Source organism: Streptomyces sp. NPDC000345 (assembly GCF_042898825.1).
Taxonomy (GTDB): Bacteria; Actinomycetota; Actinomycetes; order Streptomycetales; family Streptomycetaceae; genus Streptomyces.
Genome location: NZ_JBIAZE010000001.1, coordinates 563,676 through 620,142, shown reverse-complemented (window position 1 = coordinate 620,142; position 56,467 = coordinate 563,676). Strand labels below are relative to the sequence as shown.

Here is a 56,467-nt window from a genome sequence, read left to right as displayed (position 1 = left end):
CGGCTCAGGGGCGAGGGGACGAGGTCCGGCCGGAGGACTCGGTGCGGGGGACCGGGATCTGCGTGTGTGCTGGCGGAGCGTGCTGCGGGGGCTGTCCGTGCGGGACCGGGTGGCGGGGGTGGTCCGGGGCCGGGTCGTGCGGCTGCTGCTGGACGACGGGGAGGTGGGGCAGGAGGAGGCGGCGCGGCTCATGGGGCTGGCGCTGTCGCCGGGGACGCCGCCGGGGGACGCGGCCGCGTGGATCGAGGGATTCGTCGGCGGAGGCTCCGGAGGCGGGCTGCTGCTGGTGCACGACGAGCGGCTGCTCGGGCTGGTCGACGGATGGCTCACGAGGGTGCCGGCGGAGGCGTTCACGGACGTGCTGCCGCTGCTGCGGCGGACGTTCTCGGCGTATGAGCCGGGGGTGCGCAGAACACTCGGCGAGCTGGTCCGGCGCGGGCCGGGGGAGCGGGCGGACGCGGCGGGGCCGGGGGCGGGAGTGCCCGGGTTCGCACACGATCTCGACGCCGGCCGGGCCGACGCGGTGCTGCCGGTGGTGCGGCTGCTGCTGGGGCTGGACGACGACGAGACGGGCACGGGTGACACCGATGGCGCCCGTGGCGCCGGTGGCACGGGCGACAACGACTACGTGGGGATGAACAGGTGACGGGTGATCAGCACGACCCGGCGCTCCAGGAGCGGCTGAGGCGCTGGCGGCTCGTGCTCGGCGGCGACGCGGCGGACGGTACCGGTCACGCCCTCTCGGGACGGGACGCGGCGATGGACGGGGCGCTCACAGCGCTCTACGGGAAGGGCGACGGACCGGCGACGGGACGGGACCGTTCGGCGGGTCTCGGGGCCTCGGCGCCGTCCGTGGCGCGATGGCTCGGGGACATCCGGACGTACTTCCCCACCTCCGTCGTCCAGGTGATGCAGCGTGACGCCATCGACCGGCTCGGACTGTCCGCGCTGTTGCTGGAACCGGAGATGCTCGAGGCGGTCGAGGCCGACGTGCACCTCGTCGGCACATTGCTCTCCCTCAGCAAGGCGATGCCCGAGACGGTGAAGGAGACGGCCCGGGCCGTCGTGCGCAAGGTGGTCGAGGACCTGGAGAAGCGGCTCGCCACCCGCACCCGGACCGCCCTCACCGGCGCTCTCGACCGCAGCGCCCGCGTCCACCGGCCGCGCCACCACGACATCGACTGGAACCGCACGATCGCCGCCAACCTCCGGCACTACCTGCCCGAGTACGGGACGGTCGTGCCGGAGCGGCTGGTCGGACACGGGCGGGCCGGGCGGTCCGTGAAGAAGGAGGTCGTCCTCTGCGTCGACCAGTCGGGGTCGATGGCGGCGTCCGTAGTGCACGCGTCCGTCTTCGGGTCGGTGCTCGCCTCGATGCGGTCCCTCGACACCCGCCTCGTCGTCTTCGACACCGCGGTCGTCGACCTCACGGACCAGCTGGACGATCCCGTCGACGTCCTCTTCGGCACCCGGCTCGGCGGCGGCACGGACATCAACCGGGCGCTCGCGTACTGCCAGTCGCGGATCACGCGCCCCGCCGAGACCGTCGTCGTGCTCATCAGCGATCTGTACGAGGGCGGTATACGCGACGAGATGCTGAAGCGGGTCGCGGCGATGCAGGCGTCGGGGGTGCGGTTCGTGGCGCTGCTCGCGCTGTCGGACGAGGGGGCTCCGGCCTACGACCGTGAGCACGCGGCCGCGCTCGCGGCGCTGGGCGCCCCGGCGTTCGCCTGCACACCGGACCTGTTCCCCGAGGTGATGGCGGCGGCGATCGAGAAGCGCCCGCTTCCCGTGCCGGACCCCGTGTGACGCTCCGCACCGCGAACGACAAAAGCGACATGGATGACATGACTACCCATCGGTAACAGGGGGGTTGCGCTACCTCGGGACTCGCGTGCAAGGATCGGCGGCACGTTTCGTCGCACGGGAGGATCCTCCCTTCTTGTCCTCTCCCACCGCTCTGCCCGGTGCCGCTCCGCGCGTCCTGCGCGAGGCGGCCGGACGGCGTGCGCTGCAACTGGCGCTGCTGGTCGGCGGGTTGCTCGCGCTCGGGTTCCTCTGTGGAGGGCAGGCGCAGGCGGCGGACAGGTCGGAGAGCGGGTCGGCGGTGGCTGCGGTGCCCGCGGCGGTCGCGGAGGTGACGGACCAGGTCTCGTCGTCGGCCTCGGCCTCGACCTCGACCTCTTCCTCGACCTCTTCCTCGGCCTCGACCTCGACCTCGGCCTCGACCTCGACCTCGACCTCGACCTCGACTTCGACCTCGACTTCGACCTCGGCGTCGGCTTCGGCGTCCGTGGTGCACACCCGGCGTGTAGTGCGGCCCGTGCGTGAGGTCGTGGCGGCGGTGACGGACCGGTTGGCCCAGGCCTCGGCGCCGGTGCCGCCCGTCTCGTCGGCTGTCCAGGATCTGCGTGACCTCACGGATCTCACGGACCTGGCGGATCTGCAGGATCTCTCCGATCTGCCCTCGCTTCCGGCGCAGACCCTGCCCGTGCCGGCCCTGCCCGTGCAGACCCCGCCGGTCGAGCCCCTTCCGGCACCCGTCACCCAGACGCCCCGGCCGGCCTCCCCGGTGACCGCGTCGCCGGACGGGAAGACGGCCGACGTCTCCCCGGCGACGGCTTCGCTCACCGCGTCGTACGGACCCGTGGTCCCCGCGCCCGGCGACGCGGCCGTTGCGCGCGCCGCGTCGCACAGCCCGCTGCGCATCGGTGGCGGTCACGCCCCCGCGCACCGGGCGCCCGGCGGTGCGCCCAGCGGTCTGCTGGGCGGTGCGTCCGTTCTCGACGGCGGTGGGGCGCGGCACGGCGACGCGCACGCCGTGACGGTGTATCACCGGGTGCCGCTGCTGCTGGTGCCCGGCAGTGCCGTGCGGTCGGACGCGGCCGAGACCCGGGACCGGCACCGGGACATTCCGGTCTTCCCCGGCTAGGACAAGGCAGCCCTTCCCCTGCCGCAGACCTGCCGCGCGGGGGTGGAACAGGTCTGCCCACCCGCCCGGAGCCGCCCCCCGCTCCGGCGCCGGAACGTCCCCAGCCTTCCGAAGTCTCGGAACCCCCAAAGGATCTGACGCACGCATGAACAAGAACATCCGCCGTTCCATCGTCATAGCCGCCGGCGTCACCGGCGCGTGGGCGCTCGGTTCCGCCGCGGCCAGCGCCGACGAACTGCCCGCCTCCTCCGTCTCCACGCCGGACACCGACGTCACCGGCGCCCTCACCGGCGCGGTGGACGGTGTCGTCTCCGGTGTGCGGGACACCGCCGACGGCGTCACCGAGGACGTGACCTCGACGGTCTCGGACACCGCGGCCGGCACCACCGGCACCGCCGCCACGGCCGCCGACCCCACCCGCACCGCCGGGACCGTCACCACCACCGTCTCCGGCACCGGCGGCGGGTCCGAGGCCGCGGCCAGGGTGAAGGGCGGTGCCGCCCAGGTCATCCGCGGCGCCCAGGCCGCACGCGCGGAGAAGGCCGCGCGGGCCGGCTCCGAGGCCGTCGTCGGGACCGGGTCCGCCGTGGTCGCCGCGGCCGGTGCCGCCCAGGCACAGGCGCCGGCCGTCCCGGACCTCCCGGAGGACGACCGGAGCGCCGTCGACTACCTCTTCGGCCCCCTCTCCGCCTTCGCCCCCGAGCTGGAGCAGGCCCTCGCCGCCGCCCGGACGAAGCTCCAGGGCGCGCGGTCGGCCGCCGGCGCCCAGACGCGGGGTGTCGACGGCGTCGTACGGACCAAGGCGCGGCAGACGGTCGCGGGCGCGGGCCGTACCGGCGCCGGGGCGACCGGCGCCGCCCGGGACGCGATCGTCGGCGCCCAGGGCCGTACGGCTGCGGCGGCCGCCACCGTCGGTGGCGAGGCCGCCGGTGTCACCTCCGCCGCCGAGGCCTCCGTCGCCGCCGTCCCGGGCCATGTCACGGGTACGGCCGGCGGGGTGCGGCAGCAGCTGGTCGGCACGGTCGCGAGCGTCCCCGGGACGGTCACCCCGGTCGTCGCGCGGACGGCGGACGCGGTCGTCCCGCCGGTGGCCGCGACCGCCGTGGACGGTGTGCTGCCGGTCGCCGGCCGGGCGGTCGCGGACGCCGTCCCGCTCGCCGGGCGGACCCTGACCGGCGTCGCCCCGGTCGCCGCCCCCGCGCTGAACGGCATCACGCCCACCGCCACCGACGCGGCGCGGGGTGTGACGGCCACGGCGGGCGGTGCCGTCGACGGTGTGCTGCCCGTCGCCACGGACACCGTCCACGGTGTCACCCCCGTGGCCACCGGAGCGGTCGCCGGGGTCCGGCGGACCGCCGGTCACACCGTCGACGCCGCGACCGCGCTGGCGCACCGCGTCGCCGGGGACGTTCCGCCGGTCGTGGACGGTGCCGTCCAGGGGATGCGGCCCGTCGCGGGCGGCGCCGTGAGCGGGGCCGGGGCGGTCGCCGGCGGGGCGGGGCCGGACGTGCGGGCGGTCGCCGACGAGGCGCTCTGTGACGTGCGGGCCGTCGTCGGCGGTGTCGCCGGCGAGGTTCCCGGGTACGCCGCCGGTGTCGTCGCGGCCGTGCCCGCGTACGCGACCGGTGTCGCCGGCCAGGCCGTCCCGTACGCCACCGGGCTCGCGGGCCAGGTCACCGCGGACGCGGCGGAGGCCGTGCTGCCGCCCGTGGTGAACACCGCCGTGCACGGCGTGGTGCCCGTCGCCGGGCGGGCCGCCGGGGACGCGGGTGCGCTCGCGTACGGGGTGGCCGGCGACGTACGGCCCTTCGCCGACGGGGTCGTCGAGGACGTACCGCCGCTCGAGCACGGCGTGGCCGGGCAGGCGGGCGGTCTGGCGTACGGCGTCACCGGGCAGGTTCCGCCGTTCGCCGACGGGGTCGCCGGCGCCGTACGGCCCGTCGTGGACACCGTCACCGAGACCGTCCGGCCGGTCGCCGGCAGCGCCACCGCGCTGGCGTACGGCGTCGGGGGCGAGGCCGCTCCCTTCGCGGGCGGGGTCGCCGGCGAGGCCGGTTCCTTCGTCGGCGGGGTCACCGGCCGGACCGCGCCCTTCGCGCAGGGCGTGGCCGGGACCGTCGGGGCCGGCGCGGGCCCGCTGGCCGGGCACGCCCTCACCGGGATGTGGGGCGTCGCCGACGCGGTCGCCCCCGCCGCCCCGGCCGCCGCCCCTTCCGTCACCCAGGCGAGCCCGTACAGCATCTGACCGCGAGGCGCTCCCCGTCCCCTCGGTGAACCTCAGTGATCCACCGGTGGTCGGCGGGGAGCGCGACCGCTCCGGCCGCGGGCGAGGCCCGCGCCGGGGAGGACGCGGCCGATCGACTTCCTGAGGCGGCGGGCCCCGGACGGCCGAACGCCGTCGGTTCGTCCGGCCGGCCCCTCAGGGAGGAGGCCGGGGGGTCCCCATTGGGGTGGGGATCGCCCGGCCGGAGCCCCTCCAGGGGCTGGTCGAGGGGCCTCACCGGGTCAACCCCAACCCGGTGAGGTCCCGCACCCGCGACACTCCGTGCCAGTGAGTGCGACATCATGTGACAGGTATCACCGCTCAGGTGTGACCCGCGATTTAGGGGCCCCCCGCAAGCAGCGATAACCTGCGAGACGGACATGCCGCGCGCTCGGACACCGTGTGCGCCTCCCTAGTGACACATGCGGACGTCACGTTGCCGATCGCGGCACGCCCACGCATCCAACGAACCGCGAGATCACTGATAGGGACGGAAGCGCGTGGACCTGTTCGAGTACCAGGCGAGGGACCTCTTCGCCAAGCACGATGTACCGGTGCTGGCCGGTGAAGTCATCGACACGCCTGAGGCGGCGCGCGCGATCACCGAGCGTCTGGGCGGCAAGTCCGTCGTCAAGGCGCAGGTGAAGGTCGGTGGTCGCGGCAAGGCCGGTGGCGTCAAGCTGGCCGCCACCCCGGACGAGGCCGTCGCCCGCGCGACGGACATTCTCGGCATGGACATCAAGGGCCACACGGTCCACAAGGTGATGATCGCCGAGACCGCTCCGGAGATCGTCGAGGAGTACTACGTCTCCTTCCTCCTCGACCGTGCCAACCGCACCTTCCTCTCCATCGCGTCCGTCGAGGGCGGCATGGAGATCGAGGAGGTGGCGGCCACCCGTCCGGAGGCCGTCGCCAAGACGCCGATCGACGCCAACGAGGGTGTCACCGAGGAGAAGGCCCGCGAGATCGTCGCGGCCGCCAAGTTCCCGGCCGAGGTCGCCGACAAGGTCGTGAACGTCCTCGTGACCCTGTGGAAGACCTTCGTCGAGGAGGACGCCCTCCTGGTCGAGGTCAACCCGCTGGCCAAGGTCGCCTCCGGTGAGGTCATCGCCCTCGACGGCAAGGTGACCCTGGACGACAACGCCGAGTTCCGTCACCCCGACTTCGAGGAGCTCCACGACAAGGCCGCGGCGAACCCGCTCGAGGCCGCTGCCAAGGAGAAGAACCTCAACTACGTCAAGCTCGACGGCGAGGTCGGCATCATCGGCAACGGCGCGGGTCTCGTCATGAGCACCCTGGACGTCGTCGCGTACGCCGGTGAGGCGCACGGCGGCGTCAAGCCCGCCAACTTCCTCGACATCGGCGGCGGCGCCTCCGCGGCCGTCATGGCGAACGGCCTGGAGATCATCCTCGGCGACCCGGACGTCAAGTCCGTCTTCGTCAACGTCTTCGGTGGCATCACGGCGTGCGACGAGGTCGCCAACGGCATCGTCCAGGCGCTGAAGCTCCTCGAGGACCGTGGCGAGGAAGTCACCAAGCCGCTGGTCGTCCGGCTGGACGGCAACAACGCCGAGCTGGGTCGCAAGATCCTCTCCGACGCCAACCACCCGCTGGTGCAGCGCGTGGACACCATGGACGGCGCGGCCGACAAGGCCGCCGAGCTCGCGGCTGCGAAGTAAGGAAGAGGGACTCAGACAGCCATGGCTATCTTCCTCAACAAGGACTCCAAGGTCATCGTCCAGGGCATGACCGGTGCCACGGGCATGAAGCACACCAAGCTCATGCTGGCCGACGGCACGAACATCGTCGGTGGCGTGAACCCCCGCAAGGCCGGCACGTCCGTCGACTTCGACGGCACCGAGATCCCGGTCTTCGGCACGGTCGCCGAGGCGATGGAGAAGACGGGCGCCAACGTCTCCGTCCTCTTCGTGCCGCCGGCCTTCGCCAAGGCCGCCGTCGTCGAGGCCATCGACGCCGAGATCCCGCTCGCGGTCGTCATCACCGAGGGCATCGCCGTCCACGACTCGGCCGCGTTCTACGCGTACGCCGGCTCCAAGGGCAACAAGACCCGGATCATCGGCCCGAACTGCCCCGGCCTCATCACGCCGGGCCAGTCGAACGCCGGCATCATCCCGGGCGACATCACCAAGCCGGGCCGCATCGGCCTGGTCTCGAAGTCCGGCACGCTGACGTACCAGATGATGTACGAGCTGCGTGACATCGGCTTCTCGTCGGCCGTGGGCATCGGTGGCGACCCCGTCATCGGTACGACCCACATCGACGCTCTGGCCGCCTTCGAGGCCGACCCCGACACCGACCTGATCGTGATGATCGGTGAGATCGGTGGCGACGCCGAGGAGCGTGCCGCGGCGTTCATCAAGGACAACGTGAAGAAGCCGGTCGTCGGCTACGTCGCGGGCTTCACCGCGCCCGAGGGCAAGACCATGGGCCACGCCGGCGCCATCGTCTCCGGCTCCTCCGGCACGGCCGCCGCGAAGAAGGAGGCCCTCGAGGCCGCCGGCGTCAAGGTCGGCAAGACGCCGACCGAGACGGCGAAGCTCGCCCGCGAGATTCTCGCCGGCTGACCCTCTCGGCTGAGCGCCGGTGGCCCGTTCCCCTGTATGGGGGCGGGCCACCGGCGTTTTCGCTCGCCCGCGCTCGCGGGGTGCCGCCGCGCCCGCCCTCCCCGCAGCCAGGGCCTGTGGGCGGGCGGGCTAACGGGTCAAGGGGAGCAGGCGTTCCGGGCCGTTGGCCGGTTCCGATCTCAGCTTCTTGCGCAGGGTCGTTTGCTTGTTCGACAGGGTGCCCGGGGCCGCCTTCGGGGGGATTCCCTGGACGGTTGCGCCCGGGGGGACCGGGGGGTCGTACCGGGTGGGCGCCGTGCGCAGGGTGAGGGCCGTCGCGCCGACGAGCGCCGCCGTGAACGCGATCGCCGCCCGGGTCCAGTAGCGGGCACGGCGCTCGCTGCCCGCACGGACGGCCGGGGCCCGGGCCGCGCGCAGGCGCTCCGCCGAGGCCACCTCGGCGAGTCGCCGGTGCAGGACGGCGGGGTCGGCCAGCTGCGGCAGGGCCGCGGCGACGGCCTCGCGCGCGTGCAGGAGGCGGTTCGCCGCCGCCCGCGTGCTCGCCTCGGTCTCCGCCGCCGTCTCCGGCAGGTCGAGGCCCACGCCGTCGTAGAGGAGGAGCGTGCGGCGGTACGCCGGCGGGAGCGCGAGGAGCACGGCGAGCAGGGCGCGGTCCGCGGCGTCGGCGGGCGGTGGTTCGGGATGCCGGAAGCGGGGGCGGAACCGGTGCCAGGGGGAGAGCGCGTACTCGTACGCCGCCGCCCGCACCCAGCTCGGCGGGTCGCGGTCGACGGCCACCTCGGGCCAGCGCTGCCAGGCGAGTTGGAAGGCCCGTTCGACCGACTCGCGGGCGAGTTCGCGGCGGCCGCAGAGGAGGTAGGTCTGCCGTACGAGGGCGGAGGCGCAGAAGGAGTAGAGGGCGTCGAAGGCCTGAGGGGGTGTCGGGTTCTTCACGCGTACGCCTCCCGCTGGCGGCGGCGCCGGGAGCATCTCCGTACGAAAAAGAACATAAACGTATATTGAGTGACACGGCGATGGTTCGCCCGTTACGCCGGGAAAGCGCGTGTCGTTGGGACCATGGCGGTCGTGACCCGGATGCCTGCTCGTCGAGCCTTCCCGTCCCTGCCGTCCTTCCTGGCTCCCCTGCCCGCGCTGTCCTCCCGGATGCGGGACCGCTCGCCCGGTCTCGTCGCCGCCGCGGTGGGCGGGGCGCTGGCCGCCGGGCTGGGGCTCGGGGCGTTCGCCGTGCTGGTGATGATGCTGTGGATCAGTTCGCCGTATCCCGACAGCGGACCGAGCGGGGCACTGCATGTCGCCGCCGCGCTGTGGCTGCTGGCGCACGGGGCCGAACTGCTGCGCACCGAGACGCTGTCCGGGATGCCCGCGCCGGTCGGCGTCACACCGCTGCTGCTGCTCGTGGTGCCGGTGTGGCTGGTGCACCGGGCGGCACGGGACGCGGTGGACGACGCGGGCGGGGTGGAGGCGCCGGGGGCCGGCTCGATGGGTCCACCGGTGAGTGCGCGGACGGCCTGGGCGGGGGTCGTGCTGGGCTATCTCGCCGTGGCCGCAGGGGCGGCCTGCTACGCGGCCGGGGGTGCGTTGCGGCCCTCGTGGCTGTGGACGGTGGTGTGTGTGCCGGCGGTGACCGTGGTGGCGGCGGGGGTGGGGGTGTGGTCGGCGTGCGGGCGCCCTCGCGAGCCGCTCGAGCGGGTGCTGCCGGGGTGGCTGGGGAAGGCCGTGTTCGGTGAGGGAGGGCCGGGTGGGGTGGCGGAGTCCGGGGGCCGGGAGCGGCGGAGCCGGCGGGAGTGGGTCGGGGTGCGGGCCGCGGGAGCCGGTGCCGCGGTGCTCGTGGGGGGCGGGGCCCTGCTGGTGGCCGTCTCGGCGGTGTGGCACGCGGGGGCGGCCCGGGGTGCGTTTCTGCAGCTGACGGAGGGGTGGTCGGGGCGGTTCGCGGTGCTGTTGCTGTGTGTGGCGCTGGTGCCCAACGCCGCGGTGTGGGGGGCCGCGTATGCCCTCGGGCCCGGCTATGCGCTGGGGGTGGGGCATGTGGTGACGCCGCTGGGGTCGGATCCGGCGCCGCTGTTGCCGCCGTTTCCGCTGCTGGCGGCCGTGCCGGAGGCGGGGGCGGGGACCGCGTGGAACTGGGCGGCCGGGGTCGTGCCGGTCGCGGCCGGGGTGGTGGTGGGGGTGCTTGTGGGGGGTGCGGGGGCTGGTTGCAGTGGCGGGGTGGCGCAGGCGCCCGTGGACGCGTGGCCGCGGCGGCGGACCGTGGGGAGTGTGCTGGGGGCGGGCGTGGGCTGCGGGGTGGTGGTGGGGGTGCTCGCGGCGTTGGCGGGTGGGCCGCTGGGGGTGGGGGCGATGGCCCGGTTCGGGCCGGTGTGGTGGCAGGTGGGGGGCGCGGTGGTGGTGTGGACGGTGGGGGTGGGGGTGCCGGTGGGGTTGTGGGTGCGGAGATGGCGGGGGCGGGGGGTGCGGGAGTTCTCCTGGACGGGGGTGGGGGGCGAGGTCCGGGAGGAGGGTTCTCCTCAGGAGCGGAAGGCCGGTGAGGAGTTCGGGAGTGAGCTGTACGACTTCGCTGCTGTGGCGGACGTCGAGGACATCGCGGGTGGCGCGGACATCGCGGGTGGCACGGGTGGCGCCGATGCGGGGGAGGTCGGGCAGGCCGGGGAGCCGGGGTGGCACGGGGACGGGGCCCGTGAGGAGCGGTGGGCCGCGTTGCGGGAGGTCGCGGGCGAGGAGCGAGCGGGCGATGAGGGGGCGGGGCGGTGACCGTCGGGTGTGCTCGCCCCCGCCGCCCCTTCCCGTCCCGTCCCCTGGGGCCGTGCCCCCGGACCCCTCTTCGGCCTGGACGGGGCTTGTCCTCAAACCCAGGACGGGCTGATTTCAGCCGGTCCCGGTCAGGTGTTGGCGCCCAGGATGCTCTTCAGTTCCTTCGGGAGGAGGTCGTTGCAGGACTGCTTGGCCTCGTTGGTGAGGGCGTCCTTGGTGCAGGTGTAGTAGTCGCGGTAGACCAGCTGGGCGGTGAAGGTGACGGCGACCAGGGCGAGGGCCAGGGACGCCGTGACGAGGCCGCTGATCGCGGCGGTCCTCTGGGGGCGGCCGGGAGGCTCGGTGGGGGCCGGGGCGTCCGGGTCGGGGGTGCGGGGCTTGGCGCGCAGCGCGCTGATGCCCCAGTTGAGGGCGAGGGCGCCCAGGAGCAGCGCCACGTACGGCCAGCCGAAGAGGACGAAGAAGAAGGCCCACATGCCGCAGAGGAGCGCGTAGCGGGCGCGGCGCTGGGCCGGGTCCGTGGGGTCCCAGCGCGGGCCGGGGGTGGGGCCGGGTCCCTCCGGGCCCTCGGGGCCGTTGCTGCCGGGGCGCTCGCCGAAGCCGCCGCCGGGGGAGCGGCCGGGCTGCTGGTCGCTCCACTGGTTGCCCCAGGGGGAGCGGCCTTCGGCGGGGGTGTCGCCGTCGCCGCCCGCCGGGCGCCGGGGCTGCCACGGGCGGTCGGGGGTGCCCTCGGGGGGAGGGGCGAACGGGTTGTCGTCCCCGCCCGAGGAGTCGGTCGAGGGGGTGTCCGAGGGATCCCGGGGGGCGTCCGGGGGCGACGTCGGGCGCTCGCGCAGCAGGGCGCCGCGCTCCCCTCCCGGCACGGGCTGCGGGGGGAGCGTGTGGAGTCGCAGGCTGCGGTCCGGCATCAAGTGAGCGTCTTCCCCTAGGTGATACGGCTGTCTGAAGTGAGCTCTTGCACGGGGAACGCGCCGCACTGCCACCGCGTTCCCGATCCCGCTCCTCGCAGACGCTACCTTCCGGCCACGCCCCCGTCCCGTGGGGGCCTCCTCGTGTGCCGGTATCGTTGCTGACGGTCGGCTGCTTCGTAGGCTTCCCCGTATCCGGGGGCCCGATGCATTCGTACGAAGGTACAAGTCGCAGGTGAGTCGCACGTGCTCGCCGACCGTGCGTAGCTGCTCCCCCGAGAAAGGGCCCCCACCGTGGCCGCCAAGCCGTCCGTGGCCAAGCGCCTCGTCGTGCTCGTCTCCGGATCCGGTACGAACCTCCAGGCGCTCCTCGACGAGATCGACGCCACCGGCGCCGAGGCCTACGGGGCCGAGATCGTCGCCGTCGGAGCCGACCGGTCCGGCATCGAAGGGCTCGCCCGTGCCGAGCGCGCCGGGATCCCCACCTTCGTCCGGAGCGTCAAGGACTACGGGAGCCGGGAGGAGTGGGATGCCGCCCTCGCCGAGGCCGTCGCCGGCCACGAGCCCGACCTCGTGGTGTCCGCCGGGTTCATGAAGATCGTGGGCAAGGAGTTCCTCGCCCGGTTCGGGGGACGGTTCGTCAACACCCATCCCGCCCTGCTGCCCAGTTTCCCCGGCGCCCACGGCGTGCGTGACGCGCTCGCCTACGGGGCCCGGGTCACCGGCTGCACCGTCCACTTCGTCGACGACGGTGTCGACACCGGTCCGATCATCGCCCAGGGCGTGGTCGAGGTCCGGGACGAGGACGACGAGAGCGCTCTGCACGAGCGCATCAAGGAAGTCGAGCGAAGGCTGCTCGTCGAGGTCGTGGGGCGCCTCGCCCGCAACGGCTATCGCATCGAGGGACGAAAGGTAGTTATCCAGTGACCGCCGAGAGCAACGCCAAGCGGGCGATCCGCCGTGCGCTTGTCAGCGTCTATGACAAGACCGGGCTCGAGGAGCTCGCCCGCGGGCTGCACGAGGCCGGCGTCGAGCTGGTGTCGACCGGCTCCACCGCCGCCCGCATCGCCGCCGCCGGCGTTCCCGTCACCAAGGTCGAGGAGCTCACCGGCTTCCCCGAGTGCCTGGACGGCCGCGTCAAGACCCTGCACCCCAAGGTGCACGCCGGCATCCTCGCCGACCTGCGGCTCGACAGCCACCGGCAGCAGCTGGACGAGCTGGGTGTGGAGCCCTTCGACCTCGTCGTCGTCAACCTCTACCCGTTCCGGGAGACCGTCGCCTCGGGCGCCTCCGACGACGAGTGCGTCGAGCAGATCGACATCGGCGGGCCGTCCATGGTGCGCGCCGCCGCCAAGAACCACCCGTCGGTGGCCGTCGTCACCAGCCCCGCCCGCTACGGCGACGTCCTCGCCGCGCTCAAGGACGGGGGCTTCGACCTCGCCGCCCGCAAGCGGCTCGCCGCCGAGGCCTTCCAGCACACCGCCGCCTACGACGTGGCGGTCGCCTCCTGGTTCGCCTCCTCCTACGCGCCGGTCGACGACTCGCGGTTCCCCGACTTCCTCGGCGCCACCTGGGAGCGGGAGAACACCCTGCGCTACGGCGAGAACCCGCACCAGCCCGCCGCCCTCTACGTCGACGGCAGCGGCGCCGGCCTCGCCAAGGCCGAGCAGCTGCACGGCAAGGAGATGTCGTACAACAACTACACGGACACGGACGCCGCCCGCCGTGCCGCGTACGACCACGACGAGCCGGCCGTCGCGATCATCAAGCACGCCAACCCCTGCGGTATCGCGGTCGGCGCCGATGTCGCCGAGGCGCACCGCAAGGCGCACGCCTGCGACCCGTTGTCGGCCTTCGGCGGGGTGATCGCCGTCAACCGCCCGGTCAGCAAGGAGATGGCCGAGCAGGTCGCGGAGATCTTCACCGAGGTCATCGTCGCGCCCGACTACGAGGAGGGGGCCCTGGAGGCCCTTGCCAGGAAGAAGAACATCCGGGTGCTGAAGGCCCCCGGCGCGCCCGCGAACCCCGTCGAGGTCAAGCCCGTCGACGGCGGTGTCCTGCTTCAGGTCACCGACCGGCTGCAGGCCGAGGGCGACGACCCGGCGAACTGGACGCTGGCGACCGGCGAGGCGCTCTCCGAGGCCGAGCTCGCCGAGCTGTCCTTCGCGTGGAAGGCGTGCCGGGCCGTCAAGTCCAACGCGATCCTGCTCGCCAAGGACGGTGCCTCGGTCGGCGTCGGCATGGGACAGGTCAACCGGGTCGACTCCGCCAAGCTCGCGGTCGAGCGGGCCGGCGCGGAGCGGGCGCGCGGCTCGTACGCCGCGTCGGACGCCTTCTTCCCCTTCCCCGACGGCCTGGAGATCCTTGTCGAGGCCGGTGTGAAGGCCGTGGTCCAGCCGGGCGGTTCGGTCCGTGACGAGCTGGTCGTGGAGGCCGCGAAGAAGGCGGGCGTCACGATGTACTTCACGGGCACGCGGCACTTCTTCCACTGATCCGCGCCCACCCGGAGGCGGGCGGCCCGGCACCTCGCCGGACCGCCCGCCTCCGTCCGTCCGCTCAGGTCAGCCAGACCCCGCACTGGCTCGCGGTCACCCACTCGTGGGAGCGGAACTGGTCGTTGGCGCCCACGCCGTTGCTCAGGGTGTTGTCGGTCAGGTTGTCCGCGAAGTACTCGTTCGGGGACAGACAGCCGTAGCCGCCCCGGTACTGCGTCAGCGACCAGAACTTGACCACGTCCCGGCCGCCGGTGAACCCGGCGTTCATGACGGACGTCGCCTTGTCCCAGGCGCCCTGGAATCCGCCGCCCGCGGCGTTCCAGTCGTCGTCGTGGCCCGCGGTCGCCCCGAGCAGGGTGCCGGTGCAGTCGAGGTCCTGCCAGGCGTAGACGTTTCCGTTGCGGCCCGGCCACTTGCTGTTGCAGACGGTGGCCCGGGTGCCGGTCTCGGCCGCCTGGGCGGCCGTCGCGGGCACGCTCAGCCCGAGCGCGGTCAGTCCGAGGACCGCTGCCGTGATGGCGAACTTGCGCATGGTGTCTTCCCCTCGTTTGGTTGAATCGGTCGCACCAGGTCAGGCGCGCTGCGGCACGATCCGTACCGCGCGGTCGTACGCCTGCCGCTGGAGGCGCCGGTAGGTGTCCAGCGCCTCGTCGTACCGGTCAGGAAGCCGGTCGACGTAGTGGGCCTCGCGGTCCGTGGCCACGGACCGCAGGGAGACGGAGCGGGCGCACTCGGCGTCGGCGACGGCGGTCCCGCGCTCGGCGGCGAACGCCTCGTCGGCGCGGGCCGGGCCGAGACGCGCGGTGTTCTGCCGCATCGCGTCCCGGGCCGCCTGCGGGTCCGCGTAGGCCGGACCCGACTTCCCCATGCACCGCGACCAGGCGGCCACCGCCGTGGTCAGCCGCCGGTCGCGCATCAGGTCGCCGGCGTACAGGGCGTTCAGGCCGGTGGCGGTCTTGGAGACCCGGAACCACCGGCCGGGGTCCCCGTAGAGGGCCCGCTCGGCCTCTTCGGTGCAGCCGCCGAGGCGTTTGCGGACCTCGCGGCCGCTGCCGGGCAGCGTGGCCGACAGGATCCGGACTCCGGCGCCCCCGTCGAGCGCCTCGTCGAAGGCGGTCCGGCGGGCGGCGGACAGCCCCTGCCGGTACCCGGCGAGCGGGTGGTGCAGCCGCAGCCGTTCCTGGCGGGCGCCGATCCGGCCGCCGTACCCGTGGTCCCGTGCCCACGCCACGTCGTCCTGCACGTACCGCACCGGCATGCTCTCCCGCAGGGTGAGGGTGCGGTCCTCCCAGTACGTGAAGCCGTGGCGGGCCATGCACCGGGCCGTCAGGCGCTGCTGGGCGTCGGTGACACGCAGCTCCTGCTGCCAGGTCAGCGGCTCGGGCCGGCCCTGCCGGGCGGGACCCGAGCCGTGCCCGCATCCGGTCGCGGCGGCCCCCGTCAGCGCCGCGACCGCGCACAGCGAGGCAAGTGCGCGCTTCATGGGACGTTCCCCCGTTCCCCCTGTGGTTCCCCGTCGCCGCCCGTCTCCGGTGCGGCACTCACACCATCGGGCAGTCCGGGGACGAGGGGTACCTCGGACCTCTGAGGGTCACTTCCGGCCCGGGGGCGTGTACTCCTGGAGGTAGTGGGCGACCCGCGCGGCGTAGGCGCGGTACTCCCCGGGCACGCCGCCGGCCTTGTTCACGACGTTCCAGGACGTCCGGTACGCGGCGGCGACCAGGACCCGCCGGTCGCCGGGGAGGCCGGCGGACAGGCGCGGTGCGATCCAGCAGAGGTAGCGGCCCATCGCCGGGATCGACTCGGCCGGCGGGAAGGGCGGCGACGGGACGGTCTCCCCGGGGGTGCCGTCCTCGTTCATCCACCAGCGCAGCACGCGCGGGGTCCAGCGGGCGATGCCGTACTCGTCCAGGGCGGGGTCGGAGAGGTCCGGATCGAAGTCGCTCTCCACCTTCAGCATGGCCGCGATCAGCGGGGCGGTGACGGCCGGCTGGTCGCAGTCGTGTGCCGTCTCGACGATCAGCAGACGGTACGCGGCGGGTACGCCCCTGTCGGTGCGGAGGTCCTCGGCGCCGTACAGCGCGGCGCCGTTCGCCGGCGCGCCCCGGCCCTTCGCGTCCCCGGAGACGACGTCACCGGCCCAGGTGGCGATGCCGTACCCGAGGGCCGCCACGGAGGCGGTGGCGAGGGCGGCGCCCAGGACGGTCGTACGGCGGGACGGGCGGCGGAACCGCGCACCGGCCGGGGCCGTCGCGGTGACCGTCTCCACCCGGCGCAGCAGGGCCTCCGTGCCGATCCGGCCGGTGTGCGTGCGGGTCAGGCAGGCCCCGACGATCTCCGCCCAGGCGGACGGGAGTTCGGGGGACAGCCGCAGTACCTCGGTGCCGCGGGCGTAGGCGACGGCCGCGTCGCGGCGGACGGTGGGGGTGCTGCCGGGCAGCGGGAAGGAGCCGGTGAGGACGAGGTGGGCGAGGACGCCGAAGGCCCAGACGTCCGCCGAGGGCCGGATCCGGCGGCCGCGTTCGCCGATCTCGGCCCACAGCAGCTCGGGCGGGGTGTAGTCGGGGGTGGAGAAGGCGGGGGTGTAGCCGTGGGTGCCCTCCAGTTCGGCGGCCATGTTGAAGTCGGCGAGGCGGGCCGAACCGTCCGCCATCAGCAGCACGTTGGCGGGTTTGAGGTCGCCGTGCACCCAGCCCGCCCGGTGCAGCTGGGCCAGGCCCGCGCAGACCTGGGCGAGCAGGACGGGACCGGCCGCCGGTGCGGGCGTCCGCCCCAGCAGTGCCGACAGGGAGTCCTCGGCCTTCTCCAGCACCAGGACGGTGGCGCCGTCGAGTTCGGGGTGCGACGGGTCGTCCACGGTGAGGGCCTCGTAGAGACGGATGAGCCGGGGACTGGTCAGCCGGCTCAGCAACTCCAGCTCCCGCTCGGCGAGTTCGCGCAGATGGGTGAGCTGGCGGGGGGTGCGGGTGCCGGTGGGCAGGAACTTGAGGGCGGCGCGTCCGGGCAGGCCGGGCGGTCCGGCATCGTTGTCGTCGGTGCGCCGCCGGGCCGCGTACACGCTGCCGAACGCCCCGGACGCGATCGGCTCCCGCACCTCCCAGCGTCCGACCCGGTAGCCCCGGGGCACCCGGACGGCGTAGGCCTCGGTCACCGCACGGCCGCCGGCCCGGCCGACGGGGCCGGTGGCGCGGCCAGGACGCCGAGGTCGTCCTCCCGTACCAGGTCGAAGCGGAGCGCCAGGGAGACCAGCGCCTCCTTCTTGCCGTTGAGGCGGGGGCCCGGGTCCGCGGTCTCGGGGCCGGGTTTGAGGCGCAGTTTGACGGCCAGGTAGTCGATGTTCCACTGCACCGAGGTCCGGGAGGCGGCGGGCCAGCCGGGCCGCAGCCGGGCGACGACCTGGTCGACGGTGGGCAGCGGGGCGTGCGGTGCGCCGCGCAGCCGCGGCTCGCACAGTGCGGCGAGGACCGCGAAGTAGCGCTTGGTGCGGTCCAGGGAGAACGCGGGCGCCGTGGTGGCGCCGTCCAGACCCGACGTGGTCCCCAGGTAGTCGTGGCGCGGCGCCCACACCTCGACCGCCAGCAGGTCGCCCGCCGCGGGCAGCACCATCCGGGCGAACTCGAAGGGGACGGGCGCGTCCAGCCGGCCCGGCGCGACCTTGATGTGCTCGCCCGCTCCCTCCGGGTTCTCCACCACGTACGTCTGGCCGCGGCTGAAGTTGCTCAGGGTCCAGAACGCGCCCTGCGCGGCGATCTCGCCCGCCCGCCGTGAGACGCCCTCGTGCGGGATCCGCAGGCCGTCGGCGCCGGCCGCGCGTCCGAAGCCCAGCCGTTCACCGGAGGCGAGCCGCAGCTGGCGCTCACGGCCGCCCGGCCCGTGCCCGGGTTCCGGCGGTGGTACGACGATGATGCTGTACACGGTGTGTCTCCCGGTGCCCACCCGCGGTTACCGCCCCAGAGTGGGCGACGGGACGGGGCCGTGTCACGACACGACACGGCCCCGGCGAGGAATGGCGAGAAGACGCCCGTCGCGGTGCGGACGGGTCAGTAGCGGGGCCGGTTGAACCAGGCTCCGCCGCTGATCATCGCCGAGAGGATGGTGATGCCGAAGGCGAGCGAGATGACGCCGCCGAAGGCGCCCGCACCCGTTGCCATGGCGCCCCTGACGATGTTGACGACGCTGCCCAGGATCATCAGGGACGCGTAGACCATCGTCGTGATGCGGATGCCGCCGCGGCCGTTCCTCATCTTCACGCCCAGGAAGACCGACAGGCTGCCGAGCGCCAGCATCAGCAGCGCGACCAGGGCCACGACGCCGGCCGCCGTGTCGCCGCTGTCGTCCAGGGCGTCGGACGAGCTCGCGGCCCCGATGAGGATGCCGAAGATCACCGCGGCCAGGAACTGGAAGCCCGCGAGGACGAACAGCAGCACCCGGGCGGTCTGGACGATGCCCGGCATCTGCATCGGCGCGCCGTAGCCGTAGCCCTGGGGGACCGGCGGCGCCTGCGGGTAGTGGTAGCCGGGCTGGCCCTGGGGAGCGGTGGGGTAGCCGTAGCCGGGCTGCTGGGGCTGCTGGGGCTGCTGGGGCGGCTGGCCGGGCTGGGGCTGCTGGGGCGGGCCGTAGGGGTTGTTCGGGTCGCCGAAACTCATGGCGTCACTTCCTCCGTCGGTGAACGAGTGCGGGGGACGACGGGCGGCCCACTGAGGAGGAAGATCAGAGTGCGGTGCGTCCCCCCGGTACTGCCCGCGGCACTGTGGCCCCAATCGTTCTGCAATGGCCGGTTTCTTGTCCAGCCGCATTCGGGTCCCGGATTGGTACCGGGGGCCCGTCATCCGGGAGGATGGGGTCATGACCGCCCAGATTCTCGATGGCAAGGCCACCGCAGCCGAGATCAAGTCCGAGCTGACCGCCCGCGTGGCGGCGCTGAAGGAGAAGGGCGTGACGCCCGGGCTCGGCACGATCCTGGTCGGGGACGACCCCGGCAGCCAGAAGTACGTCGCCGGCAAGCACCGCGACTGCGCCGAGGTCGGCATCGCCTCCATCCAGCGCCAACTGCCCGCCACGGCCACGCAGGAGGAGATCGAGGCGGTCGTACGGGAGCTCAACGAGGACCCGGCCTGCACCGGTTACATCGTCCAGCTGCCGCTGCCCAGGGGCATCGACGAGAACCGGATCCTGGAGCTGATGGACCCGGCCAAGGACGCCGACGGACTGCACCCGATGAACCTCGGCCGGCTCGTCCTCAACGAGCCCGCCCCGCTGCCCTGCACGCCCAACGGCGTGCTGACCCTGCTGCGCCGGCACGGCGTGGAGATCAAGGGCGCCGAAGTGGTGGTCGTCGGCCGCGGGGTCACCATCGGCCGGCCGATGCCGCTGCTGCTCACCCGCCGCAGCGAGAACGCCACGGTGACCCAGTGCCACACCGGCACCCGGGACCTGGCCGCCCACCTCAAGCGCGCGGACATCATCGTCGCCGCCGCCGGTTCCGCCCATCTGATCCGCGCCGAGGACGTCAAGCCGGGCGCCGCCGTCCTCGACGTCGGTGTCTCGCGCAACGCCGAGGGCAGGATCGTGGGCGACGTCCACCCGGACGTCCGCGAGGTCGCCGGCTGGATCTCCCCGAACCCGGGCGGCGTCGGCCCGATGACCCGTGCGCAGCTGCTCGTCAACGTGGTCGAGGCGGCGGAGCGCAGTGCGGACTGAGGACACCTCCGGCAAGGCCGAGGACGACATCGAGGTACGGGACCCCGTCAGCGCGGTGGACGCCGACGGGGTGGCGCGCCGCCACACCCGCCGCTTCCCCCTGTTCACCAAGGACACCGCGCGCCCCGAGGGCGCCGGAAGGGCCGCGTCGGGTGACGCCCTGGCCGCCCGCCAGTGGCCCGTCATCGCGGTGTCGGGCCTGGTCGCGGTCGGTCTGCTGGTGACCGCGCTCGACCAGTTCCGGGCCGGCACGATACTGATCGGGGTCGCGCTGCTGGCCGGCGCGGTGCTGCGCTGGCTGCTGCCCGGCGTCGGCATGCTCGCCGTGCGCTCCCGCTTCACCGACATAGTGACCTACGCGGTGCTGGGCACCGTGATCGTCCTGCTGGCCATGATGGCCCAGCCGGACCCGTGGCTGCAGATACCGTTCCTGAAGGACACCCTGCACTTCACGGTCAGCAGCTGAGCGGCCGCGATCCGCGCGTACGGCGGCCCGTCCTCTCCCCCGAGAAGGACGGGCCGCCGTGCGCGTTCCACGCTGCCAAACGGTGAACCGCCTGTTCAACCGCTGTCCGGGCGCTGTGGCACGGAGGTGACCGTTCCGTGCCGCAGTCGCGCCCGCCCGCCCGGGAACCGGGTGGCCACCGGCTGTCGTCCCGTCCATCGGACCGACGAGGAGGTGGGCGGGATGGGCGCCTGGCAGCCGCTGCCGGACGGGCTGCCGCCGGAGGTACGGCACTTCGTGGAACGGCTGCGGCAGCTCAAGGACGGCACGGGCCTCAGCCTGGCGGCGCTCGGCGCCCGCACCGCGTACAGCAAGTCGTCCTGGCAGCGCTACCTCAACGCCGTCCAGCCGCCGCCCCGGCAGGCCGTCACCGCGCTGTGCCGGGTCGCGGGCCTGACCGACGCGGACACCGAACGGCACGTCGTGCGCCGGGAACTGGCCCTGGAGGTCTGGCCCCGCCCGGCCGCGGCGGATCCCGGGGACGGGTACGAGGACGACCCCACGGTCCCGTGGTGGGAACGCCTGGAGGAGCCCGCGCCGGCCCGCCCCGCCGGGCGGCTGCTCCTCTGCGCGGTCCTGCTGCTGCTCGCCCTGCTGCTCACCGCGGTCGGCGGAGCGGTCGCCTTCGGCTGACGGCCCGCTCCGGTGCCGCCCGGCCCTCCGCGCGCCCGGTCGTGCCGATACATGGACAGTTTTCGCCTGTGTCCCGAATCGTCTGGACATCGGCGCTAGCGTGACCCAGGGGGACTGGCGGAGTAAGGGGGGATCCATGCCTCGTCGGCGGAACCTGCCTGACGAACTCGACCCGACGGTGCGGGAGTTCGTCGAGCAGTTGCGGAAGGTGGTGGACCGCGCCGGGCTGGGCCTCGGGGCGGTCGCGGACCGTACGGGGTACGGCAGGGCGTCCTGGGAGCGGTATCTGGACGGGCGGCTGCTCGCCCCCAAGGGCGCGGTCGTCGCCCTCGCCGAGGTCACCGGCACCCCGCCCGCCCGGCTGACCGCGCTGTGGGGGCCGGCCCAACGCGCCTGGAGCAGTACGGAGCCGCCGCCGCGGGACCTGACCGTGGACGCCGGGGCCGGCGCCGGGACCGCGTCGCCCGGCCGGGCGCGGGCCCCGCAGGGGGAGTTCGGGCCGCCGCCTTCCCTGGAGCCGGGGAGGCGGGCCGGTGGCGGGCGGACGGCCCTGTTCCTCGCCGGCGTCCTCGGTGTGGTGATCGTCGTCGTGGGCGCGTTCCTGCTGACCGGCGGCGGGGAGCCGCGGCGGACCGCGGGCGCCTCCGGGACGCCCTCGCCGTCGGCCCGCGCCGGCGCCGCCCTGCCCTCCGGAGTGCTGTGCGAGGGATCCGGCTGCACCGGCAAGGACGCCGAGGAGATGGGGTGCGGCGGCGGCCTCGCGACCACGGCGAAGAGCGCGCCGGCCGGCCGGGTCCTGGTCGAGGTCCGCTACAGCCGGACGTGCGGCGCGGTGTGGGGCAGGATCACGCAGGCCCTGCCCGGGGACGTGGTCCGGGTGACCGTCGGCCCGCGCCGCGCGGAAGGGACCGTCACCACCTCCGCCGAGACGATCGCGTACACCCCGATGATCGCGGCGGGGAGCGCGGACCGGGCGACGGCGTGCGCGGTGCTGGCCTCGGGGGAGGAGGGCTGTACCCGCTAGTTCCACGGCACCGGCCCGGCCGGCGGAACCCGCGGCTCTTCCGTACGGGTAAAAATCCGCGTGCGCAGGAATACCCGCCTCCGTGCCGGGAACGCGAACCGTACCCCCACGGGAGTCCGGCACGACCCGGTACCCCCACCCGGCGGCCGCCCGGTTCCACCTCTCCCGGACCGGCGGCCGCCGTTCTCCGTGGTTCCCGCGCACGAGGTGACCACTCTGTGGGACGGGCCACACAGCCCCGGCCGTCCGGGATCCCGGATGCGCGATAGCCTGACCGCTGGTCGGATCTCTTGATGCCAAGAGATCGATCATTTGTACGTCCCACCCGGGGCAGGGACGCCCCACCGACAGCTGTCATACGGAGAACGCCATGACCCGCACTCCCGTGAACGTCACCGTCACCGGCGCGGCCGGCCAGATCGGTTACGCCCTGCTCTTCCGCATCGCCTCGGGCCAGCTGCTCGGCGCGGACGTGCCGGTCAGGCTGCGTCTCCTGGAGATCACCCCGGCGCTGAAGGCCGCCGAGGGCACCGCCATGGAGCTCGACGACTGCGCCTTCCCGCTCCTTCAGGGCATCGACATCACGGACGACCCGAACGTCGCCTTCGACGGCACCAACGTCGCCCTGCTCGTCGGCGCCCGCCCGCGCACCAAGGGCATGGAGCGCGGTGACCTCCTGGAGGCCAACGGCGGCATCTTCAAGCCGCAGGGCAAGGCCATCAACGACCACGCCGCGGACGACATCAAGGTCCTCGTGGTCGGCAACCCGGCCAACACCAACGCGCTGATCGCCCAGGCCGCCGCCCCGGACGTACCGGCGGAGCGCTTCACCGCCATGACCCGCCTGGACCACAACCGCGCGCTGACCCAGCTCGCGAAGAAGACGGGCTCCACGGTCGCCGACATCAAGCGCCTGACCATCTGGGGCAACCACTCCGCCACCCAGTACCCGGACATCTTCCACGCCACGGTCGGCGGCAAGAACGCCGCCGAGGTCGTGAACGACGAGAAGTGGCTGGCCGAGGACTTCATCCCGACCGTCGCCAAGCGCGGTGCCGCGATCATCGAGGCCCGTGGCGCGTCGTCGGCCGCCTCCGCCGCCAACGCCGCCATCGACCACGTGTACACGTGGGTCAACGGCACGGCCGACGGCAACTGGACCTCCATGGGCATCCCGTCGGACGGCTCCTACGGCGTCCCGGAGGGCCTGATCTCCTCCTTCCCGGTCACCACCAAGGACGGCAAGTACGAGATCGTCCAGGGCCTGGACATCAACGAGTTCTCCCGCGCCCGCATCGACGCGTCGGTGAAGGAGCTGGAGGAGGAGCGCGACGCGGTCCGCTCCCTCGGCCTCATCTGAGCCTCGTCCGCCCCTGAAAACACGGCCCACGGGCCCCCTTCCGGTACGTCCCGGAAGGGGGCCCGTGGCGTTTCCCGCCGGGGCTCGTCGCGGCCGGCCATCACCAGGACCGTCGCGGCCGGGACCACCACGCCGACGCGGCCGCGCCCGAGGTGCGTCGCGAACATCCGCGGGACGAGCGGACGGTGGGGGCATCCGGGCCGGACTCCCTTTGCCGGCAGGTGAGCTGACGCCCGGGCGGTTCGCGCGGTTGGGGCGCGAGACCGGTCACCCGATCGTGTCGCGACGCGGCACGCCGCACGCGCCTGGGGGCCGCCGCCGACGACGAGCCTCGTTCCATCCGTTCCATACGGATATGTCCGACTCCCTCGTGACGCACCGCACTTTCGGCCGCGATTGCGCATGCAACCGAAAGTCGGGGGCAGGCGATCGCGGTCCCCGAGAGCGACCCGCGGGTGACAGAGGGGGACGGAACAGGAACGGAAGGCAACCACCGACCATGGTCGACAGAACGCAGCAGCAGGCACCCGACACCGTGCACACGGGAGGCGAGTGGCGCGCCGCCCTCTCCGGCGCCACCCGTGAGATCCTCGACCCCGCCGACGGACTTCCCTTCGCGGTGGTCGCCGAGGGCGACGAGAAGGACGCCGACCTGGCGGTGGCCGCCGCCCGGCACGCCTTCGACCAGGGCGACTGGCCCCGCACCCCGGCCGCCGGACGCGCCGCGCTGCTGCGTCGCGTCGCCGATCTTCTCGTACGCGACCGCGAACGGCTCGGTCTGCTGGAGAGCCGGGACGCGGGCAAGACCCTCGAAGAGGGCCGCGTCGACATCGACTGTGTCGCCGACGCGTTCCGCTACTTCGCCGACCTGGTCGCGGCCGAGGCGCCCGGCCGGGTGGTCGACGCGGGCTCGGCCGACGTGCACAGCGTCGTCGTCCATGAACCCGTCGGCGTCTGCGCGCTGATCACCCCCTGGAACTACCCGCTCCTCCAGGCCAGTTGGAAGATCGCCCCGGCGCTCGCCGCGGGCAACACCTTCGTCGTCAAGCCGAGCGAGATCACGCCTCTCACGACCGTCGCGCTCGTCGAACTGCTCGTCGAGGCGGGCCTGCCGGCCGGGGTCGCCAACGTCGTCACCGGCCCCGGGCACACCGTCGGCGCCCGGCTCGCCGAACACCCCGACGTGGACCTCGTCTCCTTCACCGGCGGCCTGGTCAGCGGCACCAAGGTCGCCCAGGCCGCCGCACCCACCGTCAAGAAGGTCGCCCTCGAACTCGGCGGCAAGAACCCCAACGTGGTCTTCGCCGACGCCTGCGCCACCGCCGAGGGCTTCGACACCGCCGTCGACCAGGCGCTCAACGCGGCCTTCATCCACAGCGGCCAGGTCTGCTCGGCGGGCTCCCGGCTGATCGTCGAGGAGTCGGTCCGGGACCGCTTCGTCGCCGAACTCGCCCGCCGCGCCGCCCTGATCCGCCTCGGCCGCGGCACCGAGGAGGGCGTCGAGTGCGGCCCGCTCGTCTCCGAACAGCAGCGCGCCAAGGTCGAGGCGTACGTCGACTCGGCGCTCTCGGAGGGCGCGGTCCTGCGTTCCGGCGGCAGGCGCCCCGACCCGGGTGACACCCGCCCCGCCGGCGGCTACTTCTACGAGCCGACCGTCCTCGACCGCTGCCACCGCGAGATGCGGGTCGTCCGCGAAGAGGTCTTCGGACCCGTCCTCACCGTCGAGACCTTCCGCACCGAGGACGAGGCGGTCGCGCTCGCCAACGACACCGAGTACGGCCTCGCCGGCGCCGTCTGGACCGCCGACCCGGGCCGGGCGCGGCGCGTCGCGGCACGGCTGCGGCACGGCACCGTCTGGATCAACGACTTCCACCCCTACCTCCCGCAGGCGGAGTGGGGCGGCTTCGGCAAGAGCGGCGTGGGCCGCGAACTCGGGCCCGCCGGGCTCGCCGAGTACCGCGAGACCAAGCACGTCTACCACAACCTCGCGCCGAAGCCCGTCCGCTGGTTCGCCGGCTGACCCCGCCCCGCTCGCTCACGCCCCTCCAGGAGTACCTCCATGTCCCCGTATCCGAACGAGTACGACTATGTCGTCGTCGGAGGCGGAACCGCCGGTTCCGTCATCGCCTCCCGGCTCACCGAGAACCCCGACGTCACCGTCGCCGTCATCGAGGGCGGCCCCAGTGACGTCGGCCGCGACGACGTCCTGACCCTGCGCCGCTGGACGGGCCTGCTCGGCGGCGAACTCGACTACGACTACCCGACCACCGAGCAGCCACGCGGCAACTCCCACATCCGGCACAGCCGCGCCCGCGTCCTCGGCGGCTGTTCCTCCCACAACACCCTCATCGCGTTCAAGCCCCTCCCGTCCGACTGGGACGAGTGGGAGGAGGCCGGCGCCAAGGGCTGGGGCGCGGTGCCCATGGAGGCCTACTACGCCCGGCTGCTGAACAACATCGTCCCGGTCGACGAGAAGGACCGGAACGCCGTCGCCCGCGACTTCGTCGACGCGGCGCGGACGGCGCTCGGCGTGCCGCGCGTGGAGGGCTTCAACAGAAAGCCGTTCACCGAGGGCGTGGGCTTCTTCGACCTCGCCTACCACCCGGAGGACAACAAGCGGTCGAGCGCGTCCGTGGCGTATCTGCACCCCGTGATGGACGAGCGGCCCAACCTCAGCATCCTCCTGGAGACCTGGGCGTACCGGCTGGAGCTGGACGGCACGCGCGCCGAGGGCGTGCACGTCCGCGCGAAGGACGGCGAGGAGTTCCTGGTCCGGGCCCGCCGCGAGGTCGTGCTGTGCGCGGGCGCCGTGGACTCCCCCCGGCTCCTGCTGCACTCCGGCATCGGCCCCAGGGCCGACCTGGAGGCGCTCGGCATACCGGTCGCGCACGATCTGCCGGGCGTCGGCGAGAACCTCCTCGACCACCCCGAGTCGGTGATCGTCTGGGAGACGCACGGCCCGATCCCGGAGAACTCCGCGATGGACTCCGACGCCGGCCTGTTCGTCCGCCGCGACCCCGGACAGCCGGGCCCCGACCTGATGTTCCACTTCTACCAGGTCCCCTTCACCGACAACCCGGAGCGTCTCGGCTACGAACGGCCCGAGTCCGGTGTCTCGATGACCCCGAACATCCCCAAGCCGCGCAGCCGGGGCCGCCTGTACCTGACCAGCCCCGACCCGTCCGTCAAACCCGCCCTGGACTTCCGCTACTTCACCGACGAGGACGACTACGACGCCCGCACCCTCGTCGACGGGATCCGGCTCGCCCGGGAGATCGCCCGCACCGAGCCGCTGGCCGGCTGGCTCAAGCGCGAGGTGTGCCCCGGCCCGGAGATCACCGGCGACGAGGAGCTGAGCGAGTACGCCCGCAAGGTCGCGCACACCGTCTACCACCCGGCGGGCACCTGCCGCATGGGCGCCGTCGACGACCCGCTGGCCGTGGTGGACCCGGAGCTGCGCATCCGCGGCCTCGACGGCATCCGCGTCGCCGACGCGTCCGTCTTCCCGACCATGACCGCCGTGAACCCGATGATCGGGGTGCTCATGGTCGGGGAACGAGCCGTCGACCTGATCGGAGGCGGTGTGTGATGAGCACGGCCACGCAGACTCCGGTCTTCTCCGTGAACAACCTGTGGAAGGTCTTCGGCCCGAAGGCGGACCTCGTCCCCGCCGACCCCGGACTGGCCGCCCTGCCCCCGGCCGAACTCCGCTCCCGCACCGGCTGCACCGCCGCCGTCCGGGACGTCTCCTTCGACGTGCGCAAGGGCGAGGTCTTCGTCGTCATGGGCCTGTCCGGATCCGGCAAGTCCACCCTCGTGCGCTGTCTGACCCGGCTGATCGAGCCGACGGCCGGCACCATCGCCATCGACGGCGAGGACGTGGGCGCCATGGACCGGACCCGGCTGCGCGAACTGCGCCGCCACCGCGCCGCGATGGTCTTCCAGCACTTTGGCCTCCTTCCGCACCGCACGGTCCTCGACAACGTGGCGTACGGCCTGGAGATCCAGGGCGTGAGCCGTGCCGAACGCCGGGCACGGGCCCGGGAGACGGTCGCCAAGGTCGGTCTCGAGGGCATGGAACAGCGCAGGCCCGGCCAGCTGTCCGGCGGCCAGCAGCAGCGGGTCGGGCTCGCGCGGGCACTGGCGGTCGATCCGGAGGTGCTCCTCTTCGACGAGCCGTTCAGCGCCCTCGACCCGCTGATCCGGCGGGACATGCAGGAGGAGGTGATCCGGCTGCACCGCGAGGAGGGCCGCACGATGGTCTTCATCACCCACGACCTCGCCGAGGCCCTGAAACTCGGCGACCGCATCGCCCTGATGCGCGACGGCCGGGTCGTCCAGCTGGGCACCCCCGAGGAGATCGTCGGCTCCCCGGCCGACGACTACGTCCGCGAGTTCGTCCGCGACGTCCCGCGCGAACACGTCATGACGGTCCGCCGCGCCATGCGCCCCCCGGCGGCGGGCGAATCCGCGAGCGGCCCGGCGGTTTCCCCGGACGCGACGGTCTCCGAAGCCATCGAGGCGGTGGCCCGCGCGGGCACACCGGCCCGGGTGGTGGACGCCGGCCGGTGTGTGGGGGTCGTGGACCACGAACAGCTGCTCGGCGTGGTCGCGGGCACCGTGGCCGCGGGCGGCCGGCCCGCCGCGGCGGCGGCCCCGGTGGGCGCCGCGGCACCCCGCGAGGGTGTGCAGGCGACCCGACTCCCGAGCGCCGGCCCGGAGGTGGTCTGATGGCAACGGTCACCGCTCCCACCCCCCGGCTCACCCTCCCCGCGGCCCTGAAACACCAGGCGTTCCGCAAGCTCGCCCTGCTCGCCCTCGCCGCCGCCGTCCTCGTCCCCGTCGTCAACGCCCGCTGGTCCAGCGGAAGCTGGCCCGACTCGCTCACCGTGGACCTCACCCGGCCCCTCACCGGCGTCAGTGACTGGATCATCGACAACCGGGACAGCCACCCCCTGTTCCTCTACTTCTTCGGCTATCTCAGCAACGCGGTCGTGCTCTCCGTACGCGCCGTCTACCTCGTCCTGCTGGCCGCGGGCTGGGCCGGGGTCACCGCGGCGGCGGCCCTCGTCGCCTGGCGGACCGCCGGGCTCAGGCTCGCCCTGGGCACGGCGGCCGCCTTCCTCGCCTGCGGTCTGCTCGGCATGTGGGTGCCGACCATGCAGACGCTGGCCCTGATGGTGGTCGCCGTGCTCGCCTCGGTCGTCGTCGGCGCCCTCCTCGGCCTCGCCGCCGGTCTCTCCGACCGCCTGGACCGCGCCCTGCGCCCGGTCCTGGACACCATGCAGGTGCTGCCCGCCTTCGCCTATCTGCTGCCGGTCGTGCTGGTGTTCGGCATCGGCGTCCCCGCGGCCGTCCTGGCCACCGTCGTCTACGCCGCCCCGCCCATGGCCCGCCTCACCGCGCTGGGCCTGCGCGGCGCCGACCAGGGGGTCCTGGAGGCGGTCGAGTCGCTGGGCGCGACCGCCCGCCAGCGTCTGCTCACCGCCCGGCTCCCGCTGGCCCGGCGGGAACTCCTCCTCGGCCTCAACCAGACGATCATGATGGCGCTGTCGATGGCCGTCATCGCGTCCGTCATCGGCGCGGGCGGCCTCGGTGACCGCGTCTACCAGGCGCTGGCCTCGGTCGACGTGGGCGCGGCGCTCGCCGCCGGCATCCCGATCGTGCTGCTGGCCGTCGTCCTGGACCGGGTGACCGGCGCGGCCGGCGACGGCATGCCGCGGACCGGACGCGCGGCCTGGGCGTACGCGCTCGCCGCCACCGTCGCCGCGGCCGTGGCCGGACGGCTGGCCGACCGGCTCGACTGGCCGGACGCCTGGACGGTGAACATCGCCGAACCGGTCAACCGCGCCGTCGACTGGATGACCGCGCACCTCTACTCGGGCGTCCCGGTCGTCGGCGGCACCGCCGACTGGGCGGGCCACTTCACCACCTGGGTCCTGGACCCCGTCCGCGACGGTCTGCAGGGCCTGCCCTGGTGGGCGGTGCTGCTGCTGGTCGCGGCCGTCGCCTGGCCGATCGGCACCTGGCGCACCGCGCTCACCGCCGTCCTCGCCATGGCCGCGATCGGCGTGCTGGGTGTGTGGACGCCGGCCCTGGACACCCTCTCCCAGGTCCTCGCCGCCGTCGCCGTGACCCTCGTCCTGGGCTTCGCGACCGGCATCGCCGCCGCCCGCAGCGACCGCTTCGAGGCGCTGCTGCGCCCGGTCCTGGACGTCTTCCAGACCATGCCGCAGTTCGTGTACCTGATCCCGGTCGTCGCCCTGTTCGGCGTGGGCCGCGCGCCCGCCGTCGCGGCGGCCGTCGTCTACGCCCTGCCGGCCGTCGTCCGCATCACCGCGCAGGGTCTGCGCCAGGTGGACCCGGCCGCGCTGGAGTCCGCGCGCTCGCTCGGCGCCACCCCCGGCCAGCAGCTGCGCCAGGTCCAGCTCCCGCTCGCCCGGTCCGCGCTGCTGCTCGCCGTCAACCAGGGCGTGGTCCTCGTCCTCGCCGTCGTCATCATCGGCGGCCTGGTCGGCGGGGGCGCGCTCGGCTACGACGCCGTCTTCGGCCTCGCCCAGGGCGACCTGGCCACCGGTCTCGTCGCCGGGGCGGCCATCGTCTGCCTCGGCCTGATGCTCGACCGGGTGACCCAGCCGACGGAACGCCGCGCCAGGAAGGGAGCGTGACATGCGCGTTCGTACGATCCCGGCCCTCGGGGCCCTGGTGCTGCTGACCGGCTGCGGCGCCGCCGACATGACCAGACAGGCCTCGCCGTTCGCCAACGCCCAGGGAGCGCGGACCGTGACCCTGTCCGTCCAGTCCTGGGTCGGCGCGCAGGCCAATGTCGCCGTCGCCCAGTACCTCCTCGAACACAGGCTGGGCTACCGCGTCGACACCGTCCAGGTCGACGAGATCCCCGCCTGGGACGCGCTCAGCCAAGGCCGCGTCGACGCGATCCTGGAGGACTGGGGCCACCCCGACCAGGAGCAGCGGTACGTCGACGACAAGAAGACGATCGTGCGCGGCGGCGACCTCGGAGTCACCGGGCACATCGGCTGGTACGTCCCGACGTACTTCGCCAGGCAGCACCCCGACGTCACGAACTGGAAGAACCTCGACAAGTACGCCGACCGGTTCCGCACTGCCGAGAGCGGCGGCAAGGGCCAGCTGATGGACGGCTCCCCGTCCTACGTCACCAACGACAAGGCCCTGGTGGACAACCTGGACCTGGACTACCAGGTGGTCTTCGCCGGCTCGGAGGCCGCGCAGATCACCCAGATCCGGCAGTTCGCCAAGGAGAAGAAGCCCTTCCTGACCTACTGGTACTCGCCCCAGTGGCTGTTCAAGAAGGTGCCGATGACGGAGGTGAAGCTCCCCGCCTACAAGGAGGGCTGCGACGCCGACCCCGAGAAGGTGGCCTGCGCCTACCCGCACACCCCCCTGCAGAAGTACCTCAACGCGGACTTCTCGAAGAAGGGCGGCGAGGCGGCGGCCCTCCTGAAGAAGTTCAGGTGGACCACCGAGGACCAGAACGAGGTCTCGCTGATGATCGCCGACCAGAAGCTGACCCCCGAGGAGGCGGCGAAGAAGTGGGTGGACAGCCACCCCTCGACGTGGAAGAAGTGGCTGTCCTAGACACGCCTCACCCGTGCCGGCCCGGATGGTGGTGCCCCGGCGCCATCCGGGCGGTCACCCCGAAGCGGTTCCAGGCGTTGATCACCGTGATCGAGGCGATCAGACGGGCCAGTTCGGCCTCCTCGAAGTGCTCGGCCGCCTTCTCGTACACCGCGTCGGGCACGAAGCCCTCCGTCAGGACGGTCACCGCCTCGGTGAGCGCCAGCGCGGCGAGCTCCTGCCCGGTGTAGAAGTGCGCCGACTCCTCCCAGGCGCTGAGCTGGACGATCCGCTCGACGCTCTCACCCGCCGCCAGCGCGTCCTTGCTGTGCATGTCGACGCACAGGGCGCAGCGGTTGATCTGCGAGGCGCGGACCTTCACCAGCTCCAGCAGCCCGGGGTCGAGGCCCTGCCGGGCGGCCGCGTCGAGCCGCCGCATCGCCTGGTAGACGTCGGGGGCCAGCTCGGCCCAGCGCAGTCGGGGGGTGGGTTCGGGGGCGTGGCGGACCTGTTCGCCGGTCGTCTTCTCGGTGGTCATGCCCTCGACCCTAGGAGCGGGGCAGCCCACGGGTATGGTCCATCTTCATGGCGAAAACGTGGGCCACTCTGGGTGTCGACCTGCATCTCGAACCGGTCGGCCCGGGGCTGCGCCGGGGTCTGACCGACGCCCTGCGCGAGGCGGTCCGCGGCGGCCGTCTGGCGCCCGGCACCCGGCTGCCCTCCTCCCGTTCCCTCTCCGCCGACCTCGGCGTCGCCCGCAACACGGTCGCCGAGGCCTACGCCGACCTCGTCGCCGAGGGCTGGCTCACCGCGCGCCAGGGCTCGGGCACGAGGGTCGCGGAGCGGAGCGTGGTCCCGCCGGCCGGCGCGGCCCTCCGCCGGCCCGAACACCACCGCCCCGCCTACGACCTGCGCGGCGGCACCCCCGACCTGGCCGCCTTCCCGCGCACCGAGTGGCTCAGGGCCGCCCGCCGCGCCCTCACCGCCGCCCCGTACGACGCCCTCGGCTACGGCGACCCCCGCGGCCGCGTCGAACTGCGCACCGCGCTCGCCGGCTACCTGGCCCGGGCCCGCGGCGTCCGCGCCGACCCCGAACGCGTCCTGATCTGCGCCGGGTTCGCCCACGGCCTGTCCCTCCTCGGCCGGGTCCTGCGGGCGCGCGGCGCACGGACGGTCGCCGTGGAGTCGTACGGACTGGACGAGCACTGGGCGCTGCTGGGCCGGACCGGTATCGGCACCACCGTGCTGCCCTTCGACGAGCTCGGCACGGACCCCGGCGAGCCGGCCGGGGCGGGCGCGGTGCTGCTCACCCCCGCCCACCAGTTCCCGATGGGCGTGCCGCTGCACCACGACCGGCGGGCGGCCGTCGTGGAGTGGGCGCGGCGCACCGGGGGCCTGGTCCTGGAGGACGACTACGACGGCGAGTTCCGCTACGACCGCCGGCCCGTCGGCGCCCTCCAGGGACTGGACCCCGACCACGTCGTGTACCTGGGCACGGCCAGCAAGTCCCTGGCGCCCGGCCTGCGCCTGGCCTGGATGGTGCTGCCGCCGGGCCTGGTGGAGGAGGTGGCGTCGGCAAAGGGCGGGGTGGACACCTGCGGGGTCCTGGACCAGCTGACGCTCGCCGAGTTCATCGCCTCCGGCGCGTACGACCGTCATGTCCGCGCGGCGCGCGCCCGGTACCGCCGGCGCCGGGACGCGCTGGTCGCGGCGCTCGCCGAACGGGCGCCCGCGATCCGGGTCACCGGGATCGCGGCGGGCCTGCACGCCGTCCTGCCCCTCCCGCCCGGCACCGAGCGGGAGGTGGTGCGGGCGGCGGCCGCGCGTGGCCTCGCCCTGGACGGCCTCGCCCCCCCGCTTCCGCCGCCCCGACGCGATCGCCGAGCCCCTGGACGCCCTCGTCGTCGGGTACGGCACCCCGCCGGACCACGCGTGGTCGGGGGCGCTGGACGCGCTGTGCGCGGCACTGTCTCCCGGTGACCGCCGCCTCCGTCCGTGAGCGTGCCGCCGGGAGCGGGCCTCCCCACCCCCATGGCCCTCCCGATCACCGGCCCGTGCGCCACCGGCCGCCGAGCACCCGGCCGAGCGGGACCCCGGTATCGCGCCCGAGCCCGCCGATCTCTAGGCTGACGGCCGGAAATCGCCGTGGAGGCGACAGCGGGACACGGCGACGGCACGACGACGGGGAGACGGCAACATGGCGGAAGCGCGCAGGCGCCTGCGGTCCAGCACGGTGGTACTCGGCGGCATGGGCGTCGTCGCCGCGGCCCTCACCTCCTGCGGCTCCGACCCGGACCGCCGCTGCGTCGACCGCGACGCCTACGACTCCCTCTACGGCTACAAGGTCGTCGCCGACAAGAACTGCAAGTCCTCCGGCTCCTCGGCCAACGGCAAGGGCAGGAAGACCGGCACCGGCACGGCCGGGAAGAGCGACGCCGCCTGGTACTACGACGCCGACGTCAGCAACGGCTGGGCGGACTCCGGCACCTTCAGCAAGAGCGAGGCCGTCGACCGGGGCGGCTTCGGCTGCTCCGGCTCCGGCAGCGGCGGCGGCTGAGCGGACGTACGCCATGCAGCGCCACACCATCGCACCCCGCCCCGGCTGGCAGCGGACGGTGGAGGAGCAGGGACTCGTCTACCCGCTCACCCGCCACCCCGACGGCAGCCTGCGCCCGTACTGGGACGAGAGCGCGTACTACGCCTTCACCCTCGACGAGGTGGAGGCCCTGGAGGAGACCGTCGAGGAACTCCACCGCATGTGCCTGGCCGCCGCCGGACACCTCGTCGCCCAGAACCGTCTCGCCGACCTCGGCATCACCGACCCGCGCGTCGCCGCCGCGGTCACCGAGGCCTGGCACCGGCGCGCCGAACTCCCCTCCGTGTACGGCCGCTTCGACCTCCGCTACGACGGCACCGGCCCGACGAAGCTCCTCGAGTACAACGCCGACACCCCGACCTCGCTGGTGGAGGCGGCCTCCCCGCAGTGGTTCTGGATGGAGGAGCGCTTCCCCGGCGCCGACCAGTGGAACTCCCTCCACGAACGCCTCGTCGCCGCCTGGAGGAAACAGGCCCCCCTCCTCCCGCCCGGCAGCCCCCTGTACTTCGCGCACTCCACCGCCGACGAACTCGGCGAGGACCTGATGACCGTCGCCTACCTCAAGGAGACCGCCGAACAGGCGGGCCTCGACACGGCGTTCATCCCCGTGGAGGACATCGGCTTCGACCGCCTCTCCGGGCGCTTCGTCGACCACCGGCTCCAGTTCATCCGCAGCTGCTTCAAGCTCTATCCCTGGGAGTGGCTCACCACCGACCGCTTCGCCGGCCACGTCCTCGACACCCTCGACAACGGCGGCGGCACGGGTACGACGATGTGGATCGAGCCCGCCTGGAAGATGCTGCTGAGCAACAAGGCGCTGCTGGCGATCCTGTGGGAGCTCTACCCGGACCACCCCAACCTCCTCCCCGCCTATCTGGACGGCCCGCGCGAGCTGGCGGCCACCACCGGGTACGTCGCCAAGCCCCTGCTCGGCCGCGAGGGCGCCGGCGTCACGATCCACGAGCGGGCCGCCTTCGCCGCACCGGTCCTGCGGGACGAACCCTGCTGCTACCAGCAGCTCGCCCCGCTCCCCGCCTTCGACGGCAACCACGTCGTCCTCGGCGCCTGGGTCGTGCAGGAGGAGGCGGCCGGCCTCGGCATCCGCGAGTCCTCCGGCCTGATCACCGACGAGTACGCCCGCTTCCTGCCCCACGTGATCCTCTAGGGCCCGTCAGCCGGACGGGCCCCCGATCCCCAGCACCGCCCTCAGCTGCTCCAGTCCCCAGTCCAGGTCCTCCCGCGAGATCACCAGCGGCGGCGCGATCCGCAGCGTCGGCCCGTGCGTGTCCTTCACCAGCACCCCCCGGTCCATCAGCCGCTCCGACACCTCACGGCCCGACCCCAGGGCCGGCGCCACGTCCACCCCCGCCCACAGCCCCCGCCCCCGTACCGCCGTCACCCGCCCGGTGCCGGTCAGCGCCCGCAGCTCGCGGAGCAGATGCTCCCCGAGCCGGGCGGACCTCTCCTGGTACTCGCCCGACCGCAGCATCGCGATCACCTCCAGCGCCACCGCGCAGGCCAGCGGATTCCCCCCGAACGTCGACCCGTGCTCCCCGGGCCGGAACACCCCGAGGACCTCCGCGTCCGCCACCACCGCCGACACCGGAACGATCCCGCCCCCGAGCGCCTTCCCCAGCACGTACACATCCGGTACGACCCCCTCGTGCTCGCACGCGAAGGTCCGCCCCGTCCGGCCTAGCCCCGACTGGATCTCGTCGGCGACGAACAGCACACCCCGCTCCCGGGTCAGCTCCCGCACCGCCGCCAGATAGCCCTCCGGCGGCACCAGCACCCCTGCCTCGCCCTGGATCGGCTCCAGCAGCACCGCCACCGTGTTCTCGGTCACCGCCGCCCGCATCGCCGTCACGTCCCCGTACGGCACGATCTGGAAGCCCGGCGTGTACGGCCCGTAGTCCGCCCGGGCCCCGGGGTCGGTGGAGAAGCTGATCAACGTCGTCGTACGGCCGTGGAAGTTGTTCCCGGCGACGACGATCTTCGCTGTCTCCGCCGGAACGCCCTTGACCCGGTACCCCCACTTCCGGGCCGTCTTCACGGCCGTCTCCACCGCCTCCGCGCCCGTGTTCATCGGCAGCACCATCTCCATGCCGCACAGCTCGGCCAGCTCCGCGCAGAAGGCCCCGAACCGGTCGTGGTGGAATGCCCGGGACGTCAGCGTCACCCGCTCCAGCTGGGCCTTCGCCGCGTCGACCAGCCGCCGGTTGCCGTGCCCGAAGTTCAGCGCCGAGTAGCCCGCCAGCAGATCCAGATAGCGACGCCCCTCCACATCCGTCATCCAGGCCCCGTCGGCCGTCGCGATCACCACCGGCAGGGGGTGGTAGGTGTGCGCGGTGTGCGCGTCGGCGGCGGCGAGGAGCGCGTCGGTGGTGCTCACGGGACCTCCAGAGGTGCGGTCGGCCCCCTTCCTATCGTCGCTCGCATGGTGGACGCGGGACGTTCGCGCTCCGGCGTGCCCGGTAGGCTGGCGGCGGGCCGTGACTGGCGCGCTGGGATGGATCGGACCATCGGGGAGCGGCCTGTGAGCGACAAAGTGCCGTGCGCCTGGGCCGAACCGTGAACCCGTGACCGCTTTCCAGCACCCACGCCACCCGGAGGCCGACGACATGTCAGAGCAGCAGCCCCTCTCCACCGAGTCCACCGCCTTCCGCGCCGCCCTCGACGTGATCCGCGCCGTCGAGCCGCGCGTCGCCGACGCCATCGGCCAGGAGGTCGCCGACCAGCGCGAGATGCTCAAGCTGATCGCCTCCGAGAACTACGCCTCCCCGGCCACCCTCCTCGCGATGGGCAACTGGTTCAGCGACAAGTACGCCGAGGGCACCGTCGGCCGCCGCTTCTACGCCGGCTGCCGCAACGTCGACACGGTGGAGTCCCTCGCCGCCGAGCACGCCCGCGAGCTGTTCGGCGCCCGGCACGCCTACGTCCAGCCGCACTCCGGCATCGACGCCAACCTCGTCGCCTTCTGGGCCGTCCTCGCCGACCGCGTCGAGGCCCCGTTCCTGGCGAAGGCCGGAGCCCGCCAGGTCAACGACCTCTCCGAGGCCGACTGGGCCGAGCTGCGCCAGGCCTTCGGCAACCAGCGCATGCTCGGCATGTCCCTGGACGCCGGCGGTCACCTCACCCACGGCTTCCGCCCGAACATCTCCGGCAAGATGTTCGACCAGCGCTCCTACGGCACCGACCCGGCCACCGGCCTGATCGACTACGAGGCGCTGCGCACGAGCGCCCGCGAGTTCAAGCCGCTGATCATCGTCGCGGGCTACTCGGCCTACCCCCGTCTGGTGAACTTCCGGATCATGCGCGAGATCGCCGACGAGGTCGGCGCGACCCTCATGGTCGACATGGCGCACTTCGCGGGCCTGGTCGCCGGCAAGGTCCTGACCGGCGACTTCGACCCGGTCCCGCACGCCCAGATCGTCACCACGACCACCCACAAGTCCCTGCGCGGCCCGCGCGGCGGCATGGTCCTGTGCGACGACTCCCTCAAGGAGCAGGTCGACCGCGGCTGCCCGATGGTCCTCGGCGGCCCGCTCCCGCACGTCATGGCCGCGAAGGCCGTCGCCCTGGCGGAGGCCCGCCGGCCCGCCTTCCAGGACTACGCCCGGCGCATCGTCGACAACTCCCGCGCCCTGGCGGAGGGCCTGATGCGCCGCGGCGCCACCCTCGTCACCGGCGGCACGGACAACCACCTCAACCTGATCGACGTGGCGACCTCCTACGGCCTCACCGGCCGCCAGGCCGAGGCGGCCCTGCTCGACTCGGGCATCGTCACCAACCGCAACGCCATCCCGGCCGACCCGAACGGTGCCTGGTACACCTCGGGCATCCGCGTCGGCACCCCGGCGCTCACCACGCGTGGCCTCGGCACGGCCGAGATGGACGAGGTCGCGGGTCTGATCGACCGCGTCCTGACCACCACCGAGCCGGGCACGACCAAGTCGGGCGCCCCGTCCAAGGCCTCGCACGTCCTGGACGCGAAGGTGGCGGAGGAGATCTCCCAGCGGGCGACGGACCTGGTCGCGGGCTTCCCGCTGTACCCGGAGATCGACCTCGGCTGAGGTCTTCCAGGGGTGCGGGGAACCGCGCGGCCGGCTCCACACGGCCCGCGGTTCCCCGCGCACCGCGACCACCCCCACGCCTCTGAGACAATGATGAACATGGCCTCAGACCGTCCCCGCGTGCTCTCCGGAATCCAGCCCACCTCAGGCTCGTTCCACCTCGGCAACTACCTCGGCGCCGTCCGCCAGTGGGTGGCCCTGCAGGAGACCCACGACGCCTTCTACATGGTCGTCGACCTGCACGCGATCACGCTTCCGCAGGATCCGGCCGACCTGCGCGCCAACACCCGCCTCGCCGCGGCGCAGCTCCTCGCGGCCGGCCTCGACCCCGAGCGCTGCACGCTCTTCGTCCAGAGCCATGTCCCCGAGCACGCCCAGCTCGCCTGGGTCATGAACTGCCTCACCGGCTTCGGCGAGGCGTCCCGCATGACCCAGTTCAAGGACAAGTCCGCCAAGCAGGGCGCCGACCGCGCGAGCGTCGGCCTGTTCACGTACCCGATCCTCCAGGTCGCCGACATCCTGCTCTACCAGGCCGACGAGGTCCCGGTCGGCGAGGACCAGCGCCAGCACATCGAGCTCACCCGCGACCTCGCCGAGCGTTTCAACGGCCGCTTCGGCGAGACCTTCACGATCCCGAAGCCCCACATCCTCAAGGAGACGGGCAAGATCTACGACCTTCAGGACCCGTCGATCAAGATGAGCAAGTCGGCGTCCACGCCGAAGGGCCTCATCAACCTGCTCGACGACCCGAAGGCCACCGCGAAGAAGGTCAGGAGCGCGGTCACGGACACCGACACGGTGGTCCGCTACGACGCCGAGAACAAGCCGGGCGTGAGCAATCTGCTCAGCATCTACTCGACCCTGACGGGCACGAGCATCCCCGAGCTGGAGCAGCGCTACGAGGGCAAGCTCTACGGCGCGCTCAAGACGGACCTCGCGGAGGTCGTCGTCGGCTTCGTGACCCCGTTCCGGGACCGCACCCAGCAGTACCTGGACGACCCGGAGACGCTGGACTCGATCCTGGCGAAGGGCGCGGAGAAGGCACGCGCCGTCGCCGCGGAGACGCTCTCCCAGGCGTACGAGAAGGTCGGCTTCCTCCCCGCGAAGCACTGACGGCGCTCGGAGGCACCCGGGGCGCGCCGCACACACGTTCCTCCGGGCGGAGCGCTGCACATCACTCCGCTTGCGCCTGCCCAGAGCACAGCCGTGGCCGTACAGTCGATAGCCGTACGACTGAGTACGAACCCGGCACCACGAACGGCATCTCATCGGACATGACGACAGGAGACGACGTGGGGACCGTAACGATCGGCGTGTCGATCGCGGTCCCGGAGCCTCACGGCAGCCTGCTCCAGGAGCGGCGCGCGGGCTTCGGCGACGCCGCTGCTCACGGCATTCCCACGCATGTCACGCTGCTGCCGCCGACGGAGGTCGAGGCGAGCGCGCTGCCGGCCGTCGAGGCGCACCTCACCGAGGTCGCCGCGGCCGGCCGCCCCTTCCCGATGCGGCTGTCCGGCACGGGCACCTTCCGGCCCCTGTCGCCGGTGGTGTACGTGAAGGTCGTCGAGGGCGCCGAGGCCTGCGCCTGGCTGCAGCAGAGGGTCCGTGACGCCTCCGGCCCCCTCGTGCGTGAGCTGCAGTTCCCCTACCACCCGCACGTCACCGTCGCGCACGGCATCGACGACGCGGCGATGGACCGCGCCTACGAGGAACTCGCCGGCTACCGGGCCGAGTGGTCCTGCACCGGCTTCGCCCTCCACGAGCAGGGCCCCGACGGCGTCTGGCGCAAGCTGCGCGAGTACCCCTTCGGCGGCGCGGTCGTCCCCCCGCAGGCCGCCCACGTCGACCGCGGCGGCCTGCCCACACGCTGACCGCCCCGCCGGGAGCGCCGCGGTCGTCCTCGCAACGGGCCCTAGACGGGCAGCCTCCGGAACAGCCCGCGCGGGACGTGCCGGAGCGCCGACATCACCGCCCGCAGCACCCCGGGCACCCACACCGTCTCCGACCTGCGTCGCAGCCCCAGCTCGACGGCCGCGGCGACGGCTTCGGGAGTGGTGGCCAGCGGCGCCTCGGTGAGCCCGGCCGTCATCCTCGTACGGACGAAGCCGGGGCGTACGACCATGACGTGCACGCCCGTGCCGTGCAGCGCGTCGCCCAGGCCCTGGGCGAAGGCGTCGAGGCCGGCCTTGCTGGAGCCGTAGATGAAGTTCGAGCGGCGGGCGCGCTCCCCGGCGACGGAGGAGAGCACGACCAGCGAGCCGTGGCCCTGGGCCTGCAGCGCGCGGGCGCACACCAGGCCCGCCGACACCGCGCCGGTGTAGTTGGTCTGGGCGACGCGCACCGCCGCCGCGGGGTCGCACTCGTCGTGCGCCTGGTCGCCGAGGACGCCGAAGGCGAGCAGCACGAGGTCGATGTCGCCCTCGGCGAAGACCTTGCCGAGAACCGTCTCGTGCGAGCCGGGGTCGAGCGCGTCGAAGGAGACGGTGCGGACGTCGGCACCCAGCGCGCGCAGGCCGGCGGCCGCCGACTCCAGGGCGGGGGAGGGGCGCCCGGCGAGCCACACCGTGCGGGTGCGGCGGGCGATCAGCCGGCGGGCGGTGGCCAGCGCGATCTCGGACGTACCGCCGAGGACGAGGAGGGACTGGGGGAGGCCGAAGGCGTCCTTCACGACAGCTCCTAGAGGTTGAGGCGCCGGGACAGATCGGAGGTGAGGACCCCGCGCGGGTCCAGCTCCGCGCGCAGGGCACGGAAGTCGGCCAGGCGCGGGTACATCGCGGTGAGCAGTTCGGGGCGCAGCCGGGAGTCCTTGGCGAGGTAGACGCGTCCGCCGGCGGCGGCCACCTCCTCGTCCAGTTCGTCGAGGAAGGCGCCCAGGCCGGGCAGGGCGGCCGGGATGTCCAGGGCGAGGGTCCAGCCGGGGCGGGGGAAGGACAGCCAGCCCGGGTCCGCCTCGCCGAACCGCTTGAGGACGGCGAGGAAGGACGGGCAGCGGTGTGCGCGGATACGGGCCACGATCCGGCGCAGGGCGTCCTCCTGGCCGTATCCCACGACGAACTGGTACTGCACGAAGCCGCTCCGGCCGTAGACGCGGTTCCAGTGCGGGACGCCGTCGAGGGGGTGGAAGAAGGCGGAGAGCCGCTGGAGTTCGCCGGTCCGCACCCGGGGCGCCCTGCGGTACCAGAGTTCGTTGAACAGTCCGACGGTCGTGTGGGTCAGCAGACCGTTCGGCAGGAAGGCGGGGGCGGGCGGCAGCCGGGACGGGCGGAAGGCCAGCGGTGCCCTGCGCGCGCGGGCGGGCAGCGCGTCCAGGGGCGCGTGGTCGCCGCGGGTGAGCACCGCGCGTCCGGTGGCCGCCCCGCGCGCGAGGAGGTCGATCCAGGCGACGGAGTAGCGGTAGCGGTGGTCGCCGGCCGTCAGCCGGGCCATCAGGTCGTCGAGGTCGGCGGCGCGTTCGGTGTCGACCGACATGAGGGACGTCTCGACGGGCTGGAGCCGCACCGTGGCCGTGAGGACGACGCCGGTCAGGCCCATGCCGCCGGCGGTGGCGTCGAACAGGGGGGTGCCGTGGCTCACCGTGCGGATCGTGCCGTCGGCGGTGAGCAGCTCGAAGGACAGCACATGCCGCGCGAAGGAACCGCAGACGTGGTGGTTCTTGCCGTGGATGTCGGCGCCGATCGCGCCGCCCACGGTGACGTAGCGGGTGCCGGGGGTCACCGGGACGAACCAGCCGAGCGGCAGCAGGACCTCCATCAGCCGGTGCAGGGAGACACCGGCGTCGCACAGCACGGTCCCGCCCGCGGCGTCGATGACATGGATCCGGTCCAGGCCGGTCATGTCCCACACGGCCCCGCCGGCGTTCTGGGCCGCGTCCCCGTACGCCCGCCCCAGCCCTCTCGGGATGCCCCCGCGGACCCCGCAGTCCCGGACGGCGACCACGGCCTCCTCGTACGTCCGGGGGCGGATCAGCCGGGCGGTGGAGGGGGCGGTGCGGCCCCATCCCGTGACGGAAACGGTCTCGGCAGGCATGGGTGTGACCGTATCGCCCATATATGAGCGAATACTTTTGAAACCTCCCATCACTCCCCGAAATGGGTGATTAATGGGATGTCGCTCAATATTGCCGGAGTTCCGGTGGGCTCGACGTGAACAGTGAGCCACATGGACCACCTCGACGACATGGACCACCGGATCCTCACCGCGCTGCGCGCCCGGGGCGCGGATCCGCGCGTCGCCGGTGCCGCGCGCGCCCTGTCCCGGGCGGGCGAGCACGGCGCGCTGTGGCTCGCGGCCGGCCTCGTGGGAGCCGCCGTGGACGGCCCGCGGCGCGGCGCCTGGCTGCGGGCCACCGCCCTCACCGCGGGCGCGCACCTCGCCAGCATGGGCGTGAAACGGGTCGTGCGCCGCCCGCGCCCCGCCCATGTCGAGCCCCTGGTGCGCACTCTCGGCCGGCACTCCTTCCCCAGCTCGCACGCGACCTCCGCGGCGGCCGCCGCCGTCGCCTTCGGCGCCCTCGGGGCCCACGCCGTCCCGCCGCTCGCCGCCGCGATGTGCCTCTCCCGTCTCGTCGTCGGCGTCCACTACCCCTCCGACGTGGCGGCGGGCGCGGCCCTGGGGGCGCTCACGGCCCGGCTGGGAGCGCGCTGGATGCGAGAGGGGCGCCGTGGCTGAGGCAGTCCTCCACCGGCAGCGCACCCACCGTCGCCGGTCGCCCCAGCCGCCGAGCCCCCGCACCGGCGGCCTCCTCGGCGGCCTGCTGCGGACCGCCCGCCCCAAGCAGTGGGTCAAGAACGTGCTCGTCGTCGCCGCCCCCGCCGCGGCCGGCCGGCTCTTCTCCCCGGGCGCGCTGCCCCGACTCGCCCTGGTCTTCGCCCTGTTCACCGCCTGCGCCGCCGCCGTCTATCTGGTCAACGACGCCCGGGACGCCGAGGCCGACCGCGCCCACCCCACCAAGCGGCACCGCCCGGTCGCGGCCGGCGTGGTCCCCGTGCCCGTCGCGTACGCCGTCGGAGGCGCCCTCGGGGTCCTCGGGCCGGCCCTCGCGGCCTGGCTGGCGAACCCGGCCGTCGCCGTCCTCCTCGCCGGCTACCTCGGCATGCAACTGGCTTACTGCGTCAGCCTGAAGCACGTCCTCGTCGTCGACCTCGTCGTCGTCACGACCGGCTTCCTGATGCGGGCGACGGCCGGCGGGCTCGCGCTCGGCATCCCCCTCTCCCGCTGGTTCCTGATCACCACCGGCTTCGGCGCGCTGTTCATGGTCTCGGCCAAGCGCTACTCCGAGGCCGTCCAGATGGCCGGAAAGGCGGGCGCCACAAGGGCGTTGCTCACCGAGTACACCACCGGCTACCTCCGGTTCGTCTGGCAGCTCGCGGCGGGTGTCGCCGTCCTCGGCTACTGCCTGTGGGCCCTGGAGGAGGGCGGTGTCCCGCACACCGGCCTGCTGCCCTGGCGCCAGCTCTCGGTGGTCGCGTTCATCCTGGCCGTCCTGCGCTACGCCGTCTTCGCCGACCGGGGCACCGCCGGCGAACCCGAGGAGGTGGTCCTCGGCGACCGCGCCCTCGCCCTGATCGGCCTGGCCTGGCTCGCCATGTACGGGCTGGCGGTGGCCCATTGGTAGGCGAACGGCGCGAACTCCTGGGCTTCGCCGCCGCCGGCCTCCTCGCCTACGCCGCCGACCTCGCCCTGTTCACCTGGCTGCGCGGCCCGGCCGGCCTCGACCCCCTCACCGCGAAGACGCTGTCCTTCCTCGCGGGCTGCACGGTCGCCTACCTCGGCAACGCGCTCGGCACCTACCGCCACGCGCGCGTGCGGGGCCCGCGGCCGTACGCCGTGTTCTTCGCGGTGAACGTCGCCGGCGCCCTCGTCCAGCTCCTCTGTCTCACCGTCAGCCACTACGGCCTCGGGCTCACCTCGCAGCGCGCGGACACCCTCTCCGGAGCCGTCATCGGCATGGCACTGGCGACTGTCCTGCGGTTCTGGGGTACTCGCACTCTGGTCTTCCGCGTCGTTTCCCGCGAATAGGGCAGAGTTCGGATCATGGACTGGCTGAAGAAGCTTCCCGGTGTCGGGCCGTGGGTCGCCCGCCTCATGGCCACCCACGCCTGGCGGTCGTACGAGCGCCTGGACCGGGTCAAGTGGACGCGGCTGGCGGCCGCGATGACGTTCATCAGCTTCGTCGCGCTGTTCCCGCTGCTCACCCTGGCCGCCGCGATCACGGCGGCCACCCTCAGCGAGTCCCAGCAGCGCAACGTCCAGGACAAGATCGCCGATCAGGTCCCCGGCATCTCCGACCAGCTCGACATCGAAGGGCTGGTCCAGAACGCCGGCACCGTCGGCCTGATCGCCGGAGCCGTGCTGCTGTTCACCGGCATCGGCTGGGTCGGCCAGATGCGGGACTGTCTGCGCGCCGTGTGGGAGCTGCCCGACAAGGAGGAGAACCCGGTCCTGAACAAGGCCAAGGACGCGGGCATCCTGGTCGGTCTCGGCGGCGCGGTCCTCGCCACCCTCGCCCTGTCCACCGTCGCCTCGGCCCTGGTCGGCCGGATCACCGACACCCTCGGCATCGACAAGCAGGGCTGGGGCAGCGTCCTGCTGCACCTCGCCGCCTCCGCCATCGCGGTCCTCGCCGACTTCCTGCTCCTGCTGTACGTCCTGACCCTGCTGCCCGGCGTAGAGCCGACCCGCCACCGGCTCTTCGTCGCCGCGCTGATCGGCGCGGTCGGCTTCGAACTGCTGAAGCTGCTTCTGAGCGGCTACATGCAGGGCGTGGCCGGCAAGAGCATGTACGGCGCGTTCGGCGTGCCCATCGCCCTGCTGCTGTGGATCAACTTCACCTCGAAGCTGATCCTGTACTGCGCGGCGTGGACGGCGACGGGCAGCGCCCCCGAGCGCCGTTCGCACGACGACGTCAGCGGCGACGGCGTACCAGATCCGGCAGCGGCCATCGGCGGTTGACCAGGAACGCCCCGGCGGCCAGCAGCACCAGCACCCCGCCGGCGATCGCCAGCGCCGTCCACATGCCGCGCGCGCCGTCGTCGGCGACGGCGCCGGCGACCGGCTGCCCGGAGGTGCCGCCCTGCCCGGCCTTCGCGGACTCCCCGGAGGAGGGGTTCGCGCCCGGCTGCGCGCTGGCCCGGCCGCTCGGCTGAGCGCTGGGGGCGGTGCCCTGCGGCGCGACCAGCTCGCCCACCGGGGTCACCTTCCCGGCCGCCGCGAAGCCCCAGTCGAACAGCTTGGCGGTCTCCTTGTAGACCTCGTTGTGGTCGCTCTTCTCCGGGTTCATCACGGTGACCAGCAGCACCCGCCCGCCCCGCTCGGCGACGCCCGTGAAGGTGGCGCCCGCGTTGGTGGTGTTGCCGTTCTTGACCCCCGCGATGCCCGGGTACTGCGAGATGTCGTAGTCCCCGGCCAGCAGCCGGTTGGTGTTCTGGATCTCGAAGGACTGGCGGACCGTCTTGCCCTTCTTGTTCTTCTTCGTCTCGCCGGGGAACTTGGCCGTGACCGTCGAGCAGTACTCCCGGAAGTCCTTCTTCTGCAGCCCCGAGCGCGCGATCAGCGTCAGGTCGTACGCGGAGGAGACCTGGCCGGGCGCGTCGTAGCCGTCCGGGGAGACGACGTGCGTGTCGAGCGCCTGCAGTTCCCCGGCGTGCTGGTTCATCTCCCTGACCGTGTCGGCGACACCGCCGTTCATCGACGACAGCACGTGCACGGCGTCGTTGCCGGAGCGCAGGAAGACACCGAGCCACAGGTCGTGGACCGTGTACGTCTCGTTCTCCTTTATCCCGACCAGACTGGAGCCCGACCCGATGCCCTCCAGGTCCTCGGGCACCACCTTGTGCGCGGTGGTCTTCGGGAACTTCGGGAGCACGGTGTCGGCGAACAGCATCTTCATCGTGCTCGCCGGGGGCAGCCGCCAGTGCGCGTTGTGCGCGGCCAGCACCTCGCCCGACTCGGCGTCCGCCACGATCCACGACCGCGCGGTGAGGTCCTTCGGCACCACCGGCGCGTCCCCCGCGAGCGCCACCTGCGTACCGGCCTGCCCGAGACGGGCGCCGCCGACGGTGGACATGGTCGCCGGGGGAGTGGCCGACGGGGACGTGCTCGTGGAGGGCGACGGCTTGGGCGCCGCCGTGGAGACGGGGGCGGTCAGCGCGAGGGACGTGAGGGACGCTGCGGTGACCAGCAGGGATCGCCTGACGGTCTGCTTCATGGGTGCGGGCACGACGGAGAACGTACCGGGCAGGCGGCGGGAAGTCCCACCGCCCTCCCCACCCCGGTCAGAGAACCGGACACCCGACGGCGATACTGAACACATGAAGCTCAGCCGCCCCCTCTCCTGGTTCCTGCTCGCCTTCGGGGTGTGGAGCTGGATCATCTGGGTCACTTTCGTCAAAAACCTGGTCAAGGACAGCAGCGGGCTCGCGTTCGACGACGGCGACCCCACGGTGTACTTCTGGGTCCACCTGACGCTCGCCGTCGTCTCCTTCGTATTGGGGACGGTCATCGGGGTCATCGGGTTGCGCGGTCTGCGCGCACTGCGCCGGACGTCATAGCCGATGGTGATCGTCTTCGTCCTGCTCGCCCTGGCGGTGCTGGTCGGCGCCAACTGGTACCTGTGGCGCCGTCTGTTCCGCGACACCACCCGCGGCCCCGGCCGGGCGCGCCGCGGCGGCGCCGTGCTGATCGCGGGCGGCTGGGCCCTGGCGATCGGCGCCCTCGTCGCGGAACGCGCGGGCGCCCCCTTCTGGCTCCAGCGCACCCTGGCCTGGCCGGGCTTCCTGTGGCTCGCGCTGTCGGTCTACCTGCTGCTCGGAGTCGTCGCGGGCGAAGCCGTACGGCCGCTGCTGCGGCGGTACCTGGAGCGACGCGCGCGCCGGGCGCAGGCGCGGACACCCGTCGCGGAGCCCGCGCCGGAACGGGTCCCGGCCGGGGCGCCGCCCGCCCAGGACCCGCCGGAGCCCGCCGCGGACGTGGCCGAAAAGGCCGCCCCCTCCCGCCGTCTCTTCGTCTCCCGGGTGGTCGGCGGCGCGGCCGCCGCCGTCGCCGTGGGAACCGTGGGACAGGGAACGTACGGAGTGCTGCGCGGCCCGCGCGTCAAGCGGGTGACCGTCCCGCTGGCCAAGCTCCCGCGCGCCGCCCACGGCTACCGGATCGCCGTCGTCAGCGACATCCACCTCGGGCCCGTCCTCGGCCGGGGCTTCGCGCAGAAGGTCGTCGACACCGTCAACGCGACCCAGCCCGACCTGATCGCGGTCGTCGGCGACCTGGTCGACGGCAGCGTGAAGGACCTCGGCCCGGCCGCGGCACCGCTGTCCCGGCTCCGGGCCCGGCACGGCGGCTTCTTCGTGACCGGCAACCACGAGTACTTCTCCGGCGCCGCACAGTGGGTCGAGGAGGTGCGCCGGCTCGGCCTCGACCCCCTGGAGAACGCCCGCACCGAACTCCCGTGGTTCGACCTGGCCGGCGTCAACGACATCGCGGGCGAGAGCGAGGGCCAGGGCCCCGACTTCGACCGGGCGCTCGGCGGCCGGGACACCACGCGCGCGTGCGTGCTCCTCGCCCACCAGCCCGTCCAGATCCACGACGCCGTGCGCCACGGTGTCGACCTCCAGCTCTCCGGCCACACCCACGGCGGCCAGCTCTGGCCCGGCAGCCTGATCGCCGAGGCCGCGAACCCCACCCTGGCCGGTCTCGAGCGCTACGGCGACACCCAGCTCTACGTCTCCCGGGGCGCCGGTGCCTGGGGCCCGCCCACGCGCGTGGGGGCGCCCTCGGACATCACGGTGATCGAGCTGGCGTCGAAGCGGGCCTGACCCCTCCCCGGGCCTGTGAGGACGCTGTGAAACCCGCCCGAAACACGCGTCGGTAAGTTCTTTCTCATCTCGTCGGAATTCTCTTCCCCGCGCCGAAAAACGTGTGATTAGGTGAGCCCGCCACCAAGGGGGGTGGCTTTCTGTGTAGTACTGGGCCTTTTCGTGGCCTGGGGAGGGCAGGACATCACCATGCGATCGATTCGCATGCGGATCCTCGTGACAGTGCTGGTTCTCGCGGTGGTCGGGGTGGGCGGCCGGCAGTTACTGCCGTCGAAGGACGACAGCGGCGCCACCGTCACGGTGGGGACCACGGACACCATCACGTCACTCGATCCGGCGGGCGCCTACGACGCCGGTTCCTGGGCGTTGTTCAGCAACGTCTTCCAGTCGCTCCTGACGTACGAGCCGGGTGGGGTCTCGCCCGTGCCGGACGCGGCCAGGAGCTGCTCCTTCGCGAAGGGCGGCCTGACGACGTACGGCTGCGAGCTGCGCGACGACCTCACGTTCCCCAGCGGCCGGAAGATGACCGCCGAGGACGTGAAGTACTCCTTCGACCGGGTCAGGAAGATCGACTCCGACGTCGGCCCGGCCTCACTGCTGTCCACGCTGAAGTCGGTGGACGCCGACGGCCTGAAGGTCACCTTCCATCTGACCTCGCCGGACGCCACCTTCCCGTTCAAGGTGGCCACCGGCGCCGGTTCGATCGTCGACCACACCCGCTATCCGGCGGACGGCCTGCGCACCGGCACCTCCGTCGACGGCACCGGACCGTACACACTGACGGCGTACCGGAAGGGCAGGCAGGCCGACCTGGAGCCCAACTCCCGTTACCAGGGGGCGGTGAAGACCGGCTCGCCGATCGCACTGCGCTACTACCCCGACCCGGACGCGCTGGAGAAGGCGTGGAAGGCCGGGGACGTCGACGCGGCCACCCGCCAGCTGCCGCCCGCGGTCCTCGCCGCCCTCAACGCCAGCGACCCGGACCAGCGCGTCAGCGAGGCCGACAGCTCCGAGACCCGCAACCTGTACTTCAACACCCGCGCCTCCTCGCCGCTGCACTCCACGGACGTCCGCAAGGCGATGGCCTGGCTGATCGACCGCGAGCAGCTCGCCGCGACCGTGTACGACGGCACCGTCGAGCCGCTGTACTCGCTGATCCCGGCCGGCCTCACCGGCCACACGACCTCCTTCTTCGACACCTACCCGGACCAGAACTCCGAGAAGGCCCGCAAGCTCCTTCAGGAGGCCGGCGCCGGCATCCCGGTGACGTTCACCTACGGATACGGCCTGGGCAGCGGTGCCGCGGCGGCCGAGGCCAAGGAACTCAAGCGGCAGCTGGAGGCCGGCGGACTGTTCAAGGTGAACGTCAAGGGGTACGAGTGGACCGACTTCCAGAAGCGCTGGGCGAGCGGCAAGCTCGACGCGTACGCCGTCGGCTGGGTCGCCGACTACCCCGACCCGGACACCTACGCGGGCCCGCTCGTCGCCACCGACTCCACCATGAACACCGGCTACAGCAACAAGACCGTCGACCGGTACATCACCGACAGCCGGCAGTACGCCGACCGCGGCCAGGTCGCCGACGACTTCAAGAACCTCCAGCAGGTCATCGCCGACGACGTGCCGGTGATCCCGCTGTGGCAGCGCAAGGAGTACGTCGTCACCAGCGCGGACGTCGGCGGCGGCCAGTACCTGGCGGACGGCAACGGCGTGTTCCGGCTGTGGGCGCTGGACTGGATCTGATCCCCCGTCCGTCCGGCCCGTGCGCAGACCCCACGGGCCGGTCCGGCGGGGCGGATCCGACGCGCCGGGGGCATGCGCCCCCGTGACACCGGGCAGTCACCCCACGCGGCACCATGTGACGCAGGTGTGCACGGGGTGAGGAGCAGACGTGCTGAGACGCAACTCCTTCCGGCTGCCCCGGCATCCGGCGTCCGTCGGCCTGGCCCGGCACCGGGTGCGGGACCATCTGGCGGACTGGGGGCACGCCCCGGACGGCCGGGCGCTGGCCGACGCGCTCCTCGTGGTGTCCGAGCTGGCCACCAACGTCGTACGCCACGGGCCCCTGCTGGAGCGCGAGTTCGAGGTGGCGGTCACCGCGCTCGCGGACGGCTCCTGCCTCATCGAGGTCTCCGACGAGGACCGGCGGGTACCCCGGCTGCGGGTGGTCGGCGAGTGGGACGAACACGGCCGCGGGCTGCACCTCGTGGAACACCTCGCCACCGCCTGGGGCGTGTGGAGCAGGGGCCGCCACGGCAGGACGGTCTGGGCGCTGGTCGTGGCGACCGCCTGACCGCGGCCCGTCAGCCGCACACCGCCGGCCGCGCCGGCAGTTCCACCGTCACCCCCAGCCCCTCGCCCGGCGCCGTCCGTACGCTCACCTCGCCGCCGTGCGCCCGCACCACACCCTGCACGATCGCCAGCCCCAGACCGCTGCCCGCGCCGCCGCCCGCCCGGAAGAAGCGGTCGAAGACCCGCGCCGCGTCCTCCGCCTCCAGCCCCGGCCCCTCGTCCCGCACCGACAGCCGAACCACCCCGTCCGCGCGCTCCGCCCCGAGCCGCACCGGCACGTCGGCGGGCGTGTGCGTGCGCACGTTGGCCACCAGGTTGCCCAGCACCTGCCGCAGCCCCGACTCGTCGGCCCGCACCAGCAGCGCCCCGTCCGCGTCGACCGTGACGGGCCGCCCGGGCTGCTGCGCCCGCAGGTCCTCGGCGGCGTCCCGCACCAGCCGGCTCACGTCCACGTTGCGCAGGCGCAGTTCGGGCCGCTGGTCGAGGCGGGCCAGGGTGAGCAGCTCGTCGACGAGCCGGCCCATCCGGTCCACCTCGCCGTTCATCCGGTCCCAGGCCCGCCGGCGCTCCTCCGGCTCGCGCAGCATCCCCTGGTCGTACAGCTGGAGATAGCCGCGGATCGCGGACAGCGGGGTGCGCAGCTCGTGCGAGGCGTCGGCGACGAACCGGCGCAGCTGGGCCGCGCTGCGCTCGCGCGTGCGGTACGCCGTCTCCACCTGGTGCAGCATGGAGTTCAGGGCCAGCCGCAGCTGTTCGACCTCGAGCGTGGTCTCCCGGCTGGAGGGCACCCGCCGGGTCAGGTCGCCCTCCGCTATCGCCGACGAGGTCTCCACCATGTCCTCCAGCGGCCGCATCCGCCGCCGCACGCTGAACAGCGTCAGGCACGCGAGCAGCATCAGCAGCAGCGTGCCGACGGCGAGATCCAGCCGGAGGGCCTTGGCGACGCCCTGGTGCAGGGCCTCGGTGGAGGTGGCCAGCAGGATGTAGGGGCCGTCGGCGAGCCGGGTCGCGGTCACCCGGTACGCGGCGCCGTGCACGCTGACGTCGCGCGGCTCGGACCCGGCGGCCAGGGCGCGCGGGTCGGCCACGGCGTCCGCGAGGGCGCGCTGGGCGTCGGTGGGCGCGACGTCGAAGAGGGTGAGGGCCGTGCCCCGGGCGTCGACGGCGGTGAAGATCGAGTCCGGGGTCGGCCGGTCGTCCGAGCCGTCGGGCAGGATCCGGTCGCGGACCACGCCGAGCACGCTCAGCGAGTCGATCTGGCGCAGGGTGAGCCGCGAACTGCCCAGCGAGTCGCGCATCTTGGTCAGATCGGTGTCGATCTGGCCGAGCAGGTAGTGCCGCATCCCCATCAGGCTGACCGCGGTCGCCGCGACGACGCCGACGGCGAGCAGCGCGACGTTCGCCAGCGTCAGTTTCACCCGCAGGGAGCGCAGCCCCCGGCCACGGCGCGGGAACCTCATGCCAGCCCGTATCCCACGCCCCGCCGGGTGGTGATCACCGGCGGTCCCAGGGCGTCCAGCTTGCGCCGCAGATAACTGATGTAGGTCTCGACGACCGTCGACTCCGGGGGTGTGTGCTCGTACTGCCAGACATGGCGCAGGAGTTGCTCCTTGGACACGATCCGGCCGCCGTTGCGCACCAGGAACCGCAGCAGCGCGTACTCGGTGGGGGTCAGCTCGACCGAGCGGCCCGCGCGGTGCACGCTGTAGGTCGTCTCGTCCAGTTCCAGGTCGCCGTAGCGCAGCGGCGGGCGCTGCGGCAGGACGTCCGCCGGGCGGGTACGCCGCAGGACGGCCGTGATCCGGGCGACGACCACGTCGATGTCGAACGGTTTGGTGATGTAGTCGTCGCCGAAGCCGAGCGCCCCGACGATCTCGGCCGGCGCGTCCCGCGCGGTGAGGAACACCAGGGCCAGATCGGGCCGTTGCGCCCGCAGTTCCCGCCCCAGCGCCCGTCCGTCCCCGTCCGGGAGCATGACGTCCAGCAGCGCCACGTCGGGCCGGGTGCGCCCGGCGAGGGCGAGGGCCTCGCGGACCGTGGCCGCGGTCATGACCTCGAAGCGGTGGTAGCGCAGCGCGATGGCGAGGACGTCCGCGATGCTCGGCTCGTCCTCGACGACCAGCACGGTGCCCGGAGCCGTCGACATGCCCCCAGTATCGGTGGCCCCGCCGACGACCGGGCCGGTTCCCGCTTTGGAGTTCCTTGAGAGTCATGGCCGGTTGGTGTCCCCGCGTGCGTGCCGCCGGTGATCCTGGTGCCAGGACCTGGGGGACCCGTCGACCGTGGTGAGGAGTTGTGATCGTGGCGGCATTGGCACGCTGGTGCTACCGGCACAGACTGGTGGTCCTGTTGCTGTGGGTGGGGGCGCTGTTCGGCCTGGGGTTCTCGGCCTCGACGGCGGGAACGGACTACGCGAACGTCTTCTCCCTCCCCGACACGGACTCCAAGAAGGCGTACGACCTGATGGAGAAGGCGTTTCCCGCGCGCGCGGGCGACACCGACACGGTCGTCTGGAAGGTCGACGAGGGCACGGTCCGCGACCAGGACGTACGGTCCCGGATCCAGCCCGCGCTCGACGAGATGGCGGGGATGAAGGGCGTCGGCGGGGTCACCGGCCCCTACGCGGCCGGGGGCGCGGCGCAGATCAGCGCCGACGGCAGGATCGCGTACGCGCAGATCACCTTCGCCGACCAGGCGAACGCCGTACCCAAGGAACTCGTCCAGGACGTCGTCGACACCGCGCGGGACGCCGAACGGGACGGCCTGGAGGTCGAGCTGGGCGGCCAGGCGATCCAGCGGGTGCAGGAACCGCCCACCGGCCTGGCCGAGATGGTCGGTCTGGTGGCGGCCGCGATCGTGCTGTTCCTGGCCTTCGGCTCGCTCTTCGCGATGCTGCTGCCGCTCGCCGTGGCGGTCTTCGGGGTCGGCACCGGCCTGTTCTCGACGCAGCTGCTGAGCCATGTCACCGACATCCCCGACCTGGCTCCGCTCCTGTCGTCCCTGATCGGCCTGGGTGTCGGCATCGACTACGCCCTGTTCATCGTCACCCGGCACCGCAAGGGCCTCCTGCGCGGCACCGACCCGGAGGAGTCCGCGGTCATCGCCCTCAACACCTCGGGCCGGGCGGTGCTGTTCGCGGGCGGCACGGTCTGCATCGCCCTCGCGGGCATGCTGGTGACGAACCTGCGCTTCCTGGACGGGGTCGTCATCGGCACCTCGCTGACGGTCGTCCTGAGCGTCCTCGCGGCCACCACCCTGCTGCCCGCCCTGCTCGGCTTCCTCGGTCCGCGCGTCCTGAGCCGCAGGCAGCGCAGGCGGCTCGCCGCGCAGGGGCCCGAGGTGGAGCAGGCGAGCGGGCCCGCGGCGCGCTGGTCGGCGGGCGTGCAGCGCCGGCCCCGTACGGTCGCCGCGCTCGCGCTGGTCGTCATGGCCGTCCTCGCGCTGCCCGTGCTGTCGCTGCGCCTGGGCGCCACCGACCAGGGCAACGACGACGCCTCCACCACCACCCGCAAGGCCTACGACCTGCTCGCGGAGGGCTTCGGACCGGGCTTCAACGGTCCGCTCCAGGTGGTCGTGGACGGCACCGACACCACTGCCCTGGTGAAGGGCATCGAGGACACTTCCGGAGTCGCCCGGGTGGCCGCGCTGCCGCCCGCGCGGGGCGTCACCGTCATCCAGGTGGTGCCCACCACCTCGCCGCAGTCCGAGGAGACCGACACCCTCATCGACCGTCTGCGCGACGACGTCATCCCGCGGGCCGGTGCCGAGGCGCACGTCGGCGGGGTCACCGCGGTCTCCAAGGACTTCGCCACGGTCACCGGCGACCGCCTGCCCCTCTTCATCGCGACGATCATCGGTCTGGGCTTCCTGCTCCTGCTGATCGCCTTCCGCTCCCTGGTGGTGCCGCTGACGGCCGCCGTGATGAACCTGATCGCCGCCGCCGCCTCCTTCGGCGTCCTCGTCGCCGTCTTCCAGTGGGGCTGGGGCCTGGACCTGCTCGGCCTCGGCAAGGAGGGCCCGATCAACGCCTTCCTGCCGGTCATCATGCTGTCCCTGCTCTTCGGGCTGTCGATGGACTACCAGGTGTTCCTGGTCAGCCGGATGCACGAGGAGTGGGTGCACACCAAGGACAACGCGCGCGCGGTGCGGGTGGGGCTGGCCGAGACCAGCCGGGTGATCAACTCCGCCGCCCTCATCATGGTCTGCGTGTTCCTCGCGTTCGTCCTCAGCGGCGACTCCGGCGCGGCGATGGCGGGCGTGGGTCTCGCGGCGGCGGTCGCACTGGACGCGTTCATCCTGCGGACGGCGCTGGTCCCGGCCGCGATGCACCTCCTCGGCGCCGCCAACTGGTGGCTGCCGGCCGGGCTGGAGAAGCGGCTGCCCCATCTCGCGGTGGAGCCGAAGGAGGAGGGGGCAGCGGGCACCACGCACGGCGAGGGTCCCGCCACGGTCCTCCACGGCTTCGTACGGGACACGGCCGGCGACCCCGTCGAGGGCGCCGCGCTCACCCTGAGGTCCACGGGCGGACGCCCTCTGGACACCGTCACCTCTCTCGCCGACGGCTCGTACATCCTCTCGGTCCCGGCGCCGGGGACGTATCTGCTGGCGACGACGGCACCGTCGTACCCCACCCGGGCGCGGCGGATCACCGTCACGGAGGAGCCGCTGGTGTACGACGTGGAGCTGACGGACGTCCCGGAGGCGACCGAGGTCACCTGACGCCCGGGGTCACCTGTCCTTCTTCTTCGGGTCCGGCAGGGCGTTGGTCATGCCGGGCAGGAAGTCCGTGAACAGGTCGTGGATCTCCATCACGAGGGGGCGCAGCACCCGGAACCGGGCCAGTGCCACACCGCGCGCGGTGAGGCGTGCGCCGCGGTCGGCGAGCCGGTAGCTGCGCTCCCTGCCCTCCGTACGGTCGTAGATCCAGTACATGACGAGGCCCATCTGGGAGAGCCACATCAGCTCGGGCAGCACCTCGCGCAGTTCCTCCGGCACCTTCGCCTTCGAGCCCGCGAGCACCTCCTTGTGGACGGCGATCGCCTCCACGCGCGCGTGCTCCGACTCCGCCGAGAAGGGGCTGAGCGGGCTGTCGGGGTCGGCGGCGTTCTTGAAGAACTGCACCGCGAACTCGTGGTACGGAGTGGCCACGTCCAGCCAGGCCCGCAGCACGCCCGCCATCCGGGCCTCCAGGCTGGTCTCCCGCGCCAGGATGCCGCGGACCGCCTCGCGGTGCTCCGCCGCGAGGCGGTCGTAGAAGCCCTGGATCAGCCACTCCTTGCCGGCGAAGTAGTAGTAGGCGTTGCCGACGGAGACCCCGGCCTCCTGGGCGATGGCCCGCATCGTCGTCTTGTCGTAGCCGCGCTCCTGGAACAGCCGCATCGCCGTCTCCAGGATCAGCGCGCGGGTCTGCTCGGACTTCGACGTGGGCGACGACGCGTGCGGCTCGGCCGGGGGAGCGGGAGTGGGCTCGGCGCGGCCTTCGCCGTCGGCGGGCTCGTTGTTGGCGGACACGGAGAGAGAGCCTAGTCAGTGGAGCAGGAGCCGTCGGCACAGGAGGGCGGGGTGTACGTCCACCCGTGACGCGGGTCGAAGGACCACCCGTCGGCCGAGTAGTACGCGCCCCCGCCCCAGCCGGTGTCCCGCTTCTGCGCCCCGCGCCACCGGGCGGCGGCCAGGACCGCGCCCTTGGCGAGCCGTGCCCCGGCGGGCGTGCTCAGCCGGTGCGCCAGGGGCCGGTGCTCGCGCAGCGCCCACAGGGTGACGATCCATGCGGCGGCGCCCCGGTAGACCTGGCCGCCGTCGCCGACGACGGTGATCTCCTCGAGGGTGGCGCGGTGGTCGAGCCCGGGGAAGCGGGCGGCGGCCTCGGCGGATCCGGCCGCGACGAGTTCCAGCGGGACGAGCTGCCGCTGGCGGCCCAGCCAGTCGCGCACGAAGGTGCACAGGGCGCAGTCGGCGTCGTAGAGGACGGTGAGCCGGCGGACCGGGACGCGGGTGGCGTCCCGGCCGTCGGCGGCCTGTGCGGCTGCCATCGTGCTCACGCCCCGGCCGAGGGTGCCCAGCCCTGCGGGGGGACCGGCGGGACCTGCTCCCGCTCCATGACCCCGCGCCGCCGGATCCGGTTGAGCACGTACACGTTGCCCAGGTGCATCACCCCGAGCACCAGCAGCACCACCCCGAGCTTGGTCGACAGGGCCTCGAAGATGCCGCGGGTGTCCTCGATGGTGTCGTCGCCGCTCAGGTAGAGGGCGACGAAGCCGAGGTTGACGAGGTAGAAGCCGACCACCAGGAGGTGGTTGACGGCGTCCGCGAGCTTCTCGTTGCCCTGCAGCACGTCGGCGAGGAAGACCCGTCCGTTGCGGCTGAGGGTCCGGGCTACCCAGACGGTCAGACCGATGCTGACGACCAGGTAGATGACGTAGGCGATGACCGTGCGGTCCATGCGTCCCCCTTGTTGAACGCGTTCAAAACGCTGACAGGGATGACTGTAGCTCAGTTTTGAACACGTTCAAGACGGGGGGTGTGGGACCTGCGTCACGTCCTGCGCGCGAGCTCCGGCCGTTTGGTGTAGTCGGTGAACCCGATGACGTTTCCCCAGGGGTCGGCGACCTCGACGGTCCATCCCGTCGCCACGGAGAACGGCGGGTCGAGCGGCGCGATCCCGGCGTCGGCCAGCCGCCGGGCCGCCACGCGCGCGTCCGGCACCTCCAGCCACAGCCGGGGCGAGGCCCACGGGGGCGGCCGGTGCCCCAGTGCCTCCTCCTGCCGCAGCAGGATCCCCGGTGTCTCGCCCCCCACCTTCAGCTGCGCGACCCCGCCCTCGTCGAACCGGAACGCCACCGTGAAACCGGCCCCCTCGTAGAACCGCACGGCCTCGCCGAGGTCGCCGACGGGAAGCAGGACGTTGTCGAACCCGAGCAGTTCGTAGGACTCGTCATCTGACATACC

General features: G+C 73.2%; 52 protein-coding genes, 1 pseudogene and 1 riboswitch (1 of these 54 running past the window's edge). Of the genes and pseudogenes, 34 read left to right on the top strand and 19 right to left on the bottom strand.

Annotated elements, in window-relative coordinates:
- Positions 1–646, top strand: partial view of a DUF5682 family protein gene (locus ACFY30_RS02915; protein ID WP_390843402.1) — the end only. The gene continues 1,859 nt to the left of window position 1, outside the view; the window shows 646 of its 2,505 coding nt (coding positions 1,860–2,505); its start codon lies beyond the left edge, outside the window; the stop codon is at positions 644–646.
- Positions 643–1,809: a VWA domain-containing protein gene (locus tag ACFY30_RS02910; RefSeq protein ID WP_390843401.1), complete on the top strand. Its 1,167-nt coding sequence runs from the start codon at positions 643–645 to the stop codon at positions 1,807–1,809. The genes ACFY30_RS02915 and ACFY30_RS02910 overlap by 4 nt, the downstream gene beginning before the upstream one ends.
- Before the next feature lie 69 nt (positions 1,810–1,878).
- On the opposite strand, the gene ACFY30_RS02905 is transcribed toward ACFY30_RS02910, so the two are convergent.
- Complete coding sequence (locus tag ACFY30_RS02905) at positions 1,879–2,304, bottom strand: hypothetical protein (RefSeq protein ID WP_390843400.1); 426 nt, start codon at positions 2,302–2,304, stop codon at positions 1,879–1,881.
- Positions 2,305–2,323: 19 nt separating this feature from the next.
- Between ACFY30_RS02905 and ACFY30_RS02900 the strand changes: the two genes are divergently transcribed.
- From ACFY30_RS02900 to sucD, 4 genes are all read left to right on the top strand, one after another.
- Positions 2,324–2,932, top strand: a complete 609-nt coding sequence (locus ACFY30_RS02900; RefSeq protein WP_390843399.1) for a hypothetical protein — start codon at positions 2,324–2,326, stop codon at positions 2,930–2,932.
- A 145-nt stretch (positions 2,933–3,077) separates the two neighbouring features.
- Positions 3,078–5,177 (top strand): hypothetical protein, encoded by a 2,100-nt coding sequence (locus ACFY30_RS02895; protein ID WP_390843398.1) that lies wholly within the window; start codon positions 3,078–3,080, stop codon positions 5,175–5,177.
- Between the two features lie 518 nt (positions 5,178–5,695).
- Positions 5,696–6,874: an ADP-forming succinate--CoA ligase subunit beta gene (sucC, locus tag ACFY30_RS02890; protein WP_390658237.1), complete on the top strand. Its 1,179-nt coding sequence runs from the start codon at positions 5,696–5,698 to the stop codon at positions 6,872–6,874.
- A gap of 21 nt (positions 6,875–6,895) precedes the next feature.
- On the top strand, positions 6,896–7,780 hold the full coding sequence (sucD, locus tag ACFY30_RS02885) for a succinate--CoA ligase subunit alpha (protein ID WP_390658238.1): 885 nt from the start codon (positions 6,896–6,898) through the stop codon (positions 7,778–7,780).
- 129 nt (positions 7,781–7,909) lie between these two features.
- On the opposite strand, the gene ACFY30_RS02880 is transcribed toward sucD, so the two are convergent.
- Positions 7,910–8,713, bottom strand: coding sequence for an RNA polymerase sigma factor (locus ACFY30_RS02880; RefSeq protein ID WP_390843397.1), 804 nt, complete (start codon positions 8,711–8,713; stop codon positions 7,910–7,912).
- A 123-nt stretch (positions 8,714–8,836) separates the two neighbouring features.
- On the opposite strand from ACFY30_RS02880, the gene ACFY30_RS02875 reads away from it, so the two are divergent.
- Positions 8,837–10,528 (top strand): DUF6350 family protein, encoded by a 1,692-nt coding sequence (locus ACFY30_RS02875; RefSeq protein WP_390843396.1) that lies wholly within the window; start codon positions 8,837–8,839, stop codon positions 10,526–10,528.
- Positions 10,529–10,656: 128 nt separating this feature from the next.
- On the opposite strand, the gene ACFY30_RS02870 is transcribed toward ACFY30_RS02875, so the two are convergent.
- Positions 10,657–11,436: a hypothetical protein gene (locus tag ACFY30_RS02870; protein WP_390843395.1), complete on the bottom strand. Its 780-nt coding sequence runs from the start codon at positions 11,434–11,436 to the stop codon at positions 10,657–10,659.
- Positions 11,437–11,730: 294 nt separating this feature from the next.
- Here ACFY30_RS02870 and purN point away from each other — a divergent pair, with 294 nt between their 5' ends.
- The gene (gene purN, locus ACFY30_RS02865) at positions 11,731–12,363 is read left to right on the top strand and encodes a phosphoribosylglycinamide formyltransferase (protein ID WP_390843394.1); all 633 of its coding nucleotides are present in this window, start codon (positions 11,731–11,733) and stop codon (positions 12,361–12,363) included.
- Positions 12,360–13,928 (top strand): bifunctional phosphoribosylaminoimidazolecarboxamide formyltransferase/IMP cyclohydrolase, encoded by a 1,569-nt coding sequence (gene purH / locus ACFY30_RS02860; RefSeq protein ID WP_390658243.1) that lies wholly within the window; start codon positions 12,360–12,362, stop codon positions 13,926–13,928. Before purN ends, purH begins: the two co-directional genes overlap by 4 nt.
- Positions 13,929–13,992: 64 nt before the next feature.
- Here purH and ACFY30_RS02855 read toward each other — a convergent pair whose 3' ends face one another.
- The 5 genes from ACFY30_RS02855 to ACFY30_RS02835 form a co-directional block, all read right to left on the bottom strand.
- Positions 13,993–14,463: a hypothetical protein gene (locus ACFY30_RS02855; protein ID WP_390843393.1), complete on the bottom strand. Its 471-nt coding sequence runs from the start codon at positions 14,461–14,463 to the stop codon at positions 13,993–13,995.
- Positions 14,464–14,502: 39 nt separating this feature from the next.
- Positions 14,503–15,414, bottom strand: a complete 912-nt coding sequence (locus ACFY30_RS02850; RefSeq protein ID WP_390843392.1) for a hypothetical protein — start codon at positions 15,412–15,414, stop codon at positions 14,503–14,505.
- A gap of 108 nt (positions 15,415–15,522) precedes the next feature.
- A complete protein-coding gene (locus tag ACFY30_RS02845; protein ID WP_390843391.1) occupies positions 15,523–17,082 on the bottom strand; it encodes a protein kinase in 1,560 nt (519 codons plus the stop codon).
- Entirely contained in the window at positions 17,079–17,846 is a 768-nt protein-coding gene (locus tag ACFY30_RS02840) for an FHA domain-containing protein (protein WP_390843390.1), read from the bottom strand. Before ACFY30_RS02840 ends, ACFY30_RS02845 begins: the two co-directional genes overlap by 4 nt.
- Positions 17,847–17,971: 125 nt before the next feature.
- Positions 17,972–18,577 carry a hypothetical protein gene (locus tag ACFY30_RS02835; protein ID WP_390843389.1) on the bottom strand — a complete coding sequence of 202 codons (606 nt, stop codon included), beginning with the start codon at positions 18,575–18,577 and terminating at the stop codon, positions 17,972–17,974.
- Positions 18,578–18,776: 199 nt separating this feature from the next.
- On the opposite strand from ACFY30_RS02835, the gene ACFY30_RS02830 reads away from it, so the two are divergent.
- From ACFY30_RS02830 to ACFY30_RS02785, 10 genes are all read left to right on the top strand, one after another.
- On the top strand, positions 18,777–19,631 hold the full coding sequence (locus tag ACFY30_RS02830; RefSeq protein WP_390843388.1) for a bifunctional methylenetetrahydrofolate dehydrogenase/methenyltetrahydrofolate cyclohydrolase: 855 nt from the start codon (positions 18,777–18,779) through the stop codon (positions 19,629–19,631).
- Positions 19,621–20,097, top strand: a complete 477-nt coding sequence (locus ACFY30_RS02825) for a DUF3017 domain-containing protein (protein ID WP_390843387.1) — start codon at positions 19,621–19,623, stop codon at positions 20,095–20,097. Before ACFY30_RS02830 ends, ACFY30_RS02825 begins: the two co-directional genes overlap by 11 nt.
- A gap of 222 nt (positions 20,098–20,319) precedes the next feature.
- Positions 20,320–20,769 carry a helix-turn-helix domain-containing protein gene (locus tag ACFY30_RS02820; protein WP_390843386.1) on the top strand — a complete coding sequence of 150 codons (450 nt, stop codon included), beginning with the start codon at positions 20,320–20,322 and terminating at the stop codon, positions 20,767–20,769.
- 136 nt (positions 20,770–20,905) lie between these two features.
- Positions 20,906–21,793 (top strand): helix-turn-helix domain-containing protein, encoded by an 888-nt coding sequence (locus ACFY30_RS02815; protein WP_390843385.1) that lies wholly within the window; start codon positions 20,906–20,908, stop codon positions 21,791–21,793.
- A 370-nt stretch (positions 21,794–22,163) separates the two neighbouring features.
- Positions 22,164–23,153: a malate dehydrogenase gene (locus ACFY30_RS02810; RefSeq protein WP_390843384.1), complete on the top strand. Its 990-nt coding sequence runs from the start codon at positions 22,164–22,166 to the stop codon at positions 23,151–23,153.
- A gap of 499 nt (positions 23,154–23,652) precedes the next feature.
- Positions 23,653–25,173 carry an aldehyde dehydrogenase family protein gene (locus ACFY30_RS02805; RefSeq protein WP_390843383.1) on the top strand — a complete coding sequence of 507 codons (1,521 nt, stop codon included), beginning with the start codon at positions 23,653–23,655 and terminating at the stop codon, positions 25,171–25,173.
- Between the two features lie 39 nt (positions 25,174–25,212).
- Entirely contained in the window at positions 25,213–26,742 is a 1,530-nt protein-coding gene (locus ACFY30_RS02800; RefSeq protein ID WP_390843381.1) for a GMC family oxidoreductase, read from the top strand.
- Positions 26,742–27,884: a glycine betaine/L-proline ABC transporter ATP-binding protein gene (locus ACFY30_RS02795; protein WP_390843380.1), complete on the top strand. Its 1,143-nt coding sequence runs from the start codon at positions 26,742–26,744 to the stop codon at positions 27,882–27,884. Before ACFY30_RS02800 ends, ACFY30_RS02795 begins: the two co-directional genes overlap by 1 nt.
- Positions 27,884–29,821, top strand: a complete 1,938-nt coding sequence (locus ACFY30_RS02790) for an ABC transporter permease (RefSeq protein WP_390843379.1) — start codon at positions 27,884–27,886, stop codon at positions 29,819–29,821. The genes ACFY30_RS02795 and ACFY30_RS02790 overlap by 1 nt, the downstream gene beginning before the upstream one ends.
- A gap of 1 nt (position 29,822) precedes the next feature.
- The gene (locus ACFY30_RS02785; protein WP_390843378.1) at positions 29,823–30,770 is read left to right on the top strand and encodes an ABC transporter substrate-binding protein; all 948 of its coding nucleotides are present in this window, start codon (positions 29,823–29,825) and stop codon (positions 30,768–30,770) included.
- 7 nt (positions 30,771–30,777) lie between these two features.
- Here ACFY30_RS02785 and ACFY30_RS02780 read toward each other — a convergent pair whose 3' ends face one another.
- Positions 30,778–31,287 (bottom strand): carboxymuconolactone decarboxylase family protein, encoded by a 510-nt coding sequence (locus tag ACFY30_RS02780; RefSeq protein ID WP_390843377.1) that lies wholly within the window; start codon positions 31,285–31,287, stop codon positions 30,778–30,780.
- Positions 31,288–31,334: 47 nt separating this feature from the next.
- On the opposite strand from ACFY30_RS02780, the pseudogene ACFY30_RS02775 reads away from it, so the two are divergent.
- From ACFY30_RS02775 to ACFY30_RS02765, 3 genes and pseudogenes are all read left to right on the top strand, one after another.
- Positions 31,335–32,748: pseudogene (locus tag ACFY30_RS02775) on the top strand (PLP-dependent aminotransferase family protein).
- Positions 32,749–32,946: 198 nt separating this feature from the next.
- Positions 32,947–33,306: a hypothetical protein gene (locus ACFY30_RS02770; protein ID WP_390843376.1), complete on the top strand. Its 360-nt coding sequence runs from the start codon at positions 32,947–32,949 to the stop codon at positions 33,304–33,306.
- Positions 33,307–33,319: 13 nt separating this feature from the next.
- Entirely contained in the window at positions 33,320–34,510 is a 1,191-nt protein-coding gene (locus ACFY30_RS02765; protein WP_390843375.1) for a glutathionylspermidine synthase family protein, read from the top strand.
- A 6-nt stretch (positions 34,511–34,516) separates the two neighbouring features.
- Here ACFY30_RS02765 and rocD read toward each other — a convergent pair whose 3' ends face one another.
- Positions 34,517–35,737: an ornithine--oxo-acid transaminase gene (gene rocD / locus ACFY30_RS02760; protein ID WP_390843374.1), complete on the bottom strand. Its 1,221-nt coding sequence runs from the start codon at positions 35,735–35,737 to the stop codon at positions 34,517–34,519.
- Positions 35,738–35,827: 90 nt separating this feature from the next.
- Positions 35,828–35,917: riboswitch (ZMP/ZTP riboswitch) on the top strand.
- A 49-nt stretch (positions 35,918–35,966) separates the two neighbouring features.
- Here rocD and ACFY30_RS02755 point away from each other — a divergent pair.
- The 3 genes from ACFY30_RS02755 (at position 35,967) to ACFY30_RS02745 (ending at position 39,289) form a co-directional block, all read left to right on the top strand.
- Positions 35,967–37,418 (top strand): glycine hydroxymethyltransferase, encoded by a 1,452-nt coding sequence (locus ACFY30_RS02755; RefSeq protein ID WP_390843684.1) that lies wholly within the window; start codon positions 35,967–35,969, stop codon positions 37,416–37,418.
- Between the two features lie 99 nt (positions 37,419–37,517).
- Positions 37,518–38,531: a tryptophan--tRNA ligase gene (trpS, locus tag ACFY30_RS02750; protein WP_390843373.1), complete on the top strand. Its 1,014-nt coding sequence runs from the start codon at positions 37,518–37,520 to the stop codon at positions 38,529–38,531.
- Positions 38,532–38,710: 179 nt separating this feature from the next.
- Positions 38,711–39,289, top strand: a complete 579-nt coding sequence (locus ACFY30_RS02745; RefSeq protein ID WP_390843372.1) for a 2'-5' RNA ligase family protein — start codon at positions 38,711–38,713, stop codon at positions 39,287–39,289.
- A gap of 41 nt (positions 39,290–39,330) precedes the next feature.
- Here the strand turns inward: ACFY30_RS02745 and ACFY30_RS02740 are convergent, their stop codons facing one another.
- Complete coding sequence (locus ACFY30_RS02740) at positions 39,331–40,086, bottom strand: decaprenylphospho-beta-D-erythro-pentofuranosid-2-ulose 2-reductase (RefSeq protein WP_390843371.1); 756 nt, start codon at positions 40,084–40,086, stop codon at positions 39,331–39,333.
- A gap of 8 nt (positions 40,087–40,094) precedes the next feature.
- Positions 40,095–41,444, bottom strand: a complete 1,350-nt coding sequence (locus ACFY30_RS02735) for an FAD-binding protein (protein ID WP_390843370.1) — start codon at positions 41,442–41,444, stop codon at positions 40,095–40,097.
- A 132-nt stretch (positions 41,445–41,576) separates the two neighbouring features.
- Between ACFY30_RS02735 and ACFY30_RS02730 the strand changes: the two genes are divergently transcribed.
- Genes ACFY30_RS02730 through ACFY30_RS02715 form a run of 4 tightly spaced genes read left to right on the top strand, consistent with a single transcriptional unit; the run spans position 41,577 to position 44,369 of the window.
- Positions 41,577–42,086 carry a phosphatase PAP2 family protein gene (locus ACFY30_RS02730; protein ID WP_390843369.1) on the top strand — a complete coding sequence of 170 codons (510 nt, stop codon included), beginning with the start codon at positions 41,577–41,579 and terminating at the stop codon, positions 42,084–42,086.
- Positions 42,079–43,032, top strand: coding sequence for a decaprenyl-phosphate phosphoribosyltransferase (locus ACFY30_RS02725; protein WP_390843368.1), 954 nt, complete (start codon positions 42,079–42,081; stop codon positions 43,030–43,032). The genes ACFY30_RS02730 and ACFY30_RS02725 overlap by 8 nt, the downstream gene beginning before the upstream one ends.
- Complete coding sequence (locus ACFY30_RS02720) at positions 43,026–43,436, top strand: GtrA family protein (protein ID WP_390843367.1); 411 nt, start codon at positions 43,026–43,028, stop codon at positions 43,434–43,436. The genes ACFY30_RS02725 and ACFY30_RS02720 overlap by 7 nt, the downstream gene beginning before the upstream one ends.
- Before the next feature lie 15 nt (positions 43,437–43,451).
- Positions 43,452–44,369: a YihY/virulence factor BrkB family protein gene (locus ACFY30_RS02715; RefSeq protein WP_390843366.1), complete on the top strand. Its 918-nt coding sequence runs from the start codon at positions 43,452–43,454 to the stop codon at positions 44,367–44,369.
- On the opposite strand, the gene ACFY30_RS02710 is transcribed toward ACFY30_RS02715, so the two are convergent.
- Positions 44,323–45,636 (bottom strand): D-alanyl-D-alanine carboxypeptidase family protein, encoded by a 1,314-nt coding sequence (locus ACFY30_RS02710; protein WP_390843365.1) that lies wholly within the window; start codon positions 45,634–45,636, stop codon positions 44,323–44,325. The two genes, ACFY30_RS02715 and ACFY30_RS02710, sit on opposite strands and share 47 nt — an antisense overlap.
- A 91-nt stretch (positions 45,637–45,727) precedes the next feature.
- Between ACFY30_RS02710 and ACFY30_RS02705 the strand changes: the two genes are divergently transcribed.
- The 4 genes from ACFY30_RS02705 to ACFY30_RS02690 all read left to right on the top strand — a co-directional run bounded on the left by ACFY30_RS02705 (position 45,728) and on the right by ACFY30_RS02690 (position 49,520).
- Positions 45,728–45,967, top strand: coding sequence for an SCO4848 family membrane protein (locus ACFY30_RS02705; RefSeq protein ID WP_390843364.1), 240 nt, complete (start codon positions 45,728–45,730; stop codon positions 45,965–45,967).
- Between the two features lie 3 nt (positions 45,968–45,970).
- A complete protein-coding gene (locus tag ACFY30_RS02700) occupies positions 45,971–47,227 on the top strand; it encodes a metallophosphoesterase (protein ID WP_390843363.1) in 1,257 nt (418 codons plus the stop codon).
- Between the two features lie 189 nt (positions 47,228–47,416).
- Positions 47,417–48,970: an ABC transporter substrate-binding protein gene (locus tag ACFY30_RS02695; protein WP_390843362.1), complete on the top strand. Its 1,554-nt coding sequence runs from the start codon at positions 47,417–47,419 to the stop codon at positions 48,968–48,970.
- A 148-nt stretch (positions 48,971–49,118) separates the two neighbouring features.
- The gene (locus ACFY30_RS02690) at positions 49,119–49,520 is read left to right on the top strand and encodes an ATP-binding protein (RefSeq protein WP_390843361.1); all 402 of its coding nucleotides are present in this window, start codon (positions 49,119–49,121) and stop codon (positions 49,518–49,520) included.
- Between the two features lie 10 nt (positions 49,521–49,530).
- Here ACFY30_RS02690 and ACFY30_RS02685 read toward each other — a convergent pair whose 3' ends face one another.
- Both ACFY30_RS02685 and ACFY30_RS02680 read right to left on the bottom strand, forming a co-directional pair.
- Positions 49,531–50,979: a sensor histidine kinase gene (locus ACFY30_RS02685; protein ID WP_390843360.1), complete on the bottom strand. Its 1,449-nt coding sequence runs from the start codon at positions 50,977–50,979 to the stop codon at positions 49,531–49,533.
- Positions 50,976–51,665, bottom strand: coding sequence for a response regulator transcription factor (locus ACFY30_RS02680; RefSeq protein ID WP_390843359.1), 690 nt, complete (start codon positions 51,663–51,665; stop codon positions 50,976–50,978). Before ACFY30_RS02680 ends, ACFY30_RS02685 begins: the two co-directional genes overlap by 4 nt.
- Before the next feature lie 164 nt (positions 51,666–51,829).
- On the opposite strand from ACFY30_RS02680, the gene ACFY30_RS02675 reads away from it, so the two are divergent.
- Positions 51,830–54,238 carry an MMPL family transporter gene (locus ACFY30_RS02675; RefSeq protein WP_390843683.1) on the top strand — a complete coding sequence of 803 codons (2,409 nt, stop codon included), beginning with the start codon at positions 51,830–51,832 and terminating at the stop codon, positions 54,236–54,238.
- 9 nt (positions 54,239–54,247) lie between these two features.
- Here the strand turns inward: ACFY30_RS02675 and ACFY30_RS02670 are convergent, their stop codons facing one another.
- The 4 genes from ACFY30_RS02670 to ACFY30_RS02655 form a co-directional block, all read right to left on the bottom strand.
- Positions 54,248–55,030, bottom strand: a complete 783-nt coding sequence (locus tag ACFY30_RS02670) for a TetR family transcriptional regulator (RefSeq protein ID WP_390843358.1) — start codon at positions 55,028–55,030, stop codon at positions 54,248–54,250.
- An 11-nt stretch (positions 55,031–55,041) separates the two neighbouring features.
- Positions 55,042–55,551 (bottom strand): thiol-disulfide oxidoreductase DCC family protein, encoded by a 510-nt coding sequence (locus ACFY30_RS02665; RefSeq protein ID WP_390843682.1) that lies wholly within the window; start codon positions 55,549–55,551, stop codon positions 55,042–55,044.
- A 5-nt stretch (positions 55,552–55,556) separates the two neighbouring features.
- On the bottom strand, positions 55,557–55,961 hold the full coding sequence (locus tag ACFY30_RS02660) for a hypothetical protein (protein ID WP_390843357.1): 405 nt from the start codon (positions 55,959–55,961) through the stop codon (positions 55,557–55,559).
- 92 nt (positions 55,962–56,053) lie between these two features.
- The gene (locus tag ACFY30_RS02655; protein ID WP_390843356.1) at positions 56,054–56,464 is read right to left on the bottom strand and encodes a VOC family protein; all 411 of its coding nucleotides are present in this window, start codon (positions 56,462–56,464) and stop codon (positions 56,054–56,056) included.
- Positions 56,465–56,467: the final 3 nt, after the last annotated feature.

Coding starts and splice junctions, on each gene's coding strand:
- ACFY30_RS02830 (WP_390843388.1), top strand. CDS start 18,777: ATGACCGCCCAGATTCTCGATGGCAAGGCCACCGCAGCCGAGATCAAG.
- ACFY30_RS02855 (WP_390843393.1), bottom strand. CDS start 14,463: ATGCGCAAGTTCGCCATCACGGCAGCGGTCCTCGGACTGACCGCGCTC.
- ACFY30_RS02875 (WP_390843396.1), top strand. CDS start 8,837: ATGGCGGTCGTGACCCGGATGCCTGCTCGTCGAGCCTTCCCGTCCCTG.
- ACFY30_RS02835 (WP_390843389.1), bottom strand. CDS start 18,577: ATGAGTTTCGGCGACCCGAACAACCCCTACGGCCCGCCCCAGCAGCCC.
- trpS (WP_390843373.1), top strand. CDS start 37,518: ATGGCCTCAGACCGTCCCCGCGTGCTCTCCGGAATCCAGCCCACCTCA.
- ACFY30_RS02680 (WP_390843359.1), bottom strand. CDS start 51,665: ATGTCGACGGCTCCGGGCACCGTGCTGGTCGTCGAGGACGAGCCGAGC.
- ACFY30_RS02755 (WP_390843684.1), top strand. CDS start 35,967: ATGTCAGAGCAGCAGCCCCTCTCCACCGAGTCCACCGCCTTCCGCGCC.
- ACFY30_RS02735 (WP_390843370.1), bottom strand. CDS start 41,444: ATGCCTGCCGAGACCGTTTCCGTCACGGGATGGGGCCGCACCGCCCCC.
- ACFY30_RS02660 (WP_390843357.1), bottom strand. CDS start 55,961: ATGGACCGCACGGTCATCGCCTACGTCATCTACCTGGTCGTCAGCATC.
- ACFY30_RS02795 (WP_390843380.1), top strand. CDS start 26,742: ATGAGCACGGCCACGCAGACTCCGGTCTTCTCCGTGAACAACCTGTGG.
- ACFY30_RS02730 (WP_390843369.1), top strand. CDS start 41,577: ATGGACCACCTCGACGACATGGACCACCGGATCCTCACCGCGCTGCGC.
- ACFY30_RS02780 (WP_390843377.1), bottom strand. CDS start 31,287: ATGACCACCGAGAAGACGACCGGCGAACAGGTCCGCCACGCCCCCGAA.
- ACFY30_RS02695 (WP_390843362.1), top strand. CDS start 47,417: ATGCGATCGATTCGCATGCGGATCCTCGTGACAGTGCTGGTTCTCGCG.
- ACFY30_RS02770 (WP_390843376.1), top strand. CDS start 32,947: ATGGCGGAAGCGCGCAGGCGCCTGCGGTCCAGCACGGTGGTACTCGGC.
- ACFY30_RS02810 (WP_390843384.1), top strand. CDS start 22,164: ATGACCCGCACTCCCGTGAACGTCACCGTCACCGGCGCGGCCGGCCAG.
- ACFY30_RS02685 (WP_390843360.1), bottom strand. CDS start 50,979: ATGAGGTTCCCGCGCCGTGGCCGGGGGCTGCGCTCCCTGCGGGTGAAA.
- ACFY30_RS02870 (WP_390843395.1), bottom strand. CDS start 11,436: ATGCCGGACCGCAGCCTGCGACTCCACACGCTCCCCCCGCAGCCCGTG.
- ACFY30_RS02895 (WP_390843398.1), top strand. CDS start 3,078: ATGAACAAGAACATCCGCCGTTCCATCGTCATAGCCGCCGGCGTCACC.
- ACFY30_RS02850 (WP_390843392.1), bottom strand. CDS start 15,414: ATGAAGCGCGCACTTGCCTCGCTGTGCGCGGTCGCGGCGCTGACGGGG.
- ACFY30_RS02700 (WP_390843363.1), top strand. CDS start 45,971: ATGGTGATCGTCTTCGTCCTGCTCGCCCTGGCGGTGCTGGTCGGCGCC.
- ACFY30_RS02790 (WP_390843379.1), top strand. CDS start 27,884: ATGGCAACGGTCACCGCTCCCACCCCCCGGCTCACCCTCCCCGCGGCC.
- ACFY30_RS02655 (WP_390843356.1), bottom strand. CDS start 56,464: ATGTCAGATGACGAGTCCTACGAACTGCTCGGGTTCGACAACGTCCTG.
- ACFY30_RS02705 (WP_390843364.1), top strand. CDS start 45,728: ATGAAGCTCAGCCGCCCCCTCTCCTGGTTCCTGCTCGCCTTCGGGGTG.
- ACFY30_RS02665 (WP_390843682.1), bottom strand. CDS start 55,551: ATGGCAGCCGCACAGGCCGCCGACGGCCGGGACGCCACCCGCGTCCCG.
- ACFY30_RS02765 (WP_390843375.1), top strand. CDS start 33,320: ATGCAGCGCCACACCATCGCACCCCGCCCCGGCTGGCAGCGGACGGTG.
- ACFY30_RS02815 (WP_390843385.1), top strand. CDS start 20,906: ATGCCTCGTCGGCGGAACCTGCCTGACGAACTCGACCCGACGGTGCGG.
- ACFY30_RS02805 (WP_390843383.1), top strand. CDS start 23,653: ATGGTCGACAGAACGCAGCAGCAGGCACCCGACACCGTGCACACGGGA.
- ACFY30_RS02820 (WP_390843386.1), top strand. CDS start 20,320: ATGGGCGCCTGGCAGCCGCTGCCGGACGGGCTGCCGCCGGAGGTACGG.
- sucD (WP_390658238.1), top strand. CDS start 6,896: ATGGCTATCTTCCTCAACAAGGACTCCAAGGTCATCGTCCAGGGCATG.
- ACFY30_RS02785 (WP_390843378.1), top strand. CDS start 29,823: ATGCGCGTTCGTACGATCCCGGCCCTCGGGGCCCTGGTGCTGCTGACC.
- ACFY30_RS02715 (WP_390843366.1), top strand. CDS start 43,452: ATGGACTGGCTGAAGAAGCTTCCCGGTGTCGGGCCGTGGGTCGCCCGC.
- ACFY30_RS02800 (WP_390843381.1), top strand. CDS start 25,213: ATGTCCCCGTATCCGAACGAGTACGACTATGTCGTCGTCGGAGGCGGA.